The organism is Mesorhizobium sp. WSM4815, assembly GCF_055811575.1.
Genome location: NZ_JBVVQS010000084.1, coordinates 1 through 56172, shown reverse-complemented (window position 1 = coordinate 56172; position 56172 = coordinate 1). Strand labels below are relative to the sequence as shown.

The 56172-nt window shown below is 62.5% G+C and carries 55 protein-coding genes (1 of these 55 only partly in view); 30 read left to right on the top strand and 25 right to left on the bottom strand.

Annotated features, from left to right (window positions below):
* The 4 genes from AC0L2B_RS08610 to AC0L2B_RS08595 all read right to left on the bottom strand — a co-directional run.
* On the bottom strand, positions 1–187 hold the 5' portion of the coding sequence (locus AC0L2B_RS08610) for an ABC transporter permease (protein ID WP_023799168.1). It extends 647 nt beyond the left edge of the window; only the first 187 of its 834 coding nucleotides appear in the window; it begins with the start codon at positions 185–187; its stop codon lies beyond the left edge, outside the window.
* Between the two features lie 24 nt (positions 188–211).
* Positions 212–1324 (bottom strand): ABC transporter substrate-binding protein, encoded by a 1113-nt coding sequence (locus AC0L2B_RS08605; RefSeq protein WP_473744985.1) that lies wholly within the window; start codon positions 1322–1324, stop codon positions 212–214.
* A 92-nt stretch (positions 1325–1416) separates the two neighbouring features.
* On the bottom strand, positions 1417–2511 hold the full coding sequence (locus tag AC0L2B_RS08600) for an ABC transporter ATP-binding protein (RefSeq protein WP_473744945.1): 1095 nt from the start codon (positions 2509–2511) through the stop codon (positions 1417–1419).
* A gap of 324 nt (positions 2512–2835) precedes the next feature.
* Positions 2836–3732 carry a LysR substrate-binding domain-containing protein gene (locus AC0L2B_RS08595; protein WP_473744944.1) on the bottom strand — a complete coding sequence of 299 codons (897 nt, stop codon included), beginning with the start codon at positions 3730–3732 and terminating at the stop codon, positions 2836–2838.
* Between the two features lie 75 nt (positions 3733–3807).
* Here AC0L2B_RS08595 and AC0L2B_RS08590 point away from each other — a divergent pair, with 75 nt between their 5' ends.
* Both AC0L2B_RS08590 and AC0L2B_RS08585 read left to right on the top strand, forming a co-directional pair.
* Complete coding sequence (locus tag AC0L2B_RS08590; RefSeq protein WP_473744942.1) at positions 3808–5403, top strand: zinc-binding metallopeptidase family protein; 1596 nt, start codon at positions 3808–3810, stop codon at positions 5401–5403.
* 23 nt (positions 5404–5426) lie between these two features.
* On the top strand, positions 5427–6359 hold the full coding sequence (locus tag AC0L2B_RS08585; protein WP_473744941.1) for a dimethylarginine dimethylaminohydrolase family protein: 933 nt from the start codon (positions 5427–5429) through the stop codon (positions 6357–6359).
* 78 nt (positions 6360–6437) lie between these two features.
* Here the strand turns inward: AC0L2B_RS08585 and AC0L2B_RS08580 are convergent, their stop codons facing one another.
* Positions 6438–7445 carry an ornithine cyclodeaminase family protein gene (locus AC0L2B_RS08580; RefSeq protein ID WP_473744939.1) on the bottom strand — a complete coding sequence of 336 codons (1008 nt, stop codon included), beginning with the start codon at positions 7443–7445 and terminating at the stop codon, positions 6438–6440.
* Between the two features lie 161 nt (positions 7446–7606).
* Between AC0L2B_RS08580 and AC0L2B_RS08575 the strand changes: the two genes are divergently transcribed.
* Positions 7607–8068: an Lrp/AsnC family transcriptional regulator gene (locus AC0L2B_RS08575; protein WP_473744937.1), complete on the top strand. Its 462-nt coding sequence runs from the start codon at positions 7607–7609 to the stop codon at positions 8066–8068.
* An 8-nt stretch (positions 8069–8076) separates the two neighbouring features.
* Here the strand turns inward: AC0L2B_RS08575 and AC0L2B_RS08570 are convergent, their stop codons facing one another.
* Positions 8077–8826 carry an SDR family NAD(P)-dependent oxidoreductase gene (locus AC0L2B_RS08570; protein WP_473494896.1) on the bottom strand — a complete coding sequence of 250 codons (750 nt, stop codon included), beginning with the start codon at positions 8824–8826 and terminating at the stop codon, positions 8077–8079.
* Positions 8827–8923: 97 nt separating this feature from the next.
* On the opposite strand from AC0L2B_RS08570, the gene AC0L2B_RS08565 reads away from it, so the two are divergent.
* Positions 8924–9817: a LysR family transcriptional regulator gene (locus AC0L2B_RS08565; protein ID WP_473744935.1), complete on the top strand. Its 894-nt coding sequence runs from the start codon at positions 8924–8926 to the stop codon at positions 9815–9817.
* A gap of 130 nt (positions 9818–9947) precedes the next feature.
* Here the strand turns inward: AC0L2B_RS08565 and AC0L2B_RS08560 are convergent, their stop codons facing one another.
* Positions 9948–10379: a VOC family protein gene (locus AC0L2B_RS08560; protein ID WP_128173130.1), complete on the bottom strand. Its 432-nt coding sequence runs from the start codon at positions 10377–10379 to the stop codon at positions 9948–9950.
* Between the two features lie 203 nt (positions 10380–10582).
* Here AC0L2B_RS08560 and AC0L2B_RS08555 point away from each other — a divergent pair, with 203 nt between their 5' ends.
* The 5 genes from AC0L2B_RS08555 (at position 10583) to AC0L2B_RS08535 (ending at position 17546) form a co-directional block, all read left to right on the top strand.
* Positions 10583–11785 carry an MFS transporter gene (locus AC0L2B_RS08555; RefSeq protein ID WP_128173070.1) on the top strand — a complete coding sequence of 401 codons (1203 nt, stop codon included), beginning with the start codon at positions 10583–10585 and terminating at the stop codon, positions 11783–11785.
* Positions 11786–12396: 611 nt separating this feature from the next.
* Entirely contained in the window at positions 12397–13593 is a 1197-nt protein-coding gene (locus AC0L2B_RS08550) for an acyltransferase family protein (protein ID WP_473744934.1), read from the top strand.
* Positions 13594–13595: 2 nt separating this feature from the next.
* A complete protein-coding gene (locus AC0L2B_RS08545; protein ID WP_473744933.1) occupies positions 13596–14699 on the top strand; it encodes a glycosyltransferase family 2 protein in 1104 nt (367 codons plus the stop codon).
* A gap of 46 nt (positions 14700–14745) precedes the next feature.
* Positions 14746–15762 carry a glycosyltransferase family 2 protein gene (locus tag AC0L2B_RS08540; RefSeq protein ID WP_473744931.1) on the top strand — a complete coding sequence of 339 codons (1017 nt, stop codon included), beginning with the start codon at positions 14746–14748 and terminating at the stop codon, positions 15760–15762.
* Positions 15762–17546, top strand: a complete 1785-nt coding sequence (locus tag AC0L2B_RS08535) for an ABC transporter ATP-binding protein (RefSeq protein WP_473744929.1) — start codon at positions 15762–15764, stop codon at positions 17544–17546. The genes AC0L2B_RS08540 and AC0L2B_RS08535 overlap by 1 nt, the downstream gene beginning before the upstream one ends.
* Before the next feature lie 113 nt (positions 17547–17659).
* Here the strand turns inward: AC0L2B_RS08535 and ftsH are convergent, their stop codons facing one another.
* The 5 genes from ftsH to AC0L2B_RS08510 form a co-directional block, all read right to left on the bottom strand.
* Positions 17660–19573, bottom strand: a complete 1914-nt coding sequence (gene ftsH, locus AC0L2B_RS08530; protein WP_473744927.1) for an ATP-dependent zinc metalloprotease FtsH — start codon at positions 19571–19573, stop codon at positions 17660–17662.
* A gap of 404 nt (positions 19574–19977) precedes the next feature.
* Entirely contained in the window at positions 19978–20802 is an 825-nt protein-coding gene (locus tag AC0L2B_RS08525; protein ID WP_473744926.1) for an ABC transporter permease, read from the bottom strand.
* 2 nt (positions 20803–20804) lie between these two features.
* Positions 20805–22085, bottom strand: coding sequence for an ABC transporter permease (locus AC0L2B_RS08520; RefSeq protein WP_473744924.1), 1281 nt, complete (start codon positions 22083–22085; stop codon positions 20805–20807).
* 5 nt (positions 22086–22090) lie between these two features.
* The gene (locus AC0L2B_RS08515; RefSeq protein ID WP_287223577.1) at positions 22091–23140 is read right to left on the bottom strand and encodes an ABC transporter substrate-binding protein; all 1050 of its coding nucleotides are present in this window, start codon (positions 23138–23140) and stop codon (positions 22091–22093) included.
* Between the two features lie 5 nt (positions 23141–23145).
* Positions 23146–24345 (bottom strand): ABC transporter ATP-binding protein, encoded by a 1200-nt coding sequence (locus tag AC0L2B_RS08510; protein WP_473744922.1) that lies wholly within the window; start codon positions 24343–24345, stop codon positions 23146–23148.
* Positions 24346–24657: 312 nt separating this feature from the next.
* Between AC0L2B_RS08510 and AC0L2B_RS08505 the strand changes: the two genes are divergently transcribed.
* The 4 genes from AC0L2B_RS08505 to AC0L2B_RS08490 all read left to right on the top strand — a co-directional run bounded on the left by AC0L2B_RS08505 (position 24658) and on the right by AC0L2B_RS08490 (position 29641).
* A complete protein-coding gene (locus tag AC0L2B_RS08505; RefSeq protein WP_473515652.1) occupies positions 24658–26046 on the top strand; it encodes an aminotransferase-like domain-containing protein in 1389 nt (462 codons plus the stop codon).
* Positions 26047–26088: 42 nt separating this feature from the next.
* The gene (locus AC0L2B_RS08500) at positions 26089–27363 is read left to right on the top strand and encodes an NAD(P)/FAD-dependent oxidoreductase (protein ID WP_473744920.1); all 1275 of its coding nucleotides are present in this window, start codon (positions 26089–26091) and stop codon (positions 27361–27363) included.
* A gap of 262 nt (positions 27364–27625) precedes the next feature.
* Entirely contained in the window at positions 27626–27814 is a 189-nt protein-coding gene (locus AC0L2B_RS08495; protein WP_023799140.1) for a hypothetical protein, read from the top strand.
* A gap of 429 nt (positions 27815–28243) precedes the next feature.
* Positions 28244–29641, top strand: a complete 1398-nt coding sequence (locus AC0L2B_RS08490; protein WP_473744918.1) for a thiol-disulfide oxidoreductase — start codon at positions 28244–28246, stop codon at positions 29639–29641.
* Positions 29642–29821: 180 nt separating this feature from the next.
* Here the strand turns inward: AC0L2B_RS08490 and AC0L2B_RS08485 are convergent, their stop codons facing one another.
* Both AC0L2B_RS08485 and AC0L2B_RS08480 read right to left on the bottom strand, forming a co-directional pair.
* On the bottom strand, positions 29822–30223 hold the full coding sequence (locus AC0L2B_RS08485) for a DCC1-like thiol-disulfide oxidoreductase family protein (RefSeq protein WP_473586044.1): 402 nt from the start codon (positions 30221–30223) through the stop codon (positions 29822–29824).
* Positions 30220–30408, bottom strand: coding sequence for a hypothetical protein (locus tag AC0L2B_RS08480; RefSeq protein WP_473744916.1), 189 nt, complete (start codon positions 30406–30408; stop codon positions 30220–30222). Before AC0L2B_RS08480 ends, AC0L2B_RS08485 begins: the two co-directional genes overlap by 4 nt.
* A 354-nt stretch (positions 30409–30762) precedes the next feature.
* Between AC0L2B_RS08480 and AC0L2B_RS08475 the strand changes: the two genes are divergently transcribed.
* The 3 genes from AC0L2B_RS08475 (at position 30763) to AC0L2B_RS08465 (ending at position 33228) form a co-directional block, all read left to right on the top strand.
* Complete coding sequence (locus tag AC0L2B_RS08475; protein WP_473744915.1) at positions 30763–31815, top strand: acyltransferase family protein; 1053 nt, start codon at positions 30763–30765, stop codon at positions 31813–31815.
* Positions 31816–31976: 161 nt separating this feature from the next.
* Positions 31977–32783 (top strand): class I SAM-dependent methyltransferase, encoded by an 807-nt coding sequence (locus tag AC0L2B_RS08470; protein WP_473744913.1) that lies wholly within the window; start codon positions 31977–31979, stop codon positions 32781–32783.
* 139 nt (positions 32784–32922) lie between these two features.
* Entirely contained in the window at positions 32923–33228 is a 306-nt protein-coding gene (locus tag AC0L2B_RS08465; RefSeq protein ID WP_095496525.1) for a hypothetical protein, read from the top strand.
* 293 nt (positions 33229–33521) lie between these two features.
* Here the strand turns inward: AC0L2B_RS08465 and AC0L2B_RS08460 are convergent, their stop codons facing one another.
* Positions 33522–34376 carry an aldo/keto reductase gene (locus AC0L2B_RS08460; protein WP_473744912.1) on the bottom strand — a complete coding sequence of 285 codons (855 nt, stop codon included), beginning with the start codon at positions 34374–34376 and terminating at the stop codon, positions 33522–33524.
* 158 nt (positions 34377–34534) lie between these two features.
* Entirely contained in the window at positions 34535–35545 is a 1011-nt protein-coding gene (locus AC0L2B_RS08455; RefSeq protein ID WP_473744910.1) for an Lnb N-terminal periplasmic domain-containing protein, read from the bottom strand.
* Positions 35546–35958: 413 nt separating this feature from the next.
* Between AC0L2B_RS08455 and AC0L2B_RS08450 the strand changes: the two genes are divergently transcribed.
* Together AC0L2B_RS08450 and AC0L2B_RS08445 are read left to right on the top strand one after the other, a co-directional pair.
* Positions 35959–37197, top strand: coding sequence for a PQQ-dependent sugar dehydrogenase (locus AC0L2B_RS08450; RefSeq protein ID WP_473744983.1), 1239 nt, complete (start codon positions 35959–35961; stop codon positions 37195–37197).
* A gap of 67 nt (positions 37198–37264) precedes the next feature.
* A complete protein-coding gene (locus tag AC0L2B_RS08445) occupies positions 37265–37588 on the top strand; it encodes a c-type cytochrome (RefSeq protein WP_473744909.1) in 324 nt (107 codons plus the stop codon).
* A gap of 45 nt (positions 37589–37633) precedes the next feature.
* Here the strand turns inward: AC0L2B_RS08445 and AC0L2B_RS08440 are convergent, their stop codons facing one another.
* The 3 genes from AC0L2B_RS08440 to AC0L2B_RS08430 all read right to left on the bottom strand — a co-directional run bounded on the left by AC0L2B_RS08440 (position 37634) and on the right by AC0L2B_RS08430 (position 40016).
* Positions 37634–38026, bottom strand: coding sequence for a VOC family protein (locus AC0L2B_RS08440; protein ID WP_091599258.1), 393 nt, complete (start codon positions 38024–38026; stop codon positions 37634–37636).
* Between the two features lie 83 nt (positions 38027–38109).
* Positions 38110–38679 (bottom strand): histidine phosphatase family protein, encoded by a 570-nt coding sequence (locus AC0L2B_RS08435; protein ID WP_473744907.1) that lies wholly within the window; start codon positions 38677–38679, stop codon positions 38110–38112.
* A 98-nt stretch (positions 38680–38777) separates the two neighbouring features.
* Positions 38778–40016, bottom strand: a complete 1239-nt coding sequence (locus AC0L2B_RS08430) for an MFS transporter (protein WP_473744906.1) — start codon at positions 40014–40016, stop codon at positions 38778–38780.
* A gap of 405 nt (positions 40017–40421) precedes the next feature.
* Between AC0L2B_RS08430 and AC0L2B_RS08425 the strand changes: the two genes are divergently transcribed.
* The 4 genes from AC0L2B_RS08425 (at position 40422) to AC0L2B_RS08410 (ending at position 42843) form a co-directional block, all read left to right on the top strand.
* Positions 40422–41057, top strand: coding sequence for an ankyrin repeat domain-containing protein (locus tag AC0L2B_RS08425; protein ID WP_287223565.1), 636 nt, complete (start codon positions 40422–40424; stop codon positions 41055–41057).
* A 149-nt stretch (positions 41058–41206) separates the two neighbouring features.
* Entirely contained in the window at positions 41207–41614 is a 408-nt protein-coding gene (locus tag AC0L2B_RS08420; RefSeq protein WP_473744982.1) for an ArsR/SmtB family transcription factor, read from the top strand.
* Positions 41611–42144, top strand: coding sequence for an SRPBCC family protein (locus AC0L2B_RS08415; RefSeq protein WP_128173048.1), 534 nt, complete (start codon positions 41611–41613; stop codon positions 42142–42144). The genes AC0L2B_RS08420 and AC0L2B_RS08415 overlap by 4 nt, the downstream gene beginning before the upstream one ends.
* 123 nt (positions 42145–42267) lie before the next feature.
* Complete coding sequence (locus AC0L2B_RS08410; RefSeq protein WP_473744903.1) at positions 42268–42843, top strand: dihydrofolate reductase family protein; 576 nt, start codon at positions 42268–42270, stop codon at positions 42841–42843.
* A gap of 69 nt (positions 42844–42912) precedes the next feature.
* Here the strand turns inward: AC0L2B_RS08410 and AC0L2B_RS08405 are convergent, their stop codons facing one another.
* The 4 genes from AC0L2B_RS08405 to AC0L2B_RS08390 all read right to left on the bottom strand — a co-directional run bounded on the left by AC0L2B_RS08405 (position 42913) and on the right by AC0L2B_RS08390 (position 46653).
* A complete protein-coding gene (locus AC0L2B_RS08405) occupies positions 42913–43662 on the bottom strand; it encodes a glucose 1-dehydrogenase (protein ID WP_473744901.1) in 750 nt (249 codons plus the stop codon).
* A gap of 75 nt (positions 43663–43737) precedes the next feature.
* Positions 43738–44742: a sugar-binding protein gene (locus tag AC0L2B_RS08400; protein WP_473744900.1), complete on the bottom strand. Its 1005-nt coding sequence runs from the start codon at positions 44740–44742 to the stop codon at positions 43738–43740.
* 53 nt (positions 44743–44795) lie between these two features.
* Positions 44796–45896: an ABC transporter permease gene (locus AC0L2B_RS08395; protein ID WP_473744899.1), complete on the bottom strand. Its 1101-nt coding sequence runs from the start codon at positions 45894–45896 to the stop codon at positions 44796–44798.
* 16 nt (positions 45897–45912) lie between these two features.
* Positions 45913–46653, bottom strand: a complete 741-nt coding sequence (locus AC0L2B_RS08390; protein ID WP_023799117.1) for an ATP-binding cassette domain-containing protein — start codon at positions 46651–46653, stop codon at positions 45913–45915.
* A gap of 193 nt (positions 46654–46846) precedes the next feature.
* On the opposite strand from AC0L2B_RS08390, the gene AC0L2B_RS08385 reads away from it, so the two are divergent.
* The 6 genes from AC0L2B_RS08385 to AC0L2B_RS08360 all read left to right on the top strand — a co-directional run bounded on the left by AC0L2B_RS08385 (position 46847) and on the right by AC0L2B_RS08360 (position 52124).
* Entirely contained in the window at positions 46847–48298 is a 1452-nt protein-coding gene (locus tag AC0L2B_RS08385) for an FAD-binding oxidoreductase (RefSeq protein ID WP_473744898.1), read from the top strand.
* 11 nt (positions 48299–48309) lie between these two features.
* Positions 48310–49038 carry a FadR/GntR family transcriptional regulator gene (locus AC0L2B_RS08380; protein WP_128246959.1) on the top strand — a complete coding sequence of 243 codons (729 nt, stop codon included), beginning with the start codon at positions 48310–48312 and terminating at the stop codon, positions 49036–49038.
* 2 nt (positions 49039–49040) lie between these two features.
* Complete coding sequence (locus AC0L2B_RS08375) at positions 49041–49478, top strand: VOC family protein (protein ID WP_473744897.1); 438 nt, start codon at positions 49041–49043, stop codon at positions 49476–49478.
* A gap of 68 nt (positions 49479–49546) precedes the next feature.
* Positions 49547–50593: an ABC transporter substrate-binding protein gene (locus AC0L2B_RS08370; RefSeq protein WP_473744896.1), complete on the top strand. Its 1047-nt coding sequence runs from the start codon at positions 49547–49549 to the stop codon at positions 50591–50593.
* Positions 50593–51369, top strand: a complete 777-nt coding sequence (locus tag AC0L2B_RS08365; RefSeq protein WP_473744895.1) for an ABC transporter ATP-binding protein — start codon at positions 50593–50595, stop codon at positions 51367–51369. Before AC0L2B_RS08370 ends, AC0L2B_RS08365 begins: the two co-directional genes overlap by 1 nt.
* The gene (locus tag AC0L2B_RS08360) at positions 51366–52124 is read left to right on the top strand and encodes an ABC transporter permease (protein WP_473744894.1); all 759 of its coding nucleotides are present in this window, start codon (positions 51366–51368) and stop codon (positions 52122–52124) included. The genes AC0L2B_RS08365 and AC0L2B_RS08360 overlap by 4 nt, the downstream gene beginning before the upstream one ends.
* Before the next feature lie 101 nt (positions 52125–52225).
* Here the strand turns inward: AC0L2B_RS08360 and AC0L2B_RS08355 are convergent, their stop codons facing one another.
* On the bottom strand, positions 52226–52699 hold the full coding sequence (locus AC0L2B_RS08355) for an AtaL-like protein (protein WP_473744893.1): 474 nt from the start codon (positions 52697–52699) through the stop codon (positions 52226–52228).
* A 39-nt stretch (positions 52700–52738) separates the two neighbouring features.
* Positions 52739–53608 carry an SDR family oxidoreductase gene (locus AC0L2B_RS08350; RefSeq protein ID WP_091599220.1) on the bottom strand — a complete coding sequence of 290 codons (870 nt, stop codon included), beginning with the start codon at positions 53606–53608 and terminating at the stop codon, positions 52739–52741.
* 103 nt (positions 53609–53711) lie between these two features.
* Between AC0L2B_RS08350 and AC0L2B_RS08345 the strand changes: the two genes are divergently transcribed.
* Positions 53712–54602, top strand: a complete 891-nt coding sequence (locus AC0L2B_RS08345; protein ID WP_091599218.1) for a LysR family transcriptional regulator — start codon at positions 53712–53714, stop codon at positions 54600–54602.
* A gap of 513 nt (positions 54603–55115) precedes the next feature.
* On the top strand, positions 55116–55757 hold the full coding sequence (locus tag AC0L2B_RS08340) for a peroxiredoxin-like family protein (protein WP_091590900.1): 642 nt from the start codon (positions 55116–55118) through the stop codon (positions 55755–55757).
* Positions 55758–56172: the final 415 nt, after the last annotated feature.

The window sequence follows — 56172 nt, the reverse complement described above, 5'->3', positions numbered from 1 at the left end:
GGACAAACACCGACTGCACCAGCGGGTCGCTAAGCAGCGTGCCATATTGCCCGAGCCCCGGCTCGGGCAGGGTGAAGCTCCAATTGACGACGCCGAAGAATGGCCAGGCGTAGGCGGCGCCAAGGAACAGCAGCAGCGGCGCCATCAACAGCGCCGCGCCCATCCTGTCGGAGAGATATGCTTTCATCTCGGCTCCGGTTATCCCGGTCTATCAGGCGGAGATGATCTTCGTGTATTCGTCGAGTGCGGCCCCGTAGTTCTTGGCGTACCACTCCATGTCGAGCGGGATCTGCTTCTTCATGTTTTCGGGGTCGACCGGGTTGATGCGCTTCTTGTCGGCGGGGATCAGCGCGTCGGTGGCCGGATTGGCCGGGCCCTGGCCGAGCTTGTCGAACATGATCAGTTGCTTCTCCGGATCCTGGGCGCTGGCAATGAACTTCATCGCCGCGTCCTTGCCGCCGGGATTGCCCTTGAGCACGGCGAGCGCGCCGGGCGAGATCAGGCCCTGGTCCCAAATGAATTTGATCTTGCCGCCGGAATCCTGCTCGATCAGCGAGGCTCGGGTCGACCAGACGATCGCCATCGAAGCCTCGCCGTCGAGCAGCACGCTCTGGCTCTCGGCGCCGCCGCCCCAATAGGCAACGACATTCTCCTTGAAGGCGGCGATCTTGTCGTGCGCGCGCTTGAGATCGAGCGGGTAGAGCGAGGCCGGCGCGATGCCGTCGGCGAGCAGTGCCGCTTCCCAGCTCGACACGCCCCATTTGTAGAGGGAGCGCTTGCCGGGGAATTTTGCCACGTCGAAGAAGTCGGCCATGCCGGTCGGTGCCTGGCTGCCGAATTTCTCGGAATCGTAGGCGATGACATAGGAGAAGAAATAGGTCGAGGCGGCGTGCTCCCAGCCGAAGCCAGGCCGCATCTTGTTCTTGTCGACGATCGAATAGTCGATCGGCTCGAGCATGCCCTGCGCGCCGAGCGTGATCGCCGAGAACGGGTCGACGTCGACCAGGTCCCAGGTCGGAGCGCCGCTCTTGAACTGTGCGGCGATCGCACCCTCGGTCGGACCGGAGCCGTCCATCTTGACGGTGATGCCGGTCTCCTTGGTGAACGCCTGGCCATAGGCCGCGTCATAGGCGGTGATGGCGTCGCCGCCCCAGTTGACCAGCACCAGTTCCTTGGCTTGCGCGAAGGCGCCGGTCGAGCGCACCAGCATCGGCGGGCCGGCCAGCACGAGTGCGGCCAACTGCGTGAACTGCCGGCGCGAGATCTCGCCGCGCACCGCCCTGGCGGACAGTGTCTCGATGGCGTGTTTCCTGGTGTCGCTCATCTCTGAATTGTTTGTCATGTCAGTTCCCCTTTTTTGTCGTTGATATTTCCCGAGAGCCAGCCTGGCGAATTTCAGCTTCGCCACGCCGATCGTCATTGTCCTCCGGCCGGAAGGAGGAAACCTTTTTCCGCAGGCCATGTCAGCCATACGGAATTGCCCTTGCTGAGTGCCGAAGCGGCGACCTCGTTCGGCACCGAGACCGTCACCTTGGCACCTTGGCGCGTGGTGAGATCGAGCCGCGTCGCAGCGCCGAGATAGGTCGAGGCGACCGCAGTCGCGGCGATGCCGTTCTCGCCGGCTGTCGCTTCGGGGGCGATCGACATGTATTCGGGCCGGATCGCCAGGATGGCGTTGCTGCCGACGGCGCTTGCATTGCCGCGCAGGGTGATGGTGCGGTCTTCGCACAGGCCGGTGGCGCCGTTGTCGGCGTTGCGAACGCCCTTCAGCGGCAGCATGTTGATCTCGCCGAGGAACTCGGCGACGAAGCGGTTGGCCGGCCGGTCGTAGACCTCGTCAGGCGCCCCGACCTGCAGCAACTTGCCGTGGTTGAAGATGGCGACGCGCGACGACAGCGCCAGCGCCTCGCTCTGGTCATGGGTGACGAAGACGAAGGTGGTGCCGGTTTCCTGGTGCAGCCGCTTCATCTCGGCCTGCATCTGGCCGCGCAGGCCCTTGTCGAGCGCCGAGAACGGCTCGTCGAGCAAAAGCACACCCGGCTCGAACACCAGTGCGCGGGCCAGCGCCACGCGCTGCTGCTGGCCGCCGGACAATTGCGACGGCAGTTTCTTCTCGTGGCCCTTCAGCCCGACGCGCTCGACCATCTCACCGACGCGACGCTTGATCTCGGCCGCCGACTTCTTGCGCACCTTGAGCGGGAAGGCGATGTTGGCCTCGACGCTCATATGCGGGAACAGGGCATAGCCCTGGAACACCATGCCGGCGGCACGCTGCTCGGCCGGCCGCTCGGTGATATCGACGCCGTCGCTGTAAAGGCGGCCGTCGGTCGGCTGCACGAAACCGGCAAGGATCATTAAGAAGGTGGTCTTGCCCGAACCCGACGGCCCGAGCAGGGTCAGGAACTCACCGCGGCCGATATCGAGCGTCAGATCGTCCAGTGCACGGAACGAGCCGAAGCTCTTGCCGATCCCGATTGCCTTGATCTCTGCGGCACGGCCGGGTTGCTGCATCCTGCCTTGTCCTCAATGTGATTGAAATCGTAGGCAGGCCCGCGGCTCACCGCAACCGAATAGTTTTCGCCTGATCGGCAAATTTGATTCATCTGTTGTTCACATGGGAGAGGCGAGCGGGACGCTCGAGCTGCCAATCTCCCCCCGTGTGGGGGAGATGTCCGGCAGGACAGAGGGGGGCGCTGTCCCGCCAGCCTATCAACTATTTGGAGCGGTCCATCGCTGGTTTCAGAGTTGCTGGAAAAGCTAGCGTTCCTTCGCGCCCCCTCTGCCCTGCCGGGCATCTCCCCCACGAGGGGGGAGATTGGCGCTTCATCGTCCCGCTCAATACGGATGGATTCTATTCTCCGACAGTTTCGACCTCAGCCACCTCCCGAACGCCTCCAGCACCGGATGCGCCGCCTTGGCATGCTCGGAAACGAGAAAATACGAGCGTGGCGAACTGATTGCGATGTCGAAGGGGCGCACCAGCCGGCCTTCGCTCAGCGCCCGGCGGCTGGTGAGTTCGTCGCCCATGGCGATGCCCTGGCCGGCGATGGCGGCCGAAAAAACCAGGTTCATGTCGGAAAAGAAGATGCCGCCCTCGGTGTCGGGATTCTCGACCTTCGACAGCGCCAGCCAGCGCGCCCAGTCCTCGGTGTCGCCGAGATGCAGGAGATTGGCGCGCAGCACGTCGGCCGGCCTGGAAAAGCCGCCGATCTTGTTGAGCAGCGTCGGGCTGCACAGCGGCGTGAACGAGATCTCGCACAACAGCTCGACCGCGCGGTTCGGCCAGTTGCCGACGCCGAAGGCGATGAAGGCGTCGGCGTCGGCATTGCTGACGTCGTCCAGCCGCCGCGGCGTCAGGATGCGCAGCGCGACATCGGGGTACATCTGCCGGAATTCGCCGATGTGCGTGCACAGGAACAGCGAGGCGAAGCCCGGCGTGCAGCTGACGCTGAACGAGCCGCCGACGCCGGTGCCGGCATGGCGCGTTACCGCATCGCCGAGCACCGTCAGCGCCTTGCGCACGTCACTGGCGTAACGCTGGCCGCGCGGTGTCAGCGCCACGCCCTTGCCGATGCGCTCGAGCAGATCGAAGCCGAGATCGCGTTCGAGCAGCCGCAATTGATGACTGACCGCGCTGCGGGTCAGATGCAGTTCGTCGGCGGCGCGCCAGACGCTGCCGTGGCGGGCGAAACTGTCGAGGGCGCGCAGCGCCTGAGTCGAGGGAATTCTCAAGAGGTGAACCGAATTTGCATGAGCCGGGAAAACATATCACTTTTTGGCGAGGCGCTTCACTGCTTTCTTTGACGGATGGAGGATCCGGTGACCACCTCGGCCCAAGCAACCGCGCTTGCCTGTCTCGACGACATCCAGCGGTCGCTGTCGGCGTGGACGCGGACGATCTTCGATTTCGGCGAGACCGCCTGGCGCGAATACCAGTCGGCCGCCTGGTATGTCGAGCGTCTGAAGCATGAGGGCTTTCCGGTCGAGGAAGGCTCCGGCGGGATGCCGACCGCCTTTTGCGCCCACTGGACCAACGGCGCCGGGCCGACGATCGGCATGTATGCCGAGTATGACGCGGTGCCGGGCAATTGCCAGGACGCGGCGACCGTCAAGCGACCGCGTCCTGGTCTAGGCGCTGAGGCCGGCGGCCATACCGATCCGCATTCCGGCCTCGGCATTGCCAGCCTGGGCGGGCTTTTGGCGACCAAGGCGGCGATGCAGCGCCACGGCATATCGGGCACGCTGCGCTTCACCGGCGAGCCGGCGGAGAAGGTGCGGGGGTCGAAGCCGATCCATGCCGCAAAAGGCTACTACGATGGCCTTGCTGGCATGATCTCTTTCCATCCCTTTTACATGCTGCCGCTCTGCAACACGGCGCGCTGGGACACACATTGCGGCGCGGCCTATGCGATGATCTATCGCTTTGTGTGCGACGAACCCGAAAATTGGGCTCGCGCAAGCGATGGAGCGCCGATTCCGCAGGCGCATTCGGCGGTCAGGGCGCCCGGCGCCAACGACGCGCTCATGATGATGTACATGGCGTCCAAGGCGCTGCGCGATTCCATGCTGCCGCATCAGGGCGGCTGGTCGATCAGCGAGGCGATCCTGACCGCGGGGCAGGCGACCGCCGACAATCTGCCGGCCGGACTGGCCGAGATCCAGTACATGATCCGCGTGCCGACGATTGCCATGGCCGAGCGGGTCACCGCCGTGCTCGACCGCAATGCCGAAGCCGCCGCCAAGATGAGCGGCTGCCGCCATGAGCGGCACTGGGTGTCGAAGTCGCGGCCAGGGCTCGCCAATCATGCCATGGCGGGTATTGCCTACGATGCGCTGTCGACGGTCGGGCCGCCGCGCTGGGACGAGACGGCCAAGGCGATTGCCCGCGAAATCCAGCTCAATGCCGGCGGCGCGGCGAGCGATGAGCCGTTCATCGCCGAGTTGGAGCAGCTGATCGCGCCTGAGGAGGCGGAGGCGTTGCTGCGCCGCGACCTGCCGCCGTCGCAGCTGAATTCAACCTCCGACGATTACACCGACATGTCGTGGCAGACGCCGACGGCGCGGTTCTACGTCGCCCGGCCGGCGCTGCGTTCGCAAAACGGCCAGGCGTATCCGTCCTGGGCGATGAATGCGCTGGGCGGCATTTCCGCCACCATCGATCCGATGGTTGCCTGCGCATCGAAGACGATTGCGCTGGCAGCCCTTCGCCTGCTGGAAGACAAGGCCGCCCGCGATGCGGCGATGGACGAATTCGTCGCCCGCACCGGCGGCGGCATTGGTGGCAGCACTTGGCTGGCGCCGCTTTGCGACTACGAACCGCCGATCCATTTCCGCTGGCCGGAATATGTCACCACCCCGCGCGGACGGGACTGGTGGATACCAAGCAACCCGCAAGCCGCGTGATCACTCGAAGCCAGGAGAATGCCATGACCGTTCACGACCGCATCGTAGCAGAGCCGTTTTCACTGCAGCGCCGCAATCCGGCCGGCGGCACCAAGCCATTGACCGCCTGGGGCTTTGCCAACGAGACCGATTTCCTGACCGACGTGCTGCTCGGCTCGCCGAATTTCCTGCGCCATCTCTCGACCAGCTCGCTATCGCGCAAGCATCTGCGCGAGGCGCCGTGCAACGTCCAGATCGCGCAGGCGCAGCACAAGGACCTGGTCGCCGCTTACGAGCATTTCGGCGTCAACATCCACTGGCACGAGCCGACGCCGGAACTGCCGATGCAGGTCTATTCACGCGATTCCAGCGTCATGACGCCGTACGGCGTCATCATCACCGCGATGGCCAACTGGTGGCGGCGCGGCGAGAACTATGCGGCGATCCGCACCTATGAGAGGCTCGGCATCCCGATCTACGACATGGTCACGGCAGGAACCTTCGAAGGCGGTGACTTCAACGTCATCGAGGACGGCGTGGTGCTGATCGGCTGCGGCGGCGCCCGCACGCAGGAGGAGGGCGCGCGCCAGGTCCAGGCCTGGTTCGACAAGGAGGGCTGGGAGACCCGCATCGCCTTTATCGACGAATATTATGTCCATATCGACCTGATGGTGGTGCCGATCGCCGAGAAGCTGACCGCCGTCTGCCTTGCCTGCACGGAGCCCGGCATCGTCGACTGGCTGAAGGGCAAGGGCCACGAGATCATCGACGTGCCTTTCCAGGACACGATGGCGCTCGGCTGCAATTTCATGTCGCTGGGCAAGGACAGGGTGATCGCGCCGACCTCGAGCCAGACGCTGATCGGCCAGCTCAAGGCGCGCGGCTTCGAGGTCGCGGCGGTCGACATGAGCGAGGTCTCGAAGACCGGCGGCGGCATCCACTGCATGGCGCAGGCGCTGAAGCGTGTGCCGGCCTGAGGGACCGCCCTTTAGCCCGGCCGCTTCCGCGAAAGCGCCATTGTCAGCAACGTCGATCCCGCCTGGCTCGCGGCACGCCTACAGCACGATGAGCTTTCCCTTGCGCAGACGCTTGGCGCAACGATAGGCGAGATCGGCGGCGACCATGTCTTCCATGGCAATGCCCATCGCCTTGTAGGTGGTGATCTGTTGATCCGAAACACGGCCCGGCGCGCGGTCGAGCAGCATGGCGCCAAGCTCAGTGCCGAAATCCGGGTCGAAGCCGGCAAGCTCGCAAGAACCGACCGGGGTCGGTTCGAACGCATCCCTGGTCTCGACAAAAAGACTGGATTTGCCGATGAGCTCGATCGGCATTTCACCGCCGGGTGGTGCCACCCCGACCGACGAGACGTGCGTGCCCGGCCGAACCCAGTCTGCCTCGATCACCGGCTCGTAGGAATGCGTCGCCAGGCACACCACGTCGGAACTGCGCACTGCCGCCTCGAGGTCGGCGACCGCCACCACCGACGGATGCAGCCGGGCAAGCGCTGCCGCATCGTCGAAGCTCTTCGAAGCGACCCGGATATCGGCAAAGTCGCGCACCAGCGGCAACAGATGCAGGTGCTGGTTGGCCTGCACGCCGGCGCCGACCACTGTCGCTATCCTGGCGTCCCGGCGCGCGAGCGCGCGCACCGACAGCACGGCGGAGCCGGAGGTTCGCACCGCGGTTATGAAGGTGCCGTCCATGATGCAGACCGGCAGGCCGGACAGCGGATCGAACAGGCTGATGGTGGCGAGGTGGCTGGGCAGGTTCTTGGCCAAATTGCCTTCGAAGACGTTGACGATCTTGACGGTCAGGTTCATGCCCTCCATCCAGGCCGGCATGGCGAGGCTGTAGCCGGCCCCTGGGATGTTGAGCTGTGGTCGGGGTGGATTGACGACCTTGCCTTGTGACAGCGCCTTGAAGCCGTCTTCCAGAACATCGAGAAGCTGGCTGAGATCGATGCACGCCATCACGTCGACTTCGCTCAGCACCAGGATCTCGGTCGCTCCCTTGCTGATTTCCGCCGCACTCCTGCCGGCTGGGCTGAACGCTTCCTTGGTCATCTTGCACTCCTTTTGTTTGTCGAAATCGGCTCACCACGTTTGCTTTGAGTGGGTGAGGGAAGCGCAGGCTATTGCGAGGTTTTATGTGATGAAATACGTTGATTTTGACATCTCTGCGTGAAATCAGCACACAAATCCCTGAGATAGAGTGGATTGTGCAAATGGACGACCTCGACCAGATAGACCGCAGCCTGCTCCGGCTGCTGCAGGAGGATGGGCGCCGGACGACGCTTGATCTTGCCGGGCGTGTCGGGCTGTCGCCGACCGGAGCCAGCCAGCGGGTGAAGCGCCTGTTCCGCGACGGGTTCATCACCGCGGTTAGGGCGGTGCTCGATCCGCGCAAGGTCGGCCGGGGAGCGCTGGTGTTCATCGAGGTCCGGCTTGACCACACGGCGCCGCATGTCTTTGACCGTTTCGCCGACGCCGTGGCGAAGGCCCCGGAGGTTCTGGAGTGCCATATGGTGGTTGGCGGTTTCGATTATCTGGTGAAGGCGCGGATCGCCGATATGGCGGTGTTCAAGGATTTCCTGCAGCGGGTCATCCTGCCACTGCCCGGCGTGCGCGAAACGCACACCTTCGCCTCCATCGCCGATGTCAAGCCGAACGCCCTCTTGCCGGTGTGATCAGATGCCTACCGCCAGCCCCCCGAGGCGGTAATGCGTTCGCCGGTCAGCCAGGACGCCTCGTCGGAGGCGAGGAACACCGCGATGCGGGCAATGTCGTCGGGCTGGCCGAAGCGGCCGAGCGGGGTCATGGCGATGACCTGCTTCTCGAACTCGCTGCCGACGATGCCGATCCGCTGCAGGCCTTCGGTGTCGACGCCGCCGGGCGCGATGGCGTTGACGCGGATGTTGCGGGCGCCCAGTTCTCTCGACATGGAGAGCGTGATCGAATCCACTGCCCCCTTGGTGGCGGCGTAGACCAGTGAGTTCGGCTGCGGGTTGAGGCTGGCGACCGAGCTTATGTTGATGACGCTGCCGCCTCCGGCGCCGAAATGGTTCACCGCTTCCCGGATGGTCAGGATGGTGCCCAGCACATTGGTGTCGAACTCACGGTGGAATTCGGCCTCAGTCACCGCTTCCAGCGGCTCGAATGCGAAGACGCCGGCGTTGTTAACCAGGATGTCCACCGCGCCGAACGACGATTTGGCGGCCTCGAACAGGCGGCGCACGTGGGCCGCTTGCGACACGTCGCCGTGGACGGCAACGGCCCGGCCGCCTGCGTCCTTGATCTCGGCAACGACGCGGTCCGCACCTTCCCGGGACGATGCATAGTTGACGACCACCGCGGCACCGGCCGCCGCAAGACCCTTGGCGATGCCGGCACCGATACCCTTGGAGGCGCCGGTGACGATGGCGACCTTACCTTTCAGCTTGCTCATCAAATCTCTCCTTTGTCGATGATGAGCGGTATTTAATAGTGATCGGATAGCGTATTAGGATTACCTCGATCGGTTCTTTCGTGCCTGGAATTCTTGAATGACCACCATCCTCGAAAAGACCGCTGGTCTCGTCGCCTTCGTGCGCACGGTCGATGCCGGCTCGTTCCATGCCGCCAGCCGGCTGGTCGGCTCCAGCCCGTCGGCGGTGTCGAAGAGCGTGGCGCGGCTCGAGCGGCGCCTGGGCGTGCGGCTGATCCAGCGCTCGACGCGTCGGCTGGCACTGACCAGCGAAGGCCTCGCCTATTACGAGCGAGTCGCGCCTTTGCTGAGAGCGCTCGATGATGCCGAGGACATCGTCCAGATGGCCGATACGGCACGCGGCCTGCTGCGCGTCACGGCATCCGTCGAACTTGGGCGCGGCCTGATTGCCTCATGGGCACAAGCATTCCTGGCGCAGCACGGCGAACTGAAACTCGAGCTCAGCGTCACCGACCGTCACGCCGACCTGATCCGCGAAGGTTATGATGTAGCGGTGCGCATGGGGACGCTGTCGGACACCGGGCTCATCGCGCGCAAAATCGCCAATCTGCCGATCGTGCTGGTGGCCTCGCCGGCCTATGTCGAACGGCGCGGCCGGCCGGCATCGGTCGAGGCGTTGCAGAGCCACGACTCCGTCCGCTATCAGATGGCCGGGCGGCCTTATCCGGTCACCTTCACCGACGGCGCGGTGATCGTGCCGAACGGGCGGCTCGATACGGACGACGGCGGCGCCATCCGGCAAGCGGCGCTGGCCGGAGCCGGCATCGCGCATCTGATGCAGTTTGCAGTGCAGGACGATCTCGACACCGGCCGTCTGGTCCGCATTCTGCCCGAGGTGGCGATGCCGACTATGCCGGTGCACATCGTCCATGCGTATGGGCGACAGCTACCGGTCCGCGCCCGGCTGTTCGTCGAGTTCCTGGCGGGCCGGATGGCGGCGCTGACGCGATAGGGCGGGAGCTCCGTGGCAAAGACAGCGGCGCTTCGTCGATGGCCATGCGGTAGCCTTTGAGCGTCGCTGCGTTGAAGTTGAATATTAAGCGTTGGCGCGGCGCGACGTAACGAGAATACCTGTCATCGAGCTAAAACGTAATCTCCACCGAAGCGGCGCTGCGGTTGGCTGGCCCGTGAAAGACGGCCTCGATGTTGTTGCCGTCGGGATCGAGCAGGAAGGCGGCATAGTAGCCGGGATGGTAGTGCTGCCGCTCGCCGGGTGCGCCATTGTCCGTGCCGCCGCCATCGAGGCCGGCCTTGTAGAAGGCGTCGACCATCGCCCGGTCCTTTGCCTGGAAGGCAAGGTGGTGGCGCCCCGTCAGTTGCCCGCTGGCCGCCCGGCTGTCGATGCTGGAGACGAACAGCTCGTCGGCCCAGAAATAATCCTCGGCGCTGCCGCCGATCGGAATATCGAGCACCTTGAAAACCGCCTCGTAGAAGCGGCGGCTGGCCTTGAGATCCCTGACCACCAGCTGGACGTGGTCGATGAGACGGCCGCGATGAAGTTCCATGCCTGACAGCTCCTGATCGCCAGGTTGGAAATCTAGCTCAGGACGGTGCACGGTCAATGCACTGGAGCAATTGAATGGCGCGATTTCCTGACTGGATAAAAGATGCAACCGGATTGTAGGATTCGAAATGTCGCCGTCGTCCTTCGGACGCAAGCGGTGTGACGAAGCTTGAAAGAAGTCGCGCCGTGTCCAAACGATCTCGGGAGAAAAACATGAGCCTTTCCTATCGTTGGGTCATCGTCGCGGCAGGTGCTGTGATGACCTGTGTCGCCCTCGGGGCGATGTTCTCGCTGGCGATCTTCCTCGAACCGATGGCGCTCGACACAGATTGGTCGCGCGCCGGCATATCGAGCGCTATGACGCTGAACTTCCTGGTAATGGGCCTCGGCGGCTTCGCCTGGGGCGCCATTTACGATCGCTACGGCGCCCGCATCGTGGTGATGACAGGTGCGTTGCTGCTCGGGCTGGCGCTGGTGCTGGCCAGCCGCACCGGCTCGCTGCTTGTCTTCCAGATCACCTATGGCGTGCTCGTCGGCCTCGCAGCAAGCGCCTTCTTCGCGCCGATGATCGCGCTGACCGCCGCTTGGTTCGACACCAATCGCAGCTTGGCCGTTTCCCTGGTCTCGGCGGGCATGGGCGTGGCGCCGATGACGATCTCGCCCTTCGCGCAATGGCTGATCACGGCCTATGACTGGCGCACCGCCATGTTCGTCATCGGCGTCGCGGCATGGGCGCTGCTGGTGCCGGCCGCCTTGCTGGTGCGCCAGCCGCCCAAGCCTGCCGCTGAAGACGCCGCCGCCGATATTGCCGCCAACGATACCGGCATGTCGGTTCCACAGGCGCTGCGCTCGCCGCAATTTATCGTTTTGGCACTGACCTTCTTTGCCTGCTGCGCGGCGCATTCCGGACCGATCTTTCACATGGTCAGCTATGCCATGCTGTGCGGCATAGCGCCGATGGCGGCGGTCAGCATCTACAGCATCGAGGGCCTGGCGGGCTTAGGCGGCAGGCTTCTATACGGCGTGCTTGCCGACCGGCTGGGGGTCAAGCCGGTGCTGATTACCGGTCTGGCGATACAGTCCGTGGTCATCGCAGCCTATCTTGCGGTCAGCGAGCTTGGTCAATTCTACACGCTCGCCGTCATCTTCGGCGCCACCTATGGCGGCGTGATGCCGCTCTATGCGGTGCTGGCGCGCGAATATTTCGGCCAGCGCATCCTCGGCACGGTGTTTGGTGCCGTCACCATGCTGTCCAGCATCGGCATGGCCTTCGGCCCGCTCGCCGGCGGCATGGTGTTCGATGCCTATGCCAGCTATTCCTGGCTGTTCATCGGCTCGGCCCTTGTCGGGCTCGGCGCGGTGGCGGTGGCGATCGCCTTCCCGCGGCTGCCGCGCAGGGAGTTGCAACCGGCGTAGCGGAGAGAGGACGCAGGGGGTCGAAAGTGGACATAAACTATGCCGGCTTTGACCCCCAACCACGAGACCCCATCGGCAACGACAGGAGCTTTGCGCTCTGTTAGGTCAGGTCTGTGGGCCCGATTTCTTTCTTGATTAGCGATCGGTCATGCTGCAGCGCAGCGCGCTCGCGCCAATACGAGGTGTGGATAAGTCCGAGATTCGGACGCAAAACTGCCAGAATAGGCAAATTCAGGCGGTTCTCGCGCATTTCGCAAGCCGCGCCTCACGCGACTATTTCAGCCACGTTAACATTTTGTGTTGCGGCGCAGCATTTTTTTCCTATCGTCGCCCGGGGCATTCGATGGCGTGAAAAGACTCTCCTTGGCAATTCTCCCTGGAGGATTGGAGAAGCGTGGTGTTGAGGCAATCTGCAATCTGGTGGACCCATTGGCGGGGGATGGCGCAGAGCCATTTCGTCGCTCCGCCCGAACCTCCGCAGCCCGCGCGAGACGCAGCGCTTTGAGCGAAAACGATCAGCCGCATTGCGCAGGCGCCGCTGTCCGCAGAGTGATCTGCGGCGACCCGCGGCAACGATGTCATCGGAGACATCCAACTGGCGGAAGCCGCCGATGAGACGCGACACGCAATTGGACGCGCTGAGGGCCATCGCCGTGACGATGGTGATGTATTCGCATTTCTTTGCGGCGGGAGGGTCCTCCTTCTGGGGCCACATCGGCGTGCGACTGTTCTTCGTGCTGAGTGGCTTTCTGATCACGCGGCTTCTTCTGGACGCGCGCGCGGCCGCTGAATTCGAAACCGCACCCGCACTCAAATCCTTCTACATCAGGCGGGCGCTGCGTATATTCCCTCCCTACTTTGCCGTGTTGGCTTTCGTTTGGCTGGTCGACCTGGAGCAGTCGAGGGGATCGCTGGTCTGGCATGCGCTTTATCTGTCGAATTTCTGGTTCGCCCTGCGCAACGAATGGACGCCTTGGGTCCTCGCCCATCTTTGGAGCCTGAGCATTGAGGAGCAGTTCTATATCGTCTGGCCATTGATCGTTTTGCTGGCGCCGCTCCGGCGTCTTCAGTCGATCTGTATCGGCGTCATCCTGCTGTCGTTGTCGTATCGCTTTTATTGGCCGATCACCGGAAGTCCTGACCTCGCGCGCGACCTGCTTCCGCCAGCATCGATGGACGCGCTGGCGTCAGGTGCGCTGCTTGCAGTCTACCGAACCAGAACCGCTGTCTTGCCTCAGTGGCTGCGATTTGGCTGGCCGGCGCTCGCGGCCGCCTTTTTCGTCCTGCAGTGGTTTGCTCCGACGCCGGCAAATTCCGTGCAGGAATGGGGCCGCTGGCTGCTCTTGGAAGTCCTGCCTCTCGTGCCGCTGGTCGTGGTCGTTGCGAGCTGTTCCTCCGGCATTGACGGTTATCGGGGGAAGTTTCTCAACCTGCCACCGCTGCTGGCGCTCGGCCGCATCAGCTACGGGGTTTATCTCTACCATCCCATCGTCCTGTCGCTCGTGGTCATGTCCCAGCCCTGGATCCCGCTCAACGTCTCTGAGCAAGGGCCGGGGCGATTCCTGGTTGCGGGAGCGGCGACCATCATTGTGGCTTCGGTCTCATGGCTGCTTTTCGAAAAGCCGCTCAACAGCCTCAAGCACTACTTCCCCTATGTTGCTCCAGGAACTGGCGCCGTCATCCTGACAGGTGTCAAATCGAATGACGCAGGGTGGCTTGGAAGGACAACAGGAGCTTATTTCAGTGGCCCGCTCGATGGCCGCAAAGCATCCCTGGCACGCGACCTCCCGCGAACGGATCGGAGCTGACCATGGCTGCTCCCTTGGTGTCCGTTCTGCTGCCGATCTATAATGCCGGACCTTATCTGGCAGCCGCGCTCGCCAGCATCCTGCGGCAGGATTACGATCGCCTGGAGATCATCGCGACCGATGACGGATCGACGGATAATTCCCTGCAGATCCTGCAGAATTTCCGCAAATCTGACAACCGCATCTCCATCGTCTCACGCGAAAACCGGGGCCTCATCGCAACCCTGAATGAGGGGCTGGCGGTGGCTCGCGGTGATCTGGTCGCCAGGATGGACGCCGACGATATCGCCTATCCCTGGCGCCTATCGCGTCAGGTCGCACTCTTCAACCGGCGGCCCGACCTCGCCCTGTGCGGCGCAGGTGTCGATTTCCTGCTTGGCAACCGCATCGTCAAAGGCCAGCCTGATCCAGCTCTTCAGGAAAATATCCTGGGCATATTGTCAATGTTCTTCACGATATTCATGCATCCTACAGTAGTTTTTAATAGGAACGCCATAAAGGACGGCGATCTATATTACGACGAGAGATATACCCATGCCGAAGATTTCGATCTCTTCAGACGGCTTACCGACCGTTACCCGGCGGCTATGATTCCCGAAAACCTGATCGCCTATCGCATCCATGGCGACAGCGTGACGAACCGGCACAAGCGGGAGATGCGAAGGACGCATTTGAAGATCGTGGCCGAAACCCTTGAGCGGGAAGGCCTCGCGCCAAACGCGCGGGACCTCCGCGACATCGGTGATGCTGCCTCAATGGACACGGTCCGCCGTGCCGCCGATTGGATGCTTGCGCTGCAGGAGAGGATTTCCGGACTGCCGGTGGAAACGAGGCCGAGCTATGAGGCCGGCACGCTGAACCTGTTTTATTTCCTCTACCAACTCATAGGCGATGAGATGCAACCGCTGTTGACGCATGAGTTCCTGACGCGGACTGCCAATTGGGACCGCATTCGGCGTCGCGAGCGGTACGCATTGCGTGCCGGCGCCTACGCGCCGCGGTTCAGTCTCGTCTCGATGTCGGCGACCAGGCAGGTAGACGCCTTGTCGCGATACTTGCAGTCCGTGCCGGCCGCGGCGGTTCTGCCTTCCCTTGGGTCGAGCTAGAATGACAGTCAAATCCCACCAGCCTCTGCAGCACAGTCGCTCGAGTATGCTCGCGCCCATTTCGGCCGATCCCCGGCCGCAGCACGGCTCCGCACCGGAGGTCAGTTTCATCGTCTGCACGCGCAACCGCGTTGCGGTGCTCGAGCCTTGCATCAAGTCGATCCAGGCCGCGTGCCGTGCCCATCCTGCCTTCGCGGCCGAACTCGTGGTTGTCGATAACGGCTCGACCGACCGCACGGCAGAACGCCTGGCCAGCATCGCCGAACTGTCGGACATCCCATTGACGGCTGTTTGCGAGCCACGACGCGGATTGGCGGCGGCCCGCAACGCCGGTCTGGCGCGAGCACGGGGCCGTGTGCTGGTCTTCGTCGATGATGATTGCCAGGTCCATGGCGACTACCTCAGTGATTTGCAGCGACATTACGGGACCGGGGAACGGGTCGTCCGGGGCGGCCGCGTCGAGATCGGCGATGCCAGGGATCTGCCGTTCACGATCAAGCGATCGCTGGTCCGCGAGCGGCTTACATCGGATGTTCATCCCGGCGGTTTTGTGCTCGGCTGCAACATGACGATGCACCGCGATGCTGCTGCTCGCATCGGCCTTTTCGACGAGCGGTTCGGCGCAGGCGGCCCGCTGCGCTCCGCGGAAGATACGGACTATCTTGTGCGAGCGGTGCTGCTCGGAATACCAGTCGAATATGTGCCCGACATGACGATTTTCCACCATCACGGCCGGCGAGATCGCAAGGCCATCGAAAAGCTCCACCGCGACTACTGCCTGGGCAATGGCGGGCTGTGCCTGAAACATGTTCGCCATGCGCCTTGGCTGCTTCGCCATTTCTACTGGGCCGTGCGATCGGCTTTCCGGGAATTGGTGAAGGGGCCTCGGTTCGATTGCGAACTCAAGCTGTCGCACTGGCCGATCGTCATCATGAATCTGCTCGGCGCGGCCAAGTTCGCGGTTCTTTCGTTGGCGAGACGGCCAGAGGCGCCGCAAGTGCGGCAGGATCAACAAGCACAGGATCAACAGGCAAATGCCGAGGCGAGGGTGAATACGCCATAATGCGACTGATACCGCCGAGCCTGCCGATGCTGCGCCGCGCGCTTGGACGGAAGCAACTGCGGCTGCTTCCTGCCGTGGTGATGCTGGGTCTTGCCAGCGCGGCCCTTGAAGGCTTCGGCATAGGGCTGATCATCCCCTTGCTGGGCATCATCATGGGGCAGGGGGATCAAACCGGAATGGCCGGCTTTTCTGCCGTGTTCCAGCATTTCGGATCTGACCTCAGCGAGCGCGACCGGCTGATCGTCATTTCGGTCGCCATTCTCGGCTCGATCGTCCTGAAGAACGTCTTCGCCTTCGCAAACACGCTGCTGACGACCTTCATCTATGGCAAGGCCAGCCATTCGATCCGCAGCGCACTGTCGGAGCAGTTGCTACGGGTCGGTTATCCATTCTTCCTGCAGCAAAGTCCCGGACGGCTGCTCAACATCATCTCCAACGAATCCTGGCGGGCATCGGATGCGATCCAGATCATGCTGACGGCCATCGTCAGCGCATCGGCCGCAATCATTCTGCTGGCTTTTCTGCTCCTGCTTTCATGGCAGATGACACTGTTGGTCACGCTGGGGTTGGTCGTCGTTCAGATCGCGCACGCGGTGCTGTCAGCCAATTTGAAGGCGCCGAGCCGCAGCGTCGCCTCGCGCAACAGCGATCTTGCATCGCAGATGCTCCACCTCGTGCATGCCGGGCGTCTGATCCGCATTTTCGGACAGGAGAGCCGCGAGAAGGCCACATTCGATCAGGCGTCGGACGCGGTTCGCCGGGCAGCTTTCGTCCTGCTTACGCGTCAGGGCGCGTTGCCGCCGCTGACCGAGGTTCTCCACGCGATGCTGTTTCTGGCGGTGGTGATCGGCGCCTGGTTCGTGGGCGTGAGTTTCCCGCTGATCGTCGCGTTCGTCATCCTGCTCTACAGGCTGCAGCCGTATATGCGGGCCCTGCAAATGGCCTGGAGCCAGTTGCAAGGCTTGAGCGGATCGCTTGAAGAGGTGGTCTGGATGCTGGACCCGACCGACAAGCCCGAACCTCCGCGAGGACACCGACCGTTCCAGGGCTTGGCGCAAGAGATCAAGTTCGATGACGTGACCTTTACCTATTCCGGCAAGGACCAGCGTGCCGTGGTGCTGCATTCGGCGGCATTCGAGATCCGCAGCGGCCGCTCGACGGCGCTCATCGGCCGTTCAGGCGCAGGCAAGACGACGATCGTCAATCTCCTGTGCCGCTTCGTCGAGCCTGATGCCGGTAGAATTCTCGTCGATGGATCACCCCTCGACCAGATCGATCCCAGCCAATGGCGAAGGCATGTCGCACTTGCCAGCCAGGATTTGGAACTGGTGGATGGCACCATTTTTGAGAACATAATCTACGGGCAGGACGCAGCCTCGGCCGGCGACGCCCAGCGTGCTGCAAAGCTGGCCGAAGCGCATGAATTCATTGAACATCTGCCGCAAGGCTACCAGACGGTCGTCGGCTACCGGGGCGTCAATCTTTCAGCCGGACAGCGGCAGCGGATCGCACTGGCGAGAGCGTTGGTGCGCGATCCCGATATCCTCATCCTGGACGAAGCCACCAATGCGGTGGACGGACTGTCGGAAGCGGCAATCGTCGAGACCTTGAAGTCGAGAGCAGGCCGCCGCACGACCATAGTGATCAGTCATCATCACAGCACCATCTCATTCTGCGACGACGTGGTGATCCTCAGCGGCGGTCGCGTGAAAAAGCAGGCGCCTTTCGCCGCTCTGGCGACGCTCAGCATGGATGAGCTTTACCAGCATGACTCAATGGATTGATGAGGGATTGCGATTCTGCTTGCCGCGGTCGCCTTCCCGCCGCAGGCAGTATCTCTCATGTGGGGCTGCGGCTTTCGGCAGTCGACCCGGACCAGGTCGGGACAGGAAGGCCGTCACTCGGCCCGGCGCGAAAAATTTGTCGCCGCAGCCTTGCCTCGTCGTATCGGTCGCTTCCCTGATTGCGGTTCGGATGCCGCTGTGCGATCCGGTGTCGCGACGTTTCCGACGAGCGATGCGAGCTCGGCCTCGCTGAGCGTCTCGATCTCGAGCAGCTTGCGCGCCGTCTTTTCCAGCAGGTCCCGTCGCTCGGTGAGGAGCCCGACGGTTCGCGAAAAAGCTGTGTCGACGATGCCGCGAACCTCCTCGTCGATAGCCTCGGCGGTGGCCTCGCCGTAATCGTGCTCGCGCGGACCGCCGGCAAGTGGGTTGGGGCTCAGGAAGGAGCGCTGGTCCTTTTCCAGCGCCACATGGCCGAGCTTTTCCGACATGCCGTAACGCGTCACCATGGCGCGGGCGATATCGGTCACTTTGGCCAGGTCGTCGGCGGCCCCCGTCGACAGATGCCCGAACACGATCCACTCGGCCGCCCTGCCGCCGAGCAGCACCGCCATCTTGTTCTCCAGTTCCTCGCGGGTCATGAGGAAGCGGTCCTCGGTCGGCCGCTGGATCGTGTAGCCCAAGGCGCCGACGCCGCGCGGGATGATCGATACCTTGTGCACGGGGTCGACGCCGGGCAGCGCCATGGCTACCAACGCATGGCCCATTTCGTGATAGGCGACGACCTCGCGTTCCCTCGGGTTCAACAGCCGGTTGCGCTTCTCGAGCCCGGCCACGATGCGCTCGACCGCATTGTTGAAATCGTCCATCGTGACGACATCCGCCCTCCGGCGCGTGGCGAGCAGGGTTGCCTCATTGACCAGGTTGGCGAGATCGGCGCCGGTAAAACCCGGGGTCAGCGCGGCGACTTTTTCGGCATCGACATCCGCCGCCAGCTTGGCCTTCTTCATGTGGACTTTAAGGATCTGGACGCGACCTTGCTTGTCCGGGCGATCGACCAGCACCTGCCGATCGAAACGGCCGGCGCGAAGAAGTGCCGGGTCAAGGATTTCCGGGCGGTTCGTCGCGGCGAGCAGCACGACGCCGATTTTCGGGTCGAAACCGTCGAGCTCGACCAGGAGTTGATTGAGCGTCTGCTCCTTTTCGTCGTGTCCGCCCATCATCGGGCCTGCACCGCGGGCGCGGCCCAGCGCGTCAAGCTCGTCGATGAAGATGATCGCCGGGGCCTTGGCGCGTGCCTGTTCGAACAGGTCGCGCACACGGGCGGCGCCGACGCCGACGAACATCTCGACGAATTCCGAGCCCGAGATCGAGAAGAACGGAACTTTTGCCTCGCCGGCAACGGCTTTCGCGAGCAGTGTCTTGCCGGTGCCGGGCGGTCCGACCAGCAGCACGCCCTTGGGCATGCGCCCTCCAAGACGGCCGTATTCCTGCGGGCTTTTCAAGAAATCCACGATTTCCTGCAACTCGGCCTTGGCCTCATCGACGCCCGCCACGTCGTCGAAGCCGACGCCGGTATTGGCCTCGACATAGACCCTGGCCTTGCTCCTGCCGATTTGCATCAAACCTCCCATGCCACCCGCCATTCGTCTCATCAGCAGCATCCACAAGCCAAAGAAGACGAGGATCGGGACGACCCAGGAGAGCAGGTCGCTCAGGAAGGTGCTTTCGATCTGGCCAGTGACGGTGACGCCGTGTTCCTGCAGCTGCCGCGCGAGGTTAGGCTCGACGCGCGTGGTAATGAACATCGGCTTGCCGTCCTGCGGCTCCTTGAAGCGGCCCTGGATGAAGCGATCGGAAACCTGCACGTCGGCGATCTTGCCGTCGCGCAGCAGGGTCTCAAAATGGCTGTAGGGAATCTGCGCGATATTCTGCGTGGCGGTGTAGACATATTGAAAGATCATCAGCCCGATGAAGGCGGCGATCCAGTACCAGACATTGAACTGCGTCTTCCTGTTGCTCATGTCCATGGCGTGTCCTCCAGCGTCACATCGATGCAGGTCGCCGAACCGCCGCGGCTTCGAAGCGTGCCTTGGGAGAACGTCGAGGAGCCCAAAGTGTTGCAAAGGAGGGCTGCGAGGGAGCGCTTGGGATCGCAGTCGGCCCGCGGCGACTACCCAATCCGAACCTTCTTGAACGGAAATCGATTGCCGAAGGAGACGTTGCCGGACTCACGACGCCGAGAGCCTGCTGCAAGCCAGGCAGCGCCTATGACGAGGCGCCGTAGAATACTCGATCACGCCGCTCGGCTCTAGCCTGAACGATGCGGTGACGGTCAAGTCGGCCTGGGCAAGCACCACGAGACATTGAAATCGCAGCGTAAAGCGGCCTGACGCGGGCAGACCTATGGCGGCTCGGGCCGACCGCCGCACGATTAGTCGATGCGCGGTCGCTGCTTGCCACGGCGGGCCAGAACATTGGCGACGACGAGCAGGACAATCGACAACGCCATCATCAGCGTCGCGGCGGCGGTGATTGCCGGGCTCAGCTTCTCGCGCAGGCCGATGAACATCTCGAGCGGCATGGTGCGCTGATTGGCGCTAGCCAGGAACTGCACCACGACGACCTCGTCGAACGAGGTGACGAACGCAAAGGCCGCCCCCGACAGCACGCCGGGCAGGATCAGCGGCAGCATCACCCTGAAGAACGATGTGATCGGCCTTGCTCCGGAGATGGCGGCGGCGCGCATCAGATTGCGGTCGAAGCCGGAGAGGCTCGCCCCCACCGTGACGACGACGAACGGACTGGCGAGCGCGGTATGCGCCAGGATGAGGCCGGCATAGGTGCTGGCGAGGCCGACGCGCGCGTAGAACAGATAGGAGCCGACGGCGGTGATCACCACCGGCACGATCAACGGTGAAAGCAGCAGCGGCATGACAATGCGGCGGCCGGGAAATTTTTCGTCGGAAAGCGCGATCGCCGTCAACGTGCCTAGTATCGTCGCGATCAGCGTCGTCCCGAACGCAACGATCAGGCTGTTGCCGATGGCTGCCTGCCAGCGCTGGGTTCCGAGCACGACCTCGTACCAGCGCGTCGAAATTCCCTCCAGCGGAAAGATGAAGAAGGCGCCGCTGTTGAACGACAAGGGAACGGGAATGAGGATCGGCACGAGGAGGAACAGGATCACCATGCCGCACCACAGCCAGAGCAGGGTGATGCGGATTCTTTCGCCTGTCGTTGGATAGGGAGACAGCAACATGGCTACACCAGCTTGAGGCGGCCGAGGCCGAGGATGCGGGCGAAGATGCCGAACAGCGCCAGGGTGAAGACGAGCAGGATGAAGCTCAGCGCCGCCGCCATCTCCCAATTCAGTTCGACATTGACATAGCTGGCGATGAAATTGCTGATCAGCTGGTCGCTGGCGCCGCCGATCAGCGCCGGCGTGATGTAATAGCCGAGGCAAAGGATGAAGGTGAGCAGGCAACCGGCCATGACGCCCGGAAAGACCTGTGGAAGGTAGACGCGGCGAAAGGCGGTGAACGGTTTTGCGCCGAGCGAATAGGCAGCCTTCATCTGCGAGGGCTGGATGGTGCGCATGACGCTGTAGATCGGCAGCAGCGTGAACGGCAGCTGGATGTGGGTCATGGCGATGATCAGGCCGATGCGGCTGTACATCAAATCGAGCCGGTCGTCGGCGACGCCGAGCCACAGCAGCAGGTCGTTGACCAGGCCGAATTTCTGCAGCAGCACCGTCCAGGCCGCGGTTCGCACCAGGATCGACGTCCAGAACGGCAGCAGCACCGCGACGATGAGAATGGCGGCGAGGCCTTTGGGCACGCTGGCGATGAGATAGGCGAGGGGGAAGCCCAGGACCAGCGTGGCCAGCGTCACCGCTGCGGCGACCAAAAATGTGCGCATGAACACCTGCACGAAGATCGCCTGTTCGGGTGGCACTCTTTCGATGCCGCCATCGGCATTCCAGCGCAGATCAAGCGCGCTCAGCAGATAGAACGACGTCACGCTATGGGTACCGCTCTCGATGACCGGCCATGTGCCCGGCGCCGACCAGAACGGCACCGCTTTCATCACATCCAGCGGCGGCCTGTCGGCCGCCTCGAGTCGACGCACCGTCTTGAGCACCTGGCTGCGCGCACCGGGCAGGCGGGAGTTGAGGCTCTTGGCGAGTTCGTAGGCGGTGCCCTTGGCCTGATTGCTGCGGAGATCGGCGGCAAGGGCCAGGAACGCAGCATCGTCGGGCAGCCCGGTGCCGTTCCAGCCGCGCAATGCCTGGCTGGTCTGCGGCAAGGCGTCGGCAATCGTCGGATCATAGGCGGCGCGCGACAGAAGCAGGATGATCGGGATGCCGAAGCTCAGAGCCAGCAGCACCAGCAAAGGTGCCGCCAACGTCAGCGATCGCAGGCGGTCGCCGAGATCGGCGCGGCGAAGTGCTGCCGCAACCGACTTTGCTGCGCCGGAATCGGCGGCCGACCAGTCGCGGCTTGCCCGCGGCCGGTCCAGTTTCGTGGGCTCGAGCGCCGACATTTTCCCTACTGCGCGAGCCAGGCGTTGAAGCGCTTGACCAGATCCTCGCCATAGTCGCCCCAGAATTCGGTATCGGCGACCAGGTAAGCGCTCATGTGGTCGGGTGCGTTCGGCAATTTCGGCAGGGCGTCCGGCGCGACGAAGGAGGCCGCATCGATGCGCACCGGCCCGTAGGTGATGTAGCTGGCGAGCTTGGCGTTGATTTCCGGCTGGCTGATATAGGCAAGGTATTTGTAGGCCAGATCCGGGTTCTTGGCGCCCTTCGGAATGGCGATCATGTCATATTCGAGGATCTGGTTGTTCCAGACGATCTTGAACGGCGCCCCGTCCTTGTCGATGGCGTTCTGGATACGGCCGTTCCAGGCGGTGGTCATCACCACTTCCTTGGATGCGAGGAGCTGCGGCGGCTGTGCGCCGGCATCCCACCAGACGATGTCCTGCTTGATGGTGTCGAGTTTCTTGAAAGCGCGGTTGACGCCTTCGGGGGTTGCCAGCACCTCGTAGACATCGGCCGCCGCGACCCCGTCGGCCATCAAGGCCCATTCGAGGTTCTGTGCCGGAAACTTGCGCATCGCGCGCTTGCCCGGAAACTTCGTCGTGTCGAAGATGTCGAGGACCGAGGTTGGCGCCTCCTTCAGCACGTTGGGGTCATAGGCAAGGACATCGCCATAGGCGTCGAGACCGACGCCGCAGTCGAGCGCCGAACCTTCGATGAACTTTTCACGCGGGGCGATCCTGGAATAGTCGAGCCGCTCGAGAATGCCGGCGTCGCAACCCTGCAGCACGGTCGCGGTCTCGACCGTCACCAGATCGATCGGCACGTTGCCGGTATCGACCATCGCTTTGACCTTGCCAAGATCGCCAAGATATTCCTGCTCGACGATCTTGATCCCGGTTTCCTTGCTGAACGGCTCGAACCATGCCTTGCGCTGGGCATCCTGCCAGGCGCCGCCGCTGGCCATGATCGAAAGCTCTTCCGCGAAAGCGGCATTTCCCATGGTGATGAATGCTGTGGCTGCCGCGAAGGCGAACAGCCGGGCTTTTGTGATTTTCATTGTTCTTATTCCCCTGTTTTCGAGATGGAACCGCCCGTTCCGGCATCGGCCGGAAAGGCGCGGCAGTCGGTGGGCGCGCAGGAAACCGTGACCGGTTCCCCGTTGCCCATGGTCGCTTCGGGGCCGACCTTGACGGTCAGCAACTGGCCGCTTTCCAGCCTGGCCAGAAGGCGCTGGTGGTCGCCGAGATAAATGCGGCCATCGACCGTGGCGGCTAACGCATTTGCTCCGTTCGAAGCGGGCGCAAGCTTCAACCGTTCCGGGCGGATGGCGACATGGCAAGCCGCGCCTTCGGCGACGCCGATGGCCAGCGCGGAGACCGAACCGCCGCCGTGCAGCGCGACGAGGCACTCCTTGCCGGAGACGCGCTCGACCTTGCCTTCCAGCGTGTTGTTCTCGCCGATGAAGCTGGCGACGAACGAACTTTCCGGCGTGTTGTAGAGATCGTCGGGCGAACCGAGCTGGGCAATCCCGCCATTGTTGAACACGGCAACGCGGTCCGACATGGTCAGCGCTTCGCTCTGGTCGTGCGTCACATAGACGATGGTGACGCCGAGCATGGTGTGCAACTGCTTGATCTCGATCTGCATGTGCTCGCGCAGCTTCTTGTCGAGCGCGCCGAGCGGCTCGTCCATCAGCACCAGGCTTGGCTCGAACACCAGCGCGCGGGCGAGCGCGACGCGCTGCTGCTGGCCGCCGGAAAGCTGCGCCGGCCGCCGGTCGCCGAACTGCCGCAGCTGCACCATGTCGAGCGCGCGGCCGACGCGGGATGCCACGTCCGCCCTGGTGGTCTTGCGGACCGAAAGCGGGAAGGCGACGTTCTCCTCGACGCTCATGTGCGGAAACAGCGCGTAGTTCTGGAATACCATGCCGATGTTGCGTTCGTAGGGCGGCAGCCTGTCGACCGACCGGCCTTCAAGCGTGATGACGCCGCTGGTCGGCCGTTCGAAGCCGGCAAGCATGTTGAGCGTCGTCGTCTTGCCCGAACCTGAGGGGCCGAGAAGGGTGAGGAACTCGCCGCGCGCCACGCTGAGGTTCAGCCGTGTCACTGCGAACGTGCGGCCGTCATAGGATTTCTCGACGTCGACGAACTCGACAAATCCTTGGCCGTCATGGGGGCGGCCGCCGGCATTGGGGCCGCCCGCATTGGCCCATGGTGCCGGACCGGCGCTGTCGCGTGACAGGCCTGTCGCTTCGGCGATCACGAACGGAATTCCGTTGAGCGCCGGCAATGGCCGCTTGTCGAAACGAGGTGGTGCTTGCCGTCCATGTGCCGGTCTCGCTTGACGCTGGCCGCGCAAGGCGGCAAACCAAACTTGTATGCTCACACAATCGATCGCTAAAGAAGCATAGATGCAGACAAGTTTGCCCGTCAAGCGGCATTCTTCGGTGTTGTGTGAGATTTTTCAGCCCGGATTTTGGAATCAGGCACCGGACAAGCACTATTGTCCGGAGGATTGTCTTATGCTAGATGCGCCGGTAGCCAGAGCCTCAACACACCGAAACCGCCAATCCGCATGCTTCAGGACCTGCAACTCGCCTCGGAGGAAGGCCCGGTCTACCGGCGCCTTGCCGACGCTATTGCCGAACGGATTACAGCCGGCACGCTTGCCGTTGGAGACAGGCTGCCGCCGCAGCGCGAGATTGCCCGCGCACTGGGCATCAACGTCACCACGGTGACGCGGGCGCTGTCGACGCTGCAGCAGCGCGGCCTGCTCGAAGCGCGGCCTGGACGCGGCACGACGGTGGCTGCCCGCAACGGCGGCGAAGGACCCGGTTTCGTGTCGGCACCAAGCGACGACAGCGGCGTCATCGACCTTTCCGTCAACCGGCCGGCAACCTCGGCCTATCTCGATGCCCTGGCCCTGCTGCTGCCGCGCCTGGCCAAGGACCGGCACTACGCTACGCTTCAGGACTATCACCCGCCCGAGGGGCCGCTGTGGGCGAGGGCGGCGATCGCCGAGTGGATGCAGCCGGTCGCCGGCGCCGGCGATCCCGGCCGGGTGGTGCTGGCGGCGGGCGCCCAGCATGGGCTGGATTGCGTGCTTGGCGCGGTGACCAGGCAGGGTGAGGTCGTGCTCGCCGACGAAGTGACCTATCAGGGCATCAATGCACTGTGCCGGGTGCATGGGCTCGATCTCAGAGGCATCGCCATGGACCGTGGCGGCATGCGGGCCGACGCGTTCGAGGCGGCCTGCGCGCAGCTGCGCCCACGCGCGGTCTTCCTGGTGCCGACCCTGCACAACCCGACCACCATCACGCTGGGCGAGGAACGCCGGCACGAGCTGGTGACTGTCGCCCGTCGCCATAACGTCCTCATCATCGAGGATGACGTCTATCGGCCGCTGGCGGACAATCCGCCGCCGTCGCTTGCCAGCCTCGAGCCCGAATTGACGGTTCACATCGGCGCCTTGTCGAAATGCCTTGCCCCGGGACTGCGCCTCGGTTTTGTGATCGCGCCACGCGCCATAGCCGGCCAGGTCGCTGCGGCTTTGCGCATAAACTGCTGGAGCATCAGCCCTCTGACCGCGCTGATCGGCGCACGGCTGATAGAAGAGGGCTCGGCGGCGCGTATCATCGAAGCCCAGAAGCAGGAGCTTCGCCAGCGCCAGGCCATCCTCACCGAAATCCTCGGCCGCTACGATGTCCAGAGCCACGCCACCTCGACGCATGCCTGGCTGCGCCTGCCGGAGCCGTGGCGCGGCGCGGGTTTCGCTCGTACCTGCCTGGAACGTGGCGTTGCCGTTCTTCCCGGCGATGCCTTCGCGGTCGGGCGCGAACCGGTGCAGCACGGAGTGCGCATCAATGTCGGCGCCGCGCGCTCGCTCGACGATCTGCGCACCGCGCTGAACACCATGGCCGAACTGCTCGCGGCCGGGCATTTGCAACTGCCTGGCTTCGTCTAGACCATGATCCCGAAAAGTGGGGGCCGGTTTTCGGAAAAGATCATGGTCAAACAAGAAGATACGGTCGTGGCAGCAGCGGAAACCGTCGAAATCGCCATCGTTGGCGCCGGCATTGTCGGGCTGGCGACGGCACTTCGGCTTGCGGCCGAGGGGCGCGAGGTGCTGCTCATCGATCCCAACGAGCCTGGCTCCGGCGCCTCGTTTGGCAACGCCGGAACGCTCGCCGAATATGCCTGTATGCCGGTCGGCAATCCGGCCGTTCTGCGCGCGCTGCCAAAACTGCTGCTCGATCCAGACAGCCCTTTTTCGCTGCGCTGGCCGGCTCTGTTCCAGTTGGCGCCGTGGCTGGTCAGTTTTGTCAGAGAGTCGCTTCCGGCGGCCACTCGTGCCAATGCGCTGGCGCTCGCCGGCCTTCTGGCTGAGGCCCTGCCGGCATGGGAGGAGATGGCGCAAGAGGCCGATATGGCCGACCTGCTGCGCCGCAACGGCTGCCTCTACCTGTATCGTCGCGAGAGCGGTTTCGCCAGGGCGGCCGGTGGCAGGGCGCTGCGCGCCGGGTTTGGCGTGCATCAGGAGGTTCTGATGCCGGGAGAGGTGGCCGCGCTGGAGCCGAGCCTGCCCACGACCGGGGCCCGCGGACTGTACTTCCCGGATTCGATGAATGTCACCGATCCAAAGAGGTTGATGCGGCGGCTGCTCGATGCCGCAACCGCCCGCGGCGTGTCGGTGGCGCAGGCTGCCATATCAGGGCTGCAGGTCGAGGCGGACGGTGTCGGGCTCAGCGGTTGCGGCCTTCGCGTCAAGGCGAATACGGTGGTGATCGCCGCGGGTGCGCAATCGCGGGCGCTGGCCATGCAGGCAGGCGACGGCATCCCGCTCGAGACCGAACGCGGCTATCATCTCGAATTCCCGACCGAAGCGCCTTTGCTCAATCGTCCGGTCTGTCCTGTCGATCTCGGCTTCTACATGACGCCGATGACCGGCCGGCTGCGTGTCGCCGGAACCGTCGAGCTCGGCGGGCTTGCAGCGCCGGCAAATCCGCGCCGGCTGGCGCTACTGGATCGCGGTGTCAGGCAGTTCTTCCCCTCACTCGGCCGGCCCTCATCCGAATGGCTCGGGTTCCGGCCGTCGCTGCCCGATTCCCGGCCCGTCATCGGTCGGTCACGTGGCAACCCCAGGGTGATCCATGCCTTCGGCCATGGTCATCTCGGCCTCACTCTGGCGCCGATCACCGCCCGCCTGGTCGCCGACCTGATTGCCGGACGCGGCGATCCTGACTGCCTCGCGCCCTTTGCGGTGGGCCGCTTCGCTGCTTGACGCTAGGTCGGCGCCGCCGCGGTAGCGGAGCGTGTAAGCTTGGGCAGGCGTTCGGCAATCCAAGCAAAAACCCGCCCCGGTCTCCGGAGCGGGTCTGTTGCCTGAGGCGGAACTCAACACATGTCCGCAGCAGCAAGGTCGCCTCGCGATGCTGAAGATCTGGTTAACCCGCCATATTTGATTCAAATCCAACTGTGGATGTTCGCCTTTGGGTAAATCGAAATGGGCCATCCTTGTCCAGCGGCGGGCAAAAGGAGAATCCATGACCAGTGACTTTGCCGCAGCCCACCTCCATCTTGAACGAGCCTGTCACTATTTGCGCGGCGATGACGAGACGAGCAGCGCGGCGCGCGCCGCCCTGGACATCCTGATCGATGCAATTGTCGCAGCCCAGTACAAGCGTCCGCCCGCTGACGTGGTGGAATTTCCTAGAACGGCAAAGCAGCGTTAGTCGGCGAAGCGCGGCGCATCCGCAGGATTAATACGCCGCTTCAAGTTCTTGTTTTCATACATGTCGTTGTCTTGACATGTCGTTGTCTTGATACTGCTGCGCGCCCTCGGGTCAGGCCCGAGGGCATGCCTTGGGCGACATGCAGTCGCGGGCGAAACAAATGGAGCGGGATGGCCAGTTCAAACTAAACGCATCCCGCTTTGGGTCCGCCGCACCTCTCCCAATGGCTGATGCTCGGCAGCAGGAGTTACCGACGACGGCGGATTGACTCTTACTCTGCGCTCGTGCTGATGTTGCAGTGCAACATAGGGCAGCGGGGGCTAACTGGTGTTTATTGGGCAGCAGCAGTATTCAAGCGCGACACCGATATGGAACGTTGGTCGCAGCAAGATCACGAAAGTCAGAGGACGGGACGATACATTTGACGGATTGACCGCATTTGCCCCGTTCTGGGCAATGGCGGCGATCTTCAGTATCGCCGGTGATATCTACTCCATGCTTGGCTACAAGGGGCCGCTGTTTGCCGCTCTGAGCTGGTCGGTCGTCCTGTTCAGCCTGCTACTCCTGCTGTACCCGCGGCGAACCGAGTTCTTGATCGGGCTCGTGATGGTATCGCTTGTGTTGTACGCGCTGCGCATGCCGGTCGCTTCGAACAACAAGACGATCACGGCGGTGATGAACGGGGCTATCCTGCTCAGTGCGGCAGTGCTCTATCTGCGGGCCGCCGGCCGCGGCGCCGCGCTGGCCCGGATGGAGCTTTATCAACAGATCCGGATCGTCGCCCGGGCGCTGCTCGCCATCATGTATTTCTACGGCATCTTCCACAAGATCAACACCGATTTCCTCGATCCTTCCGTGAGTTGCGCGGTGGGCCTCTACGCTCCGCTGGCTCGTCCGTTCGGCCTCGAGGACAATCTGTTTGGCCGGTATCTTGCGATCTTCGCCACCTTCGTCATTGAGGCGATCGCGATCGTGTCTCTCTACTGGAAGCGCTATTTCGCCGTGGGGTTCATCCTCGCACTCGTCTTCCATTACGTGATCCCGATCTCGGCCTATTCCTGGTACATGGACTTTTCCAGCCTGGTGTTCGCGCTGTATGTGCTGAGCATCCCCACGCCCGCCAGCGAGGCGCTCTATCGCACCTCGCTGGAGTTTACCAATCCGCTGCGCGAGACGTTCGGCCGGATCGGGATCTTGCTGCCGGGCGCGGCCGTGATGCTGGTCGCGGTCACTCTCGTCATTGTGCTCACCTATGCTTTTCCCGGGCGCTCCTTCGACATGATGGTCCACTCCGTCTGGATCCTCATTTGGGCGGTAGTGGGCGGCGCGGCGATGGTCGTGCTGTCCTATGTGGCCCTGCAGAACCTGCCTTGCCGGACCGTCTCCTCTCCGCGCCAGCCGCTCTGGGTCTATTTGGTGCCGGGCTTGTTCTTCCTCTCCTGCCTGTCACCCTATGTCGGGCTCAAGACGGAGAGTTCCATCAACATGTTCAGCAATCTGCACACCGAAGCCGGCCAGACCAACCATCTGCTCTTTCCCAAGCCACCATACATGTTCAACTATCAGAACGAGGTGGTGAAGATCGTTGATTCCTCCGAGCCCCATCTCGTCCGGCAGTCGCAGGCGGGCAATTACCACGTCCTCCTCGCTGTGAAGAAACAACTGCGCCGGAAGCCCGAGGCTTGGGTGACTTACGTGAAGGATGGCGAGACGATTACCCGCGCCAACGCGTCGACCTTCGCAGGCGAAATGCCCAGCCTCCTCGAACGCAAGTTGCTTGTGTTCAAGTTGGTGGATTTCTCGCGGCCGAAGTCCTGCACCCACTGAGCGCCGCTCTCACGGAAACTGGTAGATGTCGCCGGGCAGCCTAGCCATCCATTTCGCCGGGAACTGTCCAAAGCGTGTCGCGATTGCAAGGGACACGCGGCGCTTTAAGTTCATGTCGTTGTCGTAAAACCGCTGCGCACCCTCGGGTCAGGGCCCGAGGGCATGCTTTTGTGACATGCTTTAGCGCCGTTCGAGGTCTGCAGGGATCAGCGAGCGGCCGCGAAGCCTCAGGGTGGCCCGGCGTCCGAGCTTGAGCGCCGGATAGATCAGCCGCGCGGCCGTCCTGTTTGAGAGAATCCTGCGGTTGAGCCAGCCGAAAAGCGTCGAAGAGGAACTGAGGATCGCCATGAGATTGATGGCTTCCTCGCCGTGGTAGACGCGATCCTCGAAAACGAAGAGCATGCCCTCGTTCAGGTCGAAGCCCTGGCGCTGAAACTCGACAACGCGCGGATCGCCGGAGCGCGCGTCAAGCAGTTCGACAGGACCGACCGCGTCGCGCAGCCGGGCAAAGCGGACATAGCTCTGGCAGAAGATGCAGTCGCCGTCATAGACGATAAGCGCTGACTTGCCGGGGGGCTTCATTGCAGCGTCGGATCCTGACTGTGCCCGATCGGTGCTTCTACGGAGCTATCGATCGCGCAATTGCCGTAGAACGCGCAGCCGGAGACGACGGGCAGATTGCTGAAGGCGTCGAGGATGGCGACGAGCACCAGCCCGACAATGCCGAGCATCAACAGTTTCTTGTAGGCGGACAAGTCGCGAAGCATCTTGGTCCTTTGCTGCTTAAATCGGACCTGGTCGATCCGAGGTCAAAGCGCGATCGATTTCAACAGCCGGCTGGCTGCAAGAACGGCAGCCCGTGCCGGCCAAGGTTTCCTATCGCTTGAACTGCCAAGTCGGCACCAGCCTGTTATTGTGCAACGCAACAATGGGTGAAGATCGGCGGAAAATCAAGCGGAATGCTGAATTTCGCCGACTTTTGCGACATTGCGTCGGCGGCAACCGGCAATGCGGACCTCCGAGCCAATTCGCACTTGCCACACAGTATGATGCAATGCACAATCACCATCGAAACCGAAGGACCGGGCCGGCCGATAAGCCGTATCCAGGAAACGCTGAAGTTGAACCTGCCCATACGTGAGACCTGGCTGGACACTGCCAAGGGCTTGGGAATCACCCTCGTCGTCATGGCCCACGTCCTCGACCACAGCACCTGGCGATGGGCGCACCCGATTTACTTTACGGCATCGCTGTTCTTCATGCCGTTCTTCTTCATCATATCCGGCTACCTTTTTGCCGTGACGGAGAGGAAGGCGCTTTTCCGGAAGCGCGTCCAGGGCCTGCTCATTCCCTATGTGATGTTTCTCGGCGCGATCATGGCGAGCGTGCTCGTTGTGGACTTTTTGCGCGGCGACACCCCGGCGCCCTGGCAGATCAGGGAACTCATCACCGACGCGCTGCTGGGCGGACGGCACCTGACGCGCGAACTCGGCGTGTTCTGGTTCGTCACCTGCCTCGTCGCCACGCAACTTGTCTATAACGAGGTCGCGATCAGGACCAGCGGGCCGACCGATCCCGGCATGCTGGTCTTCGTCGGCGCATCCGTCGGCCTCGCCTATTCAATCCAGGCCTACTGGCAGGAGGTGCGCGCGCCGCTGGCTCTGACGAATGTGCCGCTCGCCATCGGCGCATTCTGGTTCGGACATTTCCTGCGCGAACGCGGCATGAGCGCGCTGTGGTCGGCGGTGTTTGTCGTGGCGGTTGCCGGGGTTGCGCTCGCGGCGGCGCGGTCGGGGTCCGACTTTACCTTCAGCATGAAGAACGCCATCTTCGGCCCGCCGCTTCTCGGCCTGCTCGTTGCATTGGCGATCTCGACCTTTATCCTCGGCCTCGTCCGCTTCATGGCGATGCCAAGCTTGCGCATCGCTCCGTTGGCGGAAATCGGCGCAGCCTCCCTGGTGATCATGTTCGTCCATCAGTTCGTTCATTTCACGCTGCGGGACTTCGGAATGTCTTCCGAGTTGGCGCTGATCGCCCTGTCGCTCGGACTTCCCTATCTGCTCTATCGCGGACTGAGGTCGTCCCGGATACTGTCGCCCTGGTTCATCGGAAGCGGAGACCTGGCGCTCAGCATCCAACTGATGAGGCGGAGCCTCGCCTTCCGGGCAGGCTGAGCAAGAACGCGGATCGTCTGCCTTGCCGGCCCGGGGCGTGCGCGTGTCGGCATCCGATTACGATCCCCCGGGCAGACCTTCCTGGCCCCCTGTTCCCGCGAGCGCGGCGGGCGTATTCTCGTGGTCCGACGGGTCGAAAATCATCAGGGGAGGAGATTGCGATGGCTGAGGCAACGCGCCACGACGCCTGGCAGGCCGGGGATAGCTACGACCTCTATATGGGGCGATGGAGCCGTCAGATCGCTCCACCGTTCCTGGATTGGCTCGATCCGGCGGAGGGTCTGGACTGGCTGGAGGTGGGTTGCGGAACCGGGGCGCTGTCGGCAGCCATCCTGGCCCGTTGCAATCCCAAGAGTTTGGTGTCCATAGACCCGTCGGAGGGTTTTCTCGCCAAGGCGCGGGCAAACGTGCCGGACAAGCGTGTCGCGTTTCTCGCAGGCGATGCGCAGGCCTTGGCAGTCGAATCGGGCAGCAAGGACATGGTCGTGTCGGCGCTTGTTCTCAACTTCGTTCCCGACAGGCAAAAGGCGCTCGCCGAGATGCGGCGGGTGGCCCGCCCTGGAGCGACGATTGGATTCTATGTGTGGGATTATCCCGGCGGCGGGGTGGAATTCATGCGGGCCTTCTGGACCGCTGCGACGGCGCTTGACCCCGGTGCCATCGACCTTACCGAAGACAGGCGTTTTCCATTTTGCACACAAGATGGATTGACCGATCTCGCGGAGAAGGCAGGCCTGGGCTCCATCGACTCCACCCGGATTGAAATGCCGGCCGTGTTCAAGGACTTTGAGGACTACTGGCGCCCCTTCACCCTGGGTGCGGGACCGGCGCCCGGCTACTGCATGAGTCTCGAACCCGCAGCTCGCCAGAGATTGATGGAGAGGCTCCGCGACAGTCTGCCGCGCGGCGAGGGCGGGTCCATTCCCCTGAAAACGAGAGCCTGGGCAGTCAAGGCGAAGGTGCGCTGATGACCGGCAGCCCATGTCGCACCAAACCGGTAGGCGGCCAATCATAGACTGCCGGCGCAAAGTTCGGGTTGACCGGCCTTGTGCGCGAAGCGACTATTCGTCTGGACAGCCGAGATGCAGATTGCGCGAGGAGATTACGATGGACGAGCCCGATCGCTGGCGTCACATGTCGAGCGCGCCAAGGGATGGCAGCCGAATCCTGGTCACAGTTCGGCCGTCTGAGCAGGGGCCAGCGGAAGTCGACCTGGCTTACTGGTCTCGAGCCGACCAGTTTGGCAGTGAAGGGTGGCGTGCTTCCGACTCGTCGCCCGGACGCGTGGTTGAATACGCCGAACCCGAGCTGAAGTGCTGGATGCCGCTGCCAACCGCCAATCTGAGCAAGGGTTCAATGCCGAGCCCCTGGGACGAAGAAGATGTCCCGCTGCTGGATGGATCGGGGATATGAGGTGAGCGGAAACGGAATCTCCCCCACTGTCGCCTTTGCCCATTACGACCCGCAAAAGACCAGACTGCGCTCCTGATCGACGAGGCCCGGTTCTTTCCTTCTCCCCTTGTGGGAGAAGGTGGATCGGCGCGTAGCGCCGAGACGGAAGAGGGGTGTTGGACGGAGTGCTGTCGGTGCCAAGCTGGAGCACCCCTCATCCGACCGAGCTTCGCTCGGCCACCTTCTCCCACAAGGGGAGAAGGGAGAGCGCCCGACCTTCTCCCCTTTGTACTGGGGGAGATTGGCAGTTTGCCTCAGAACAGGAACGCAGCCGTGGCCGGGTTCGCGCCGGTACGGCCGGCTGATGAATCCATGCTTCGGATGAGCTCGAGGTCCTTTGAATCCAGCTCGAAATCGAAGACGTCGAAATTGGCGGCAATCCGGTCCTGGTGGATCGACTTTGGAATGACGATCAGCCCTTCCTGAAGATGCCAGCGGATGATCACCTGCGCCACGGACTTGCGGTGTTTTCCGGCGATCTTTTCGAGGGTCGGGTCGCTCAACAGCCGGCCGCTGCCCAGCGGGCTCCAGCTTTCGATGCGGATGTTGTGCGTGCTGTGAAATTCTCTGGTCTGGCGCTGTTGAAACCGGGGATGGAGTTCGATCTGGTTGACTGAGGGTGTGACACCAGTCTCGCCGATGATCTGCTCCAGATGGTCCTGGTTGAAATTCGAAACGCCAATCGACTTGATCCGGCCGGATTGCCTGAGTTCGATCAGCGTCTTCCACGCCTCGACATATTTGCCCTGGCTGGGCACCGGCCAGTGGATCAGGAACAGGTCGATCTGTTCGATGCCGAGCTTGTTCATCGTCTCGTCAAAAGCCCGCAGGGCGGCGTCACGCTGATGCGCGCCGTTGCGCAGTTTCGAGGTGATGAACAACTCGCTCCTCGGCACGCCAGCCGTGCGGATCGCCTGCCCGACGCCTTCCTCGTTCTGGTAGCCTTCGGCGGTGTCGATCAGTCTGTAACCCGCCTCGATTCCCCAACTCACCACCTGGCTCGTAATGGCTGGATCGACCTGCCAAACGCCAAGGCCGATCTGGGGAATAGCTGAGCCATCATTCAATGTGATCTGCTCAGCTTTAGTCAGGGTAATTTGTTCAGGCATGCTCAGGTCCTTCTGCATCGCTCCGCCCCGGCGCAGTGCTTATCTAGGCGCGGTGTCCGCCAATGCGAGTCGACAGGTGGAGAAAGTAGAAGTGCGCCGTGAAGCCGGGATGAGATCCGGTTCGAACCGCCCAGCGTTTCCAAACACGATTCCAGAGATCAATAAATTGGACCGGGGGAGGGCACGCCAATCCGGATCGATCTCGAAAAATCTGGCGAAAGGCCCGACTCCCGCGCACGGCCGTCAATGTGGGCTGCCTCCCTCAAAACCGACATCGGCAAGCTGACATCGAGCGCACCCCGTGCATACGCATATTCGGGAAGATAGCCGTTAACGATGAGGCGCCAGTCAAGGGGCACCACGTCACCGACGGCTCGCATCATCTTGACGATCGTGGTCGTGCAGTTCGTCGTGATGGAATTATAGAATTCTGGAGTCGTGGAAAGTGCATTTGCGTCCAAGACGTATTCCAGCAAGAGCGCCCGGGCCGCTTCCGGCGACACTTTTAGCCGATAGATTTGGACATCCTCTCCGCGAACATTTGACCTGACGCCGACGACGTCTCGCTCGTCAGCCGCAATAATGACCAGGGGATTGCTCTTGAACAGGTCTGCCATGGGTGAAAACTTGCCGCCTCCATGACGCCGCACCTCAATCGACCAGGCAAGATAGTCACCTCCTGCAAAGCCGAAGCTTATGATGACATGGGCGATTTTGGTCCCGGACCAATAAGACATGAAGAGGTCCACCGTCTGAACGTTGGAGAGGTCGTAGGTCCGCGTTGTCCAGCGTTCGGTGAAATCAGTAGCGCTACGCCACTCGAAGTCGCGCACATCGGTCAGCGTCAACAGGTTTCCGTCGCGTGTGCCGGTTACCTGACGGGCGACCTCGGGCGCCCAGTCCGCGTGATCGAAGGGCCTGATGGTGCTCCACCAAACCAGAACCACAGCTAACGCAGCTGCAAACAGGACAAGCGCCCTGATGCGAAACCGGCTGAAGAGGGCGATGATAGTGGCGAGGCCGAACAAGACGAACAGGACGCCGGCCAGAGCCCGTCCAAGCTCAGCCACAGGCAGACGATACCACATGGCAAGTCCGGCCCAGGCAGTCAGGATTGCGACGGCTAGCGAAAGGATGATGGCAAGCGAGATCCAAGCGATGCGACGCATTTATTCCCCCTCTAGCGGTCTGCTCTCTGGTGGCCTCGCATTGCCTGGATGCCATTTTTCACCGGACGTCCGAAGGCAGCTCTACATGGCGATATTGGAGCACATTCGGTCTGTTGCGCCAACTCGGCGCCCGCCCGGTCAGCCGATAAGAGGGCTGGTTGAAAGCCCCGGCCAGCTTGCCGTTCATCATTGGTACCCGGCGGGGCAACATGTTATGCTGTGGCCGCAACCGCTGCAGCCCCAGGTGACTGTCAGGGGATTGAGTTAGGCAACGCTTTCGGTCGCTAAGTCCCGGCCGGAAGATTGTGCTCGGCGCTGGAAATTTCGCACAAAAGCAACCGCCCGCAACGTTGTGTCTGACTGCCACAGATGCCGCGAAGCTGGCCACGTGGGAGGATATCGTGATCAAGAAAATGGCTTTCGTTTTGTCATGCACTGCCGCCCTTTGCGTAACGTCCGCCTTTGCGCAGGACAAAAATCTCGAGAAACTTGGCGGCTTCAAGACGACTGGCACACCGATGATGGAGCCGATCCCGCAGACCGGAGAAAGCGCCGAAGCACTCAAAGCCATTGCGGCGAAGGTCAAAGTCCCGGATGGCTTCAAGGTCACTCTCTATGCCATCGTTCCCGACGCACGCCATATGGCCGTAGGACCGCAGGGCGTGGTGACCTTCGTCGGTACCCGCAAAGAGCTGGTCTACTCCATGACCGACCGCAACAAGGACCGCGTCGCCGACGACGTGAAGGTCTTTGCGCCTTCAATCAAAATGGCGGTTCCGAACGGCGTCTGTTTCTCGAGGGATGGCCACCTCTACGTCGTCGAACAGAACCGCGTATTGTGGTTCCCGGCGGCCGAGTTTTTCTATGAAGGTCCCGATGTCGCGGCTTTCCCCATCGTGAAGCAGGGCGAGCTTATACCCGCATCCAACGAGAGCTACAATCACACGGCCCGAACCTGCCGCGTCGGGCCCGACAATCGCATCTATATTACCATCGGCCAGCCGTTCAATGTGCCAGCCGCCGAAGTGCTCCCGGAATTCGAGAAACTCGGCATCGGCGGCATCATAAGCATGAAGCAGGACGGCACCGACCGCAAAATCTATGCGCGCGGAATGCGCAATCCGCTCGGCCTGGATTTCAACCCAAAGGACAAGACACTTTGGGTGAACGACAATCAGGTCGACGGCATGGGCGACACCATTCCCCCAGGTGAAATGAACCGTGTTACCGGACCGGACCAGAATTTTGGCTTCCCCTGGTATGGCGGCGGCAAGGTTCGTACGGTTGAGTACAAGGACGCAACAGTGCCCGAAGGCGTGATCTTCCCGGAGGTCGAGCAAGAGGCTCACGCGGCCGATCTCGGGCTGTCGTTCTATACCGGCAAGCAGTTCCCCGAAAAATACCGGGGCGGCATCTTCTCGACCCAGCACGGCTCCTGGAACCGCGTGGACCCGGTGGGGGCTCGGGTGATGTTCACCCCGCTCAAGGCGGACGGCACGGCGGACAAAGCTGAAGTGTTCGCTGACGGCTGGCTGAACGAGAATGGCGAGTATCTCGGCCGTCCTGTCGATGTTCAGATGCTCAAAGACGGTTCGCTGCTGGTGTCCGACGATTTGGCCGGGGCCGTCTGGCGGATTTCCTACGGCGATTGACGAGTTAGCCAGGCGGCGGATTTCTGCTGCTGCCTGGCTTGCTTCTCTATGGATAAAGGAGTTCGGGGTGAGGCGTTTGATCGTCAGTCTGGCTGCGCTCGTTGCCTGTTCGTCTCTTGCGCAGGCTGGAGGTGATGCCGCTTCGGGCAAAAAAGTCATGCTGAAGTGCCAGGTTTGCCATGGCAAGGACGGCATCGCCAAGCTGCCCGAGGCGCCGAACATAGCTGGGCAAAAGGAGGCTTATCTTGTCAAGGCGCTGATGGCCTTCAAGGCAGGCGAGCGCAAGAACGAGCAGATGACTGTCGTGACCAAGGGCTTGAGCGATGAGGATATAGCTGATGTCGCCGCCTATTATTCATCGATCAAGGTCACCGTTCAGGTTCCGCCATGAGACCAGCTCGCAGAATGTTCGCCGCCTGGCTACGCCACCGAGCGATCACGGGTTCCATCCGCCGCTGCCGTACTGACGGGTAATGATCTCGAGTAGATGACCGTTCGGGTCCTCGAAATAAACGCCGCGGCCGCCGTCGTGGCGATTGATCGCGCCCAGCTGCGTCCGGCCAGGATCAGCCCAGTACGGCAGATCCCGTTCACGAATCCTGCCGAAGATCTCGTCGAACTCGGCTTCGCTGACCAGGAAGGCGTAATGCTGCGGCCTGATTTCGCCTGAGGTATCCATGTAGTCGAGGTTGGCACCGTTTTCGGTGGTGACCATCTGGAAAGGCCCCCAGCGCCTTGGGGCGGGAAGGCCAAGCATTTCCGCCAGGAATTTTGCCGACGCCTCGCTGTCGCGGGCCGGCAGTATTGTATGGTTGAAATCGATAGCCATGCCATCACTCCCTTCGATCCTCGCACGTCGTTGTTCCGCGACTGAAGCGATGCTGCACGAGATGGGGTTGATGGCCATGATGCTCAAGCCGGCGTGGCAACCTGCCCGATGACCTGCACGGGCTCAGCTTCATGAATACGGACGATGATCATTTCGCCGCTCTCCGGCACCTCGCCGGTCAAACCGGTGATGTTGACCTGATGCGTGACAAGCACGGCAGCCCAGCCGAAACGCTGTGCGCGGAGCCAGGCCAGAAGGGCAGCGGTGCGCACTTCTGCGGCCGAACTGTCGCCAAAGAACGAATTCAGCAGCTCAAGAGGCACGACGTCGCCGATCCCGAGCAGGCGAGCGGTATCGAGGCAGCGACACCACTGGCTCGAATAGACGGCTGCCGACGAGATGCCATTCGCACGGAACAGGTCGCCGATCGCGCGGGCCTGCGCACGACCTTGTTCCGACAGATTCCGCTGGGTGCTGCAATCACCGAGCCTGAAGCCAGGCGGATCGCCGGAGCCCGGGGCCGCGGCATGGCGCAGAAGCGCAATGGCTTCTCCGGATCGCAGGGCTGCCCAGAGTGGCCCGGAGGCTTGGGCTGTGCCGAAGGCAGCCGCTCCGAGCGACAGGACAAGAAGTTGCCGACGTCCAATTCGCATCTTGCTTCTCACCTTATCCGATTAGCAGCTTGGCGCGGACCAGCACTTCATTCCGCAAGTAGCGAGATAAATGTTGGTGTCGGCGATTTCAGCACCGATCAGGAGCTGGAAAGAGTCCAGCCGCGAGACAGGCCTCGCGTCAGCTTCCGCGATACCCTCCACATCAGCAAGGCGGCGGCCAGGCTGTAGACGCCCATCAAGGCCAGTTGCAGCGAGTAGTCGACGCCGGCGTCGATCAGGTATCCGGTGATGCCGGGGCCCATCGCCGAGGCCAGAACCATCACGGCCACCACAACCGAGCGGATCGCGCCGAGATGCGCGGTGCCGTAGATCTCCGGCCACATGGCGCCCTCCAGGGTCGAGGAGAAGCCGTAGCTGATGCCAAGCAGCGCCATGAAGACGAAGATGGCGAAAGGCGCCGTCAGATAGGCAGCCGCGAAGCATGCCAGCGCCAGCGGCAGAAGGAATAGAGGCAGCAGCTGGACCGCCGAGAAGCGGTCGATCAGCCACCCGGCCAGAAGCGCAAAACCCATCGTCGTGGCGGACAGGACGGCGAAGCCGCTGGCGAAAAGTTGCAGCGGCCAGCCCCGGAGCTCGGTTAGATAGACCTGGTGAAAGAAGATGGTCGTGCCGACGAAGGCGGGAGCCAGAACCCCCAGGCAGATGGCGTAGAACGTCGGATCGCGCAGGACTTCAGTCCGCGTCCAGTGCTTCACTGCGCGTTGCGCCCTCGGCTGGGCCTCGCTCTGCGGATTGCGTTCCTTCCGGACCAGCGCACAAACCAGAGGCAAGGCCACGACCAGGATGAAGGCTGCGCAGACGAACCAGCTTCCCCGCCAGCCGACGAGGCCGGCCACGAGGACGAACAGGAAAGGCAGCAGAGCGCCGCCGACATGGAAGCCAAGCGTGACGACCGAGACGGCGCGGCCCCGGTTCGCGGCGAACCAGCGGCCAGTCGCCGTCAGAGCCGTCTGGGTCATCATCCCCTGGCCAAAAAGGCGCAGCAAATAGAGCGCAAGGAGCAGCGTTGGCAGCGACCCGGCGAACCCCATCGCAATGCTGGCGCAGGCAAGCATGAGCATCGTCGCGATCGCCATGGTCACTGTCGAATACCGGTCCAGCGGCCGCCCCAGGAACGGCAGGGTCGCCGCGCTAAGCAGCGTTGCCAGCATGTAAAGCCCGCCGAACTCGCCATGACTCAACCCGAACGTCTCGCGGATACCGCCGTTCGACAAGGCGATGAAGAAGGTCTGCCCGAAGGACGAGACGAGGGTCAGCAAAAAGGCGCCCGCGAGCCAGCGGACATTGTTGACGACGAATGCACTGAAGGACTGCATGATCCCTTTGTTTCTCGATAGAGTGCGCGCTTCCTGTTCGTCTTTATCGGCCTCCGCTGCCGGAGGATATCGGCCAGTTCCGCTTTGATCAGAGGCCTGGCTTCACGTTCGAGCCGGCCGAACTTCCATGCCGATTACCAACCAGCCAGTCCGACTTCGGCGTCCTCGCCACTCTGCTTGCGAGTGAAGTCAGTCGGACGCCGTTGCGCTCTGAGGTCAGGCACTCAAAGGCATCATGCCCCTCGCTCAAGCTCAGGTTCGCTATCGTCTCCTTCTCCCCCTCTCGGATTGTATTTGCGGACACCGTCGAATGAGAATGCTTTCGATGGAAGCCGGTCATTCGGTGGATGTCGGCCGAACCGGAACAATGGTATCCTGCAGGAAGCATTCGGGGAGGCGACTGCATTGACCGAGAGCTTGGAAGTCGAAGGGGCGAGAGGTTGGTCGAATCTGCTGATCGCGGCAGAAAGCGGCGATGCGGGGGCCGTTCGAGCGGAATTGGCGGCCGGCGCCAATATCAACGAGGCGGACGGCGGCGGCTGGTCAGCCCTTCATCTCGCAGCCCTCAATGCCCGCACCGCGGCGGTCGAGGCGTTGATCGAACACCCAGCAATCGATGTGAATTCCAGAAACAAATGGAAGAGCACGCCTTTGAGCCTTGCTTCGGCCAAGGGCCACTACGCCTCTATTTTAGCCCTCGTGAAACATCCCGAAATAGAGATTAATGCAAGAGCCGACTACTACGGCAGAACGGCCCTTATTGAAGCGGCAAAGAACGGGCATCTGGATGTCGTCAAGGTGCTTGTCGAGAATGGCGCCGACGTGAATCTTACTGACAAGACCGGAAGAAACAACGCGCTTATCGAGGCTATCAAGGGACGGCACTACGAGGTCGCGGGATACCTGCTTGATTCCCGGAAAATGAACTTTCTCAACAAGGATATGAGACTGAACGCCCTGATCTGGGCTGGAAGCTGCCATAACCCTCAACTCATCGAAAAGCTGGAAGTCTCGATTCATACTTTCTTCGAAGGCAAGTGAAGGTCCCGCTTCCGCCGCGGTGACCATGTCCGCGGCCCTTGCACTGGCCGAATGTCTTCGATCGCCGCAGACCGCCTGTGGAACCCCCCTTCCAAAATCATTCAACCAATCGGTTGACAATTCGAAAGCGTGCCTCTATATTCAACTACATGGTTGAATTAGAGACACCCCAGATCGACGCGGTTTTTCACGCGCTTGGCGACGCCACCCGCCGGCACATGCTTCGCGACCTCGCCGGCAGCGAGCGAACGGTGAGCCAGTTGGCGGAACCTTTCGCCATGTCGTTGGCGGCCGCCTCCAAGCACATCAAGACGCTGGAGAATGCAGGGCTTATTCGTCGCGAGGTGAGGGGCCGCACACATATTTGCCGCCTCGAACCCGGACCGCTGGCCAGCGCCCACCAATGGCTCGGCTTCTACGAGCGGTTCTGGACCAACCGTCTCGACGTCCTCGAGCGTCTGCTTCGCGAGCAGGACGCACGCAAAGCCCCGGGTGATTCCTGGGCCCAGGATGATTCCAGGAAATCGCCCGCCTCAAAAGAAGGAGACGACCAATGAACCAGATGAAAACCATCGAAGCCTATGGCGAGCTGACCGAGCCCGCGACGTTCACCATCCAGCGGCTTTTGCCCGGCCCGATCGAGCGGGTCTGGGCCTATCTCACCGAGAGCGACCTGCGCCGGCAGTGGATGGCTGCTGGCCAGATGGAAATGAAGGCCGGCACGTCGTTCGAGTTGATCTGGCGTAACGACGAACTGACCGATCCGCCCGGCCAGCGCCCCGCGGGCTTTCCCGAAGAGCATCGGATGGAGGGCCGGATCACCGAGCTCGATCAACCTTACAAGCTCGCCATTACCTGGGGAAACACCGGCGGGGTTTCCTTCTTGCTGGAGCCGAAGGGCAATGATGTGCTGCTCACCGTCATCCATCGCCGGCTGCCGGAACGCGCAATCCAGCTCAACGTCACCGCCGGCTGGCACATGCACCTCGACATGCTGGCCGCCCGCCTCGCCGGAAAGACGCCGACCTCGTTCTGGGATGGCTGGAGCCGCCTGCGGGCAGAATACGACCGCCGTCTGCCGGCCTGACACGATCGCGCCGGCTGAAGTCACCGCCCAGCCTCCACCGGCATCCGCCCGTGGAGGCTCGCACACCAGCAACGAACCGACGATAAAACGTGCTTGCATTTCGCAAGCCTGATGGAGGACGTCATGCGCAAATTGATCGCCGGAATGAAGGTTTCCGTCGACGGCAAGATGGAGGGACCCGAGGGTTACGCGGAATGGGTCGAGGCGTGGTCGGAGGAGTATGGGCTGATGCCGCAAATCGATGCCTGCCTGCTCGGGAGCATCATGTACGCCGGCTACGAGCGCTACTGGAGCGCGATCCAGAATGAGCCGGACAAGCCGTTGCCGATGACCGGCAAATTGCCGACGCCGGAGGAGCTCGAATGGGCCCGCTTTGCCGAACATACCCCGCATTATGTGCTGTCGAACACGACGAATTCGGCGGCCTGGCCAAAGACCCGCTTCGTGCGGAGCCTCGAAGACATCGCTGGCCTCAAGCAGCAGCCGGGCAAGGATATCTATCTCATGGGCGGTGCGCGAATGACCGCGAGCCTCATCGATGCCGGGCTGGTGGATGAACTGCGGCTTATCCTCTATCCGCTGCTCGTCGGCGAAGGGAAGGCGCTGTTTGGAGCAACGCAAAATCGTCGCGGGCTTGAACTGCGGAAGGTTCAGCACCTCACAGATGGGCGCGTGAGCCTGGTCTATGGGATCGGCTAACGCAGCCGGTCTTCGCAGATTTCGCAGCGCTGCCTGGCTGAAATTTTTTTCTGAAAAGCACTTCGCCGGTCAGAGGGAAACCGATAGCCCACCGTCAACGGCCAGCACATGGCCGTTGACGTAGGCGGCAGCGTCTGAGGCGAGAAACACCACGGCTCCGCCGAGTTCCTCAGGCTGGGCCCAGCGGCCCGCCGGGGTTCGTGCCTCGACCCATTTGGTGAAGGCCTCGTCGCTCATAAGTGCGGTGTTGAGCTCGGTAGCGAAATAGCCGGGGGCGATCGCGTTGATGGTGATGCCGTGACGGCCCAGTTCAGCGGCGGTCGAGCGTGTCAGCCCGTGCAGGCCCGCCTTTGCCGCCACATAGGCGTGAATAGTGGGACGGCCAAGGATCGCCGCAACCGATCCGGTGTTTATTATGCGCCCGAACTTGTTTGGCAGCATCAGGCGCACCGCGTCGCGTATCATCCGGAAGCAAGCCGAAAGATTGACGGCAATCACATGGTCGAAATCCTCGTCCTGCCATTCGACCAACGGACTTCGATGCTGAATGCCGGCGTTGTTGACCAGAATATCGAGGCGGCCGTGGCGTTCGACGATCCCTTCCAGCGACGCCCTCGAGATCGCCGCGTCGGTGACATCGAACGGCAGGGCTTCGGCACCGATCCTTTCGGCCGCCGCGGACAGCGCCGCCGGATCGCGGGCGTTGACGATCACCGTCGCGCCGTTTTCCGCAAGTGCCTTGGCCATGGCGAAGCCGAGGCCACGCGAAGCACCGGTGACCAACGCGACACGGCCGTTGAGCGAGAACAATTCCGTCATTGATATCCCCTAGGAAAAGGGCGGGCTATGAAAAGGGCGGGAGTTTCCTCCCGCCCAATGAGGCTATTTGGAGCGCTATTTGGCGATGCAGGTATCCGCTGTCTCCGGCGTGCAAATGTCAAGGCCGGTATAGGTCGGGTCGGCCGGTGGAGCCTTGGCGTCCTTCATGTCCTTCAGCGCCATCATCGTCTTGTAGCCCATTTCGAACGGCCGCTGGCCGACCTGGCCGAGCGAGAACCCTTCCTTCATCTGGTCGATCTGTACGGGAAGCGTATCGGCGACGACCAGGGCCAGGGCCTTCGAGGCGATCTTTTCCTTGTACGGCGCGACGGCGGCGCGATTGGCATCGGGGATGAACTGCGGGAAGCCGCCGGTTGGGATGAACGCGTCGAGGTTCGGGTTTTTCGCCATGATGTCCTCGAACTGCTGCACCGAGCGCGGGAAGTCGTCGTCGGTGTAGAGTGGGCAGCCCTCGATTTCGGTCCAGCCGTTCTGTCCGGTCAGGCGGTCGCCCGGTGAGGCAGCCGATTTGGTCCCCGAAAGCGTGTCGCGAATGCCCTGCATGCGCTCATTGTGGTTGGCTGCCGCCGCGCCGCCCGACTGGATACAGATCGTGCCGCCCTTGGGCTTGATCTGCATGGCGAGCTTGGCGAGGTTCGTGCCGATCTCATAATTGTGCGTGCCGATATAGGCGACGCGCAGGTCCTTGTTCTCGGGCAGCAGATCGGAGTCCCAGGTGAGGACCGGAATGCCGGCGTCCTTGGCGGCCTGCAGCGCAACCGCCATGGCCGCAGCGTTCGATGGCGACACGGCGATACCGTCCACCCTCTTGGCCACGAGGTCCTGCACGATCTGTACCTGCTCGTCGCCTCCGCCATGCTCGCCGGGGCCGATATACATGCACTCCAGGGCACCATTCGATTCGGCTTCGGCCTTCTTGCAGCCGTCGCGTGCCTGGTCGAAGAAAGGATTGTTCATGTTCTTCGGCACCAGGGCGAAGGTATATTTCGCCTCGGCACCGGAAACGGCGAGCACCATGGCGCCAAGCGCGACAGCCGCCGTCAGCAGATGTTTCTTCATGTGAAGTTCTCCTCCTTGGTGTGATGTCCCGCAGGCCTCCCGCCGGCGGGTTTCTAGCGGCTTTTTTTGGGCATCAGGACTGCCAGCGACGCGGCGAGGATCGATTTGCCGCCGGTTTGCATGCCCAAAAGAACCGCAAGAACGATGAAGGCGCCGACGAAGGCACCCTGCCAGTTTGAATCGATGCCGGCCATCAGCAGCGCATTCCTGATCACTTCGAGGAACGCCGAACCGATGACGGCACCGAAGGCCGTGCCGGCGCCGCCCATCAGGCTGGCGCCGCCAATCACTGTCGCCGCAATGACGCGCAGCTCATAGCCCTGGCCCATCGCATTGATGGCCGAGCCGTTGTAGCCGAGCAGCAGGAGCGAGGCGATCGAGGCGGTGAAGGCCGAGAAAAGGTAGGCCTGGAACTTAATCCAGTCGACCGGAACGCCGGTGAGCCGCGCCGCCTCCTCATTGCCGCCGATGGCGAACAGATGCCGGGCCCAGGCAGTGAAATTGAACACGAAGCCGACAATCAGCGCCAGGATCACCATGGTCCAGAACTGCGACGACAGTTCCGGGATCCAGTGCGGCGCCCAGTCCTCGGGTCCATGCCGCGGCCATTTCGCTTGGCCGATCGCCTTCACGATCGGAGCATCGGGGCCGAACTGATAGAGCATCTGGTTGGCCGAGAACACCACCGCCAGCGAGCGCGCGACGGACAGCATGCCGAGGGTGACGACAAAGGACGGCATCCCGACATAGGCGACAAAAAATCCGTTGACCGCGCCGCAGGCCAAGCCGGAAAAGAGGCCCATGGCGAAGGCGACATACCAGGGATAATGCCAAGTGAGGAACAGGCCGGCGACGATGACCACGAGGCCCATGATCGAGCCGACCGACAGATCGATGCCACCGGTGATGATGACGACCGTCATGCCGAGCGCCATGATGCCGAAAGGCGCAAGATTGCGCGTCACATTGGCGACGTTTTCGGAGGTGCCGAAGCTCGGCTCCATCGCCGTCATCAAGATGACCAGTGCGATCAGCGCGATCGTCACCCAGAAGGGCTGACTTGAGATCACGCGTTGGAACGCTGTCTGTTCCTTGGTCGCGACGAAGTCCGACATGGCCGGCTGGCCGGCTTTCTCGGCTGACTCCTGAACCATAACCGGCTCCTGAACACTATTCGCCACGGATGGCCCCCGTTATCAGTCCTGTGATTTCCTCGGGTGATGTGTTGCCGGTGTCCTTGTCGGCAACCTTGGAACCTCGCCTGAGCACGATGATGCGATCTGCGACGGCAAAAACGTCAGGCATGCGGTGGCTGATCAGCATGACGCCGACGCCCTGCGCTTTCAGGCGCCGGATCAATTCGAGCACTTCCGCCACCTGGCGCACCGAGATGGCGGCGGTCGGCTCGTCCATCAACACCAGCTTGGCGTTTGAAAGCCGGGTTCGCGCAATGGCTACCGCCTGGCGCTGCCCGCCGGACATCTTCTTGACCAGATCGCGCGGCCTGGTTTCCGATTTGAGTTCCCTGAACAGCGCTGCCGAGCGGTCGATCATCGCCTGCTTGTCAAGCACTCTGATCGGCCAGAAACCTTTCTTGATCTCGCGGCCCAGGAAGACGTTCTGCGCCGCCGTCAGATTGTCGGCGAGCGCCAGGTCCTGATAGACGACTTCGATCCCCTTGGCGCGGGCCTGGACAGGTTTATGGAAATGGCAAACCTCGCCGTCCACGACAATTTCGCCGTCGCTCGGCGGGAAGTTGCCAGCCACGGTCTTGACCACGGTGGACTTGCCGGCGCCGTTGTCCCCCATCAGACCCACGACTTCGCCTCGCTCCACCTGGAAGCTGACGTCGCTCAGGGCCTGGATGGCCCCGAAATTCTTCGAAACGTGGCGAACCTCAAGCACCGGCATCGCGGTCCTCCCCGGACAACTTTTGCCAATCTTGTCCCGGACTTATGCAAGATAGCTAATCAGCGAAATGTATTCGACACAATCCTTATTCGAAGGAGACCGGCATCCGTTGTTGGAGGGGGGCAGGTGGACCCTGGAGCATCGAGAAGAATAGGACTTGCGAAGTTGTAGGATGACCGTATGATCTGACCCGATGATCACGGATCGCCCCGCTCAACGCGAAGCTTCCGGCGCAATTGCTGAGCTGCCTGCGCAGTTGGCGGGTGATGCGCTGATAGACGGCCAGTCGCCCCAGGCGGAGCGCTACCTCATCGATTGGGGCCGCGACAGGTGCGGAAGTGCCCGCTTCATCGTGCGTCCAGGATCGGTGGAAGACGTCCAGGCGTTTGTGAGATGGTGCTCGCAGAGCGGTATCGCCATCGTCGTGCAGGGTGGCAATACCGGACTTGCCGGTGGCGCCATTCCAGACAATTCGGACTACGCAGTGCTGTCGCTTGAGCGTCTCAATCGGATACGCCGCGTCGACCCGCTCGACTTCACGCTGCAAGCGGACGCCGGGGCCGTGCTGCAGGACGTCAAGGACGCCGCTGAAGCATCCGAGATGACCTTCCCGCTCGCGCTTGGCGCACAGGGATCGTGCACGATCGGCGGCAATGTCGCGACCAATGCCGGCGGCCTCAATGTGCTGCGCTACGGCATGACGCGTGACCTGGTGCTCGGGCTTGAGGCGGTCCTGCCGGACGGCACCCTTTGGAACGGCATGAACGGGCTGCGCAAGGACAATCGCGGCTACAGCCTGAAGCAATTGATGATCGGCTCGGAAGGGACGCTGGGAGTCGTCACCGGCGTCGAGGTAAGGCTCTCGCCCCGGCCGACGCAGGTCGAGACCGCCTATGTCGGACTGGGCAGCTTCCGCCAGGCGTGCGAGCTGTTCCGGATGGCAAGGCATCTCTGCTCCGACCTTCTCAGCGCGTTTGAGGTCATCGGCGAGGAGTGCCTGCCGCTGGTCCATCTCATCGATCCGAACCTGCGCTCGCCGTTGACGCAAGAATGTCCGGTTCACGCGATCGTCGAACTCGCCTGTGGGCCAGGGATAGATGCCGGCGGCCTTCTTGAAATTATGCTGGCGCGCGCGCTTGAGACCGACCTGATCAAGGACGGCGTCGTCGCGCAAAGCCGCTCCCAGGCTGCCACATTCTGGGCCATCCGTGAGGGCCTGGTCGAGGGGCAGGCGCGGCGCGGCTTTCATGTCCGCACCGATCTCTCGGTTCGTCTCAGCCAGGTGCCGACGTTGATCGAGCAAGCACGCGCGTGCATTGTGCGCGACTGGCCTGGCTGGGCATCCCTGACCTATGGCCATGCGGGCGACGGCAACATCCATTTCAACGTGCTGCCTCCGATAGATTGCGAGCCCGGCGAAGCGAGAACCGTGGGGCAGGCGGTTTTGGCCCGGCTCTACGAGCTGGTCGGAGCGCTCGGCGGCTCGTTCAGTGCCGAACATGGCGTCGGTCGCAGCCGCAGTCACGTGTTCTGGGCCGGCCTGTCGCAACGCGAACGGCAGCTTCATACCGCGATCAAGGCAGCCTTCGATCCGGCAGGCCTGTTCAATCCCGCGTGTCTCATGCCTGGTCCGGGCGATTTGTAGGGGAAAGCCGCATGAAGCAGCGTTCGTCCATCATCGGCAGCGTGGAGGCGCTTCCGCATCGCGTCGCTTCGCATCTGAGCCGCGAGATCGAGGGCGGCGACATCATCCCGGGAGCCCGGCTCCCCACCGAAAGCCAGCTCGCCGACAAGTTCGGCGTCAGCCGCAATGTTGTCAGGGAAGCGATCGCGCAGCTTCGCGCCGATGGCATGATCGAGGCGCGTCAGGGCGTAGGCGCATTCGTCATGGCGCCGGAACAGCGGACCGCCATCCGGATCGACCGTGAGGCGCTGAAAGACCAGCGCAACATGGAGCAGCTCTTCGAGCTGCGCAGCATCCTGGAGACCGAGTCCGCCACGCTGGCCGCGGCGCGCTGTACATCCGATGATCTTGACGCAATCAAGGCTGCGCTGGACCGCATGGGCGGCGAGGAGCGCTGGGAGGATGGCAGCATCGAGGCCGATCTGCTTTTCCATCGGGCGATCGCCCGGGCGACCGGCAATAGTTACATCTACACCTTCATTTCCTTCGTCTGCGAGCAGATCCGCCAGTCGATCCACTATGCCCGCCTCACCAACCCGCTCCACGACCTGGTCGAGGTCAATGTCGCCGAGCACGTGCGGATCTACGACGCGCTCGCCGCGCATGATCCGCAGGCGGCCGGCGAGGCGATGCGCCGGCACATCGAAGGCGCCGCATCGCGCGTAGGCGTCGAGCTCACCGCGATCAATCGAGGCAAATGACCATGTCGCTCGCGCAGACCAAGGCAATCACCGATATCTGCCTGCTTGTAGAGGATATCGACCGCACCATCGACTTCTACACGCAGAAGCTTGGCTACCGGATCAGACGCCGCGCCGAGGGCTTTGTCGATTTTCATTCCGAGCGCGTGACGCTCGCTGCATGGCAATTGGACCACATCAATCGCCACTGCGGCGTCTCGAATGTCCGCTCACCGAAGCAGGCGCACAAGGCATGCGTCGCCATGGAACTCGAAAGCGCCGGCGAGGTCGACCGGCTCTACGCCGAACTGTCGGACAAGGGCGTGCCGTTCGTCGGGCCGCCCGGCGACTATGTCTGGAACGCGCGCTGCGCCTACTTCCACGATCCGGACGGGACGCTGTGGGAACTCTATGCCTGGACCGGCGCCGGACCGGGCGACTATCACGACACGCAAGTGTGATTGGATCGCGACGGCCTCGCAAGAAAGGGCCGCGCCGCATGCAAGCAGTCCAACAAAGGAGCAAGAAGATGAGTGGGAACGCATCGCAGTGGAATCGCAGATCGATCCTGAAGGCCGGCGCCGCCGGCCTGGCGGCTTTCGGGCCGGGACTTCAGCTGTTCGGCGCCAGCGCCTCGGCAGCCGCCAAGCTCGTCGTCCAGTATGACTGGCTGATGTCGAACGGCCAGATCGGCGACGTCGCAGCCGTCGCCAATGGCTACTTCAGCGAAGCTGGGCTTGAAGTGGAGTTCAGCCCCGGCGGGCCGAACGCCGCCACCGTGCCGCCAGTGGTGTCCGGTGCCGCTCAGCTCGGCCAATTCTCGGAATCGCCTCAACTCTATGCCGCGCGGGCGAGCGGCGTTCCGGTGAGGATAATCGCCTGCGGCTATCGCACCGGGCCCTATGCGCTGACGTCGAAACCGGCGAAGCCGATCCGGTCGGTTGCGGATCTGAAGGGGATGCGGATCGGCACGCAGCCGACCGCGCGCTTTGCCATCGACGCGATGCTCGCGAAGAACAAGATCGACCCTTCCGAGGTCACCATCGTCAATGTCGGGTTCGATAAGGCGCCGCTGGTTCGTGGCGACGTCGATGCGATCGGCGGCTGGATCACCAACACGCAGGCGCTCAGCGTCGTCGGTAACGATCGCATCGATCTGCTGTTGTCGGAGCTCGGCCTGGCGTCCTATGCCAATGTCTATTTCGCGACCGACAGCGCCATCGAATCCGATTCCGAGACCCTGGCTAAATTCATCGGCGCGGTCGCCAAGGGGTGGGGCTGGGTCCATGCCAATCCCGAGCAGGCGGTCGACAAGCTCGTCGCTGCCTATCCCGAGATCGACGCAGGCTGGGAAAAGAAGACGATCCCCCTGGTGCTGAAACTGTCGTTCGACGACAACACGAAAAAGGAGGGATGGGGCACGTTCGATCCTGCCTCGATCGAGAGCCAGATCGCGCTGCTTGACCAGATTGGCCAGTATCCGAACGGCAGGCCGAAGGCCGAGGACGTTTATACGACCAAGGTTCTCGAACTCAGTGCGGCTGAACGGCCGAAGCTCGGCGCGCCTGCCTTTTGATGGCCGCGCCGGCCATCGAAACCTCCGGCCTCGGCGTCGGCTATCCCGGCCGGCGCTCGCCCGTGACGGTGATCTCCGGTCTTGACCTGACAGTCGAGGCCGGGACGTTCCTGTCGATCCTCGGCCCTTCGGGATGCGGAAAGTCGACGTTTCTGCGGGTTGTCGCCGATCTTCTGGCGCCGCTCGCGGGCACGATACGCGTGATGGGCGAAACGCCGTCGGCTGTGCGCTCCGGCCGCGGCGTCGGTTTTGTCTTCCAGGACTCGACCCTTTTGCCGTGGCGCACGGCGCGCGAGAATGTGCGGCTGCCGATCCAGGTCGGCCGCCGCAGCCTGTCGCGCATGATAGACGACCGGTCCGACGAGCTGCTCGAACTCGTCGGCCTGTCGGCGCTCAGCGAGCGCCTGCCGCATCAGCTTTCCGGCGGACAGCGCCAAAGGCTGGCGATCGCCCGGGCGCTGCTTGGCGAGCCACGTCTGCTTCTGATGGACGAACCGTTTGGCGCGCTTGACGAGATCACCCGCGATCGCCTCAACGACGAACTGCTGAACCTTTGGCGGCGGACCGGAACGACCGTGCTGTTCGTCACGCATTCCATTGCCGAAGCCGTCTATCTCGGGCAGCGCGTGATCGTGCTTGCCGCCCATCCCGGACGGATCGTCGCCGACCACGACCTTCGTCCGCTGAAGGGGCCGGACAACAGATGCTCGCGCGAGGATCCGGCGATCGTCGCGGCAATGGCCAGGATGCGCTCCGCCCTCGGAGCGGCGTCGTGAACCAGGGCGCGCTTTCGCCATTCGCACAGGCTGCGCTGCCGATCCTCGGCGCCGGCTCGCTTATTCTCGCATGGCAATTCCTGCTGCCGCTCGCCGGCGTGCCCGCTTACATCGTTCCGACGCCGACCGCGATAGCGGGCGTGTTTGCCGGGAACGGATCGCTTCTCCTGTCGAACCTCTGGCCGACGGCCATCGAGGCGCTCTCCGGCTTCGTGCTCGGCAACCTCGCCGCAGTGCTGCTGGCGGTCGTCTTCGTTCACAGCCGTACGCTGCAGACGGCCTATTTTCCGGTCGTGCTGTTCTTCAATACGATCCCGGTGCTGGCGCTGGCCCCGGTCGTCATCCTCATCTTCGGCCTCGGCATGCTGCCCAAGATCGTGATCGCGGCGGTGATCTGTTTCTTCCCAACGCTCATCAACATGATCCGGGGTCTGGAATCGGCGAGCCCCAGCGAGCACGAGCTGTTCCGCGTGCTGTCGGCGACGCGCTGGGAAGTATTCTGGCGCCTGCGCTTGCCGCGCGCGCTGCCAATGCTTTTCGCTTCGCTGCGGATCGCCTCGGCAACCGCGGTGATCGGCGCGATCGTCGGCGAATGGATCGGCTCCGACAAAGGTCTCGGCGCGCTGATCATCCAGGCGACCTTCAACTACCAGTCCGACCGGCTCTACGCCGCCATCGTGCTCTCATCGCTGTTGTCGATCGGGTTCTTCATGACGGTCGTTGCCGCTGAGCGGTGGTCGGTTCGATACCGTTAGAGGCGGCTGAACGCGTCGGCGACGGACGTAGCATCATTTGTTCCCGCGAAGGCAGGGCGCCTCCTTGAGAGCCGCCCTGTTGCTTGTGTTTCTGGCGGTGATTAGAGCTTTCCCGCTGCGAGCAGTTCGCGGGTCCGCTTCAGCGTCGACAGCAGGGCGGTCTTGTAGCCGTTTTCGCTGGCGAACTGAGCCTGCTCGGCCTGCTCCTCGCGACCGTTTGGCTCTTTGCCGTGCAGGCCAATGTAGCAGTAGAAGCGAAGCTGCAGTGCGCCTTCTCCATCTTCGAACAGTTCGTTGACAATCGCTCCCTCGCGCGGACCGGATGCCTGGAAGAAGGTGACCTTGCTTTCCGGCTCGAGTGTGACGATTTCGCGCAGGTCGTGGCCACCGATCGTGGCCTCACGCACGAAGTGGGTAGCGCTTTCCTCCACAACGTCGCAACGGGTGCAGAGACCCGTGACAAGGAACAAGCGGGCGTCGCGTGCTTTCAGCTCGAGACCCTTCCACACTTGAGCGCGCGTCAATGCGACTTCGCCTTCCGGGTTCACCGGAACTGTGGCAGTTGAATAAATCATGATGACAGTCCTTGTGATCAGACAGGGGCTGCGCTTCCGTCAGGCGGAGGCAGCGGTTTCCGAGGCGAAGGCTCGATATGGGCGCAGTGGACGTCCGAGCAGGGCAGTCAGGCGCTCGACGTCGCCGGCCCCAGGCAGCATCCCGTCGGTGAAGAAGCGCTCGCCCATCAGACGCATGTCGTAGGCCATCCAAGCGGGCACGAACTGCTTGAGATTTTGCTCAAAATCCTCGGTATTGTCGCCGCCGTAGTTGATCGGGCGGGCGAGCACGTCTGACCAGATGGCGGCGATATCCGCCCCAGTCAGTGTCTCTGGACCGACGAGGTTGATCCAGTCGATCGCAAGCGGCTCTGCGGCCTGTTCACGGCGCAGCAGCTCAAGGGCGGCGATCTCGGCGATATCACGGACGTCGATCATGGCGAGACCCTTGTCGCCGATCGGCATTGTGTAGGTGCCATAGCCGGTGATGACGTCTTTGATCATCAGATCGTTCTGGATGAAGTAAGCTGGGCGCAAGATCGTAGCCTTGAAGTCCATCTGCTCGATCATTCGCTCGACGCCGAACTTGCCAGCGAAATGGGGCACGTTCACGTAGCCGTCAGCGTGGATCACCGACAGATATACGATCCGCTCGATACCGGCCGATCGGGCGACGTTCAGCGCGACCAAAGCTTGGGTGAATTCGTCCGGAACTACGGCGTTCAAAAGGAACAGAGTGGAAACTCCAGACATGGCTTTGCGCAGCGAATCGACATCGAGAAAGTCGCCTTGCACGACGGATACGCCTGCCGGGAAGTTGGCTTTTGACGGATCGCGGACGAGAGCACGTACATCAGCGCCGCGCTTGACGAGGTGTTCGACGACTTGGCGGCCAATATTGCCTGTGGCCCCGGTAACGAGAATGGTCATGAAATTTCTCCTGTTGGGTTGCTTGACACGGCCAATATGTGTGGCTCACTGAGCGTCCAACAGGCTGAAATTTTAGACGCACCGTCTCGCTGGTGGAACACACATGGATCTTCTTGCCCTCGCCGATTTTAATCTCGTTGCCCGGCACGGTGGTTTCGGCAAAGCGGCAAGGGCCACCGGCCGGCCTAAGGCGACCCTGTCCCGGCGCGTTGGAGAATTGGAAAGCAGCCTTGATCTGCGCCTGTTTGAACGGGGTGCGCGTAGCCTGAAGCTCACCGAAGAAGGACGGGCGCTCTTCGAGCGGACAGGGGCGCTGCTTGCCGAACTGGACGAGACCGCTTCGGCGATTGCCTCGGGCGGTCAGAGACCCAGGGGCAGATTACGGATTAGCGCACCTTTGCTTTTTTCTCAGACCGCAATGGGGAGGATTGCTGCGGGGTTTGCCCTTAAATATCCGGAGGTGAGGCTGGAGGTTACGACTGAGGATCGGCCTGTTGACATGATCGAGGAAGGCTACGATCTGGTAATCCGAGTCAATCCAGATCCCGACGAAAGCCTGGTTGGACGGGCGTTTCTCCGCGACCGCCTGGTCGTAGTGGCGAGCCCTGACCTTCCTCGCGCGAGCGGTGGACTCGCCGCTCCTGGCGTCGCGCGCTGGGCGGGCGATCGGCAAACATGGCACGTGAAGACACAAGGTGGCCGGTCAACAATTGCAATCGAGCCTGTCCTCGCTTTGTCGATGCTCATCATGGTCCGGGATGCGGTGCGAGCCGGCGTCGGTGCAGCACGTCTTCCCATTTCGTTGGTGGCCCACGACTTGGCTGACGGCACGCTGGTACTATGGGGGGATATCGACGGCCCCGAGATCGCTTTATGGGCGCTCTACCCATCTCGGCGGCTACTCAGCGCGCGAGTGTCGGCGTTCTTGAATTTTCTAAAACAGGCCTTCCCAAATGGGACGCCGGACGAACTAGCCGCCTATATTGGCAGGTGATGACCGAACCCGCGTTCGGGCGTAGAGAGTCTTATGCAACAAAAAAACGAAAACTGAGAAGCGCTTTGCCAGCGTCATGGATGAACTCACGTCCCATGCCAGCCTGCTTAGCAAAATGTGCTGGAACTATGGCCTGTCTTCCGATGCACTTTGTCAACAGAACCTAGGGGTGAAAGTCTGACGCTTGGTGCCGGTGGACGGCAAGAACCGACCCGTTGACGACCTTGGGCGTTGCAGACTTGAACCTCCAAATCGAGGTCGGGAACCTGACCTTCAGCGCAAGAGCATTCGGGAGTGCGCTCGCGTAAGGTAATTCACCACATTTGGCGGCACCCGCAGATGCTTTTTCGTGTTATAATGGGCTTGCAACGCGCGTAATCTCGACCTCGGCAATATGGCAGAGGTCGAAAGCTATTGCCTTGGCACAGGAAGCTTTCGCCCCAGCACTTGATCGCCTCCGAAACGCTGGGTGTGCTGCTTTCCCTGACTGACCCCGGGGCGAGGAGATTGTCCATGTCCACGAGTAGTGTTGACCGCCCGCTGCAGCCGGGCGACCGGGCACCGAATGTTGTGCTCAATGCGATCTCACGCGAAGGCAAGATCGCGCTCGATGATTTTCGAGGCCGTAGCCCGTTGTTGATCGGTTTGTTCCGAGGCCTGCACTGTCCGTTCTGCCGGCGCCATGTCGCGGCGATGGCGCAACTCAAGCCGGCCCTGCGTGAGAAAGGCGTCGAATGCCTGGCTGTGGTCAATACGCCGGTCGAGCGGGCGCGGCTGTATTTCCGTTACCACCCGGCACCCGATCTTCTCGCCGCATCCGACCCGGAGCGAGCCTCGCACCGTGCTTTCGGCTTGCGCGAGGTCGGGATGGACACGGTAATGGCGATACCGTTCCATCTCCCGGGCGAGTTGCCCGAGCCTATGAACGTCATGGCAATGAATGAATTTCTTAACAAGAAGGAAGGATATGAGATTACGGAAGTCGATCAGCAGGCGATGGCTTCCAGCCAGGCGCAGCTTGTCGGTCAGTTCCTAATCGACCGGGCGGGCATCGTACGCTGGAACTTCACTGAAGTTCTGGAGGATGGCCTCAACACCTTCAGAGCGCTGAATCCCGAGGAATTGATGTCGGCAGCTTCCCAAGTTGCACATTAATAGGCTGCGGAAATGGGCTGCTGAAAAACTCGCTCGACGGCCACCGTCCCGTGGTGATTCTTTGGATTTAACAATCATCGAAATGCTCAGCGCAGGAGGCTAAGGTCTGCCCGTGGGCTTCGTAGCGATTTCGATTCAACGGTCTGCGGACCGCCCCGACGCTAGAGTGAGCAAGCCGCATAGGCGGGGCGACGTCCGCTCCTTGCCGCAATCACGTCGTTCCGACAGGCGCGCATACGGCAAGTTCCACCCTGAGCTGCCCTACGCGTCGGGTAGCAAGCGTCAGGCTTTCACCTGTATGGGGCGATGAGTGTCAAGCTTGATCTTGCTTCGTTTCCTCATCTCCTTGTTCGGCCAGTTGGTGACCATCTCCTCGTCCCGACCTTGGCTTCGAACTGGCCGCCGCGCGCAGTGG

Bases quoted from the DNA above. Each gene is read 5' to 3' on its own strand.
- AC0L2B_RS08605 (WP_473744985.1), bottom strand. From the start codon at position 1,324: ATGAGCGACACCAGGAAACACGCCATCGAGACACTGTCCGCCAGGGCG.
- AC0L2B_RS08600 (WP_473744945.1), bottom strand. From the start codon at position 2,511: ATGCAGCAACCCGGCCGTGCCGCAGAGATCAAGGCAATCGGGATCGGC.
- AC0L2B_RS08590 (WP_473744942.1), top strand. From the start codon at position 3,808: ATGGAGGATCCGGTGACCACCTCGGCCCAAGCAACCGCGCTTGCCTGT.
- AC0L2B_RS08585 (WP_473744941.1), top strand. From the start codon at position 5,427: ATGACCGTTCACGACCGCATCGTAGCAGAGCCGTTTTCACTGCAGCGC.
- AC0L2B_RS08580 (WP_473744939.1), bottom strand. From the start codon at position 7,445: ATGACCAAGGAAGCGTTCAGCCCAGCCGGCAGGAGTGCGGCGGAAATC.
- AC0L2B_RS08575 (WP_473744937.1), top strand. From the start codon at position 7,607: ATGGACGACCTCGACCAGATAGACCGCAGCCTGCTCCGGCTGCTGCAG.
- AC0L2B_RS08570 (WP_473494896.1), bottom strand. From the start codon at position 8,826: ATGAGCAAGCTGAAAGGTAAGGTCGCCATCGTCACCGGCGCCTCCAAG.
- AC0L2B_RS08565 (WP_473744935.1), top strand. From the start codon at position 8,924: ATGACCACCATCCTCGAAAAGACCGCTGGTCTCGTCGCCTTCGTGCGC.
- AC0L2B_RS08555 (WP_128173070.1), top strand. From the start codon at position 10,583: ATGAGCCTTTCCTATCGTTGGGTCATCGTCGCGGCAGGTGCTGTGATG.
- AC0L2B_RS08550 (WP_473744934.1), top strand. From the start codon at position 12,397: ATGAGACGCGACACGCAATTGGACGCGCTGAGGGCCATCGCCGTGACG.
- AC0L2B_RS08545 (WP_473744933.1), top strand. From the start codon at position 13,596: ATGGCTGCTCCCTTGGTGTCCGTTCTGCTGCCGATCTATAATGCCGGA.
- AC0L2B_RS08540 (WP_473744931.1), top strand. From the start codon at position 14,746: ATGCTCGCGCCCATTTCGGCCGATCCCCGGCCGCAGCACGGCTCCGCA.
- AC0L2B_RS08535 (WP_473744929.1), top strand. From the start codon at position 15,762: ATGCGACTGATACCGCCGAGCCTGCCGATGCTGCGCCGCGCGCTTGGA.
- ftsH (WP_473744927.1), bottom strand. From the start codon at position 19,573: ATGGACATGAGCAACAGGAAGACGCAGTTCAATGTCTGGTACTGGATC.
- AC0L2B_RS08525 (WP_473744926.1), bottom strand. From the start codon at position 20,802: ATGTTGCTGTCTCCCTATCCAACGACAGGCGAAAGAATCCGCATCACC.
- AC0L2B_RS08520 (WP_473744924.1), bottom strand. From the start codon at position 22,085: ATGTCGGCGCTCGAGCCCACGAAACTGGACCGGCCGCGGGCAAGCCGC.
- AC0L2B_RS08515 (WP_287223577.1), bottom strand. From the start codon at position 23,140: ATGAAAATCACAAAAGCCCGGCTGTTCGCCTTCGCGGCAGCCACAGCA.
- AC0L2B_RS08505 (WP_473515652.1), top strand. From the start codon at position 24,658: ATGCTTCAGGACCTGCAACTCGCCTCGGAGGAAGGCCCGGTCTACCGG.
- AC0L2B_RS08500 (WP_473744920.1), top strand. From the start codon at position 26,089: ATGGTCAAACAAGAAGATACGGTCGTGGCAGCAGCGGAAACCGTCGAA.
- AC0L2B_RS08495 (WP_023799140.1), top strand. From the start codon at position 27,626: ATGACCAGTGACTTTGCCGCAGCCCACCTCCATCTTGAACGAGCCTGT.
- AC0L2B_RS08485 (WP_473586044.1), bottom strand. From the start codon at position 30,223: ATGAAGCCCCCCGGCAAGTCAGCGCTTATCGTCTATGACGGCGACTGC.
- AC0L2B_RS08480 (WP_473744916.1), bottom strand. From the start codon at position 30,408: ATGCTTCGCGACTTGTCCGCCTACAAGAAACTGTTGATGCTCGGCATT.
- AC0L2B_RS08470 (WP_473744913.1), top strand. From the start codon at position 31,977: ATGGCTGAGGCAACGCGCCACGACGCCTGGCAGGCCGGGGATAGCTAC.
- AC0L2B_RS08465 (WP_095496525.1), top strand. From the start codon at position 32,923: ATGGACGAGCCCGATCGCTGGCGTCACATGTCGAGCGCGCCAAGGGAT.
- AC0L2B_RS08460 (WP_473744912.1), bottom strand. From the start codon at position 34,376: ATGCCTGAACAAATTACCCTGACTAAAGCTGAGCAGATCACATTGAAT.
- AC0L2B_RS08455 (WP_473744910.1), bottom strand. From the start codon at position 35,545: ATGCGTCGCATCGCTTGGATCTCGCTTGCCATCATCCTTTCGCTAGCC.
- AC0L2B_RS08450 (WP_473744983.1), top strand. From the start codon at position 35,959: ATGGCTTTCGTTTTGTCATGCACTGCCGCCCTTTGCGTAACGTCCGCC.
- AC0L2B_RS08440 (WP_091599258.1), bottom strand. From the start codon at position 38,026: ATGGCTATCGATTTCAACCATACAATACTGCCGGCCCGCGACAGCGAG.
- AC0L2B_RS08435 (WP_473744907.1), bottom strand. From the start codon at position 38,679: ATGCGAATTGGACGTCGGCAACTTCTTGTCCTGTCGCTCGGAGCGGCT.
- AC0L2B_RS08430 (WP_473744906.1), bottom strand. From the start codon at position 40,016: ATGCAGTCCTTCAGTGCATTCGTCGTCAACAATGTCCGCTGGCTCGCG.
- AC0L2B_RS08420 (WP_473744982.1), top strand. From the start codon at position 41,207: ATGGTTGAATTAGAGACACCCCAGATCGACGCGGTTTTTCACGCGCTT.
- AC0L2B_RS08415 (WP_128173048.1), top strand. From the start codon at position 41,611: ATGAACCAGATGAAAACCATCGAAGCCTATGGCGAGCTGACCGAGCCC.
- AC0L2B_RS08410 (WP_473744903.1), top strand. From the start codon at position 42,268: ATGCGCAAATTGATCGCCGGAATGAAGGTTTCCGTCGACGGCAAGATG.
- AC0L2B_RS08405 (WP_473744901.1), bottom strand. From the start codon at position 43,662: ATGACGGAATTGTTCTCGCTCAACGGCCGTGTCGCGTTGGTCACCGGT.
- AC0L2B_RS08400 (WP_473744900.1), bottom strand. From the start codon at position 44,742: ATGAAGAAACATCTGCTGACGGCGGCTGTCGCGCTTGGCGCCATGGTG.
- AC0L2B_RS08395 (WP_473744899.1), bottom strand. From the start codon at position 45,896: ATGGTTCAGGAGTCAGCCGAGAAAGCCGGCCAGCCGGCCATGTCGGAC.
- AC0L2B_RS08390 (WP_023799117.1), bottom strand. From the start codon at position 46,653: ATGCCGGTGCTTGAGGTTCGCCACGTTTCGAAGAATTTCGGGGCCATC.
- AC0L2B_RS08385 (WP_473744898.1), top strand. From the start codon at position 46,847: ATGATCACGGATCGCCCCGCTCAACGCGAAGCTTCCGGCGCAATTGCT.
- AC0L2B_RS08380 (WP_128246959.1), top strand. From the start codon at position 48,310: ATGAAGCAGCGTTCGTCCATCATCGGCAGCGTGGAGGCGCTTCCGCAT.
- AC0L2B_RS08375 (WP_473744897.1), top strand. From the start codon at position 49,041: ATGTCGCTCGCGCAGACCAAGGCAATCACCGATATCTGCCTGCTTGTA.
- AC0L2B_RS08370 (WP_473744896.1), top strand. From the start codon at position 49,547: ATGAGTGGGAACGCATCGCAGTGGAATCGCAGATCGATCCTGAAGGCC.
- AC0L2B_RS08365 (WP_473744895.1), top strand. From the start codon at position 50,593: ATGGCCGCGCCGGCCATCGAAACCTCCGGCCTCGGCGTCGGCTATCCC.
- AC0L2B_RS08355 (WP_473744893.1), bottom strand. From the start codon at position 52,699: ATGATTTATTCAACTGCCACAGTTCCGGTGAACCCGGAAGGCGAAGTC.
- AC0L2B_RS08350 (WP_091599220.1), bottom strand. From the start codon at position 53,608: ATGACCATTCTCGTTACCGGGGCCACAGGCAATATTGGCCGCCAAGTC.
- AC0L2B_RS08345 (WP_091599218.1), top strand. From the start codon at position 53,712: ATGGATCTTCTTGCCCTCGCCGATTTTAATCTCGTTGCCCGGCACGGT.
- AC0L2B_RS08340 (WP_091590900.1), top strand. From the start codon at position 55,116: ATGTCCACGAGTAGTGTTGACCGCCCGCTGCAGCCGGGCGACCGGGCA.